The organism is Sorangium sp. So ce1335 (assembly GCF_051521615.1).
Taxonomy (GTDB): Bacteria; Myxococcota_A; Polyangia; order Polyangiales; family Polyangiaceae; genus Sorangium.
This window is the reverse complement of sequence record NZ_CP150363.1, coordinates 2,821,615-2,877,728: the sequence shown is the minus strand read 5'-3', so window position 1 is coordinate 2,877,728 and position 56,114 is coordinate 2,821,615. Positions and strand designations below refer to the sequence as shown.

Here is a 56,114-nt window from a genome sequence, read left to right as displayed (position 1 = left end):
CCTTCTCGTCGATGCGCTCGCCCGGGTGGATGAGCTCCGCGGCCCCCTGCGTCCTCCGCGCGAGATCGTTCACGAGCAGATCGCTCACGTTCGTCCCGATGCCGAACGTGTAGACCCGCACCCCCTTGCCCGCCTCGACGACACGGTCGACGATCTCGGCCTCGTTCCCCACCTGGCCGTCCGTCAGCAGGACGATCACGCGGTCGCGCTCCGCGTCGCCGAGCATGCCCGCGGCCGCGAGCAGCGGCTTCAGCATCTCCGTGCCCCCGTGCGCCGCGAGGCCCGCAACGAACGCGTCCGCGCGCTCCAGGGTCCGCTGCGTGAACGGCGTGAGCGCCGGATCCATCGCGCGGAAGTCGCTCGAGAAGGCGATCACCCCGAACCTGTCGCCCTCGGCGAGGTGCCGCAGGCACAGGCGCAGCGCGCGCCTCGCCTGGTCGATCGACTCGCCCTGCATCGACCCCGACACGTCGACGACGAACACGACGTCGCGCCGGGCGGCCGCCCGCTTCGCGTCGAACAGGTCCGGCACCACCGTGAGCGCGAACGTCCCCTCCTGGCCGGCGCGCCTGTCGCAGACGAGCCCCGCCTGCACCCCCGGCGCGCCCGCGGCGAGCAGCACGATGTCCCGGTCCAGCGCCGCCCGGCCGTCCCGCAGCGAGACGCGCTGGCGATGGCCCTCCTCGCGGCGCACCTCGACCGCGTGCGACGGGCTCTCGATCGCGACGTCGCGCCCGAGATCGAAGACGATGTCCACCGTGATGCCGTAGTCCACCCGCGCGATCTCCGGCGAGATGCGATCCGCGTCGGGCACCGCGTCCGTCGGCTCCTTCGCGCCGTGCCCCGTCCTGTCCCCCTGCGGCGCGCCCGGGATGTACCGGGGCGCGACGAGGGTCGGGATCATGAGCCGCAGCGCCCCCTCGTCGGCCTTCAGCGCCTGCACGAACGCGACCTCCACGACCGTCTCCTCCCCGGGCAGGAGGTTGCCGACGCTCGCCGTGAACACGTTGCGCCGCTCCTCGTCGAGGAGCGCCGCGCCGTGCCCCGTGGCGATCGCCTCGTCGTAGGCCCGGAACGCCTCTTCGCGCTCCTTGACCTCCCCCTCCAGCCGGCGGCCGGCGCACTCCATGGCGAAGCCGGCGATGCTCGCCTCGCCGGGCAGCGGGAAGGTGTATATCGCCTCGATCGGCCGGCGCTCCTCGTTCCGGTAGCGCTGCCGCACGACGAGCCGCGCCGCGCCGCCGACGACCTCTCCCGACAGCGAGACGCCGAGCAGCGGGACCGGGTGGCCCTCGGAGGAGCGGAGACACGACATCGGCGCCGGTTGCGACACATCGGTGGACGGGTTCATCGCGAGCCTTTCGGGGCAAGGGTTGCGTAACGAGACTCGATATCGAGGGCGATGCGCCGCGAGCGCTCCGGCGCGTCGCTCCGCACGTGGAGCTCCACGCCGTCGGCGATCTCGACCCGCTCCCAGCGCTCGCCGCGCGGCGCTCCGGCGGCCGGCGTCGCGGCCGCGTCGCCCGGGCCGGGGCAGAGCGCCGCCGCCGCGCCGTCGGCGCCGGCCGCCGGAGCGCCGCGCGCGATGCGCTCGATCTCGTCAACGCCCGCGCCCGCGAGGCGCGCCTGGATCTCCTCGAGCGGCAGGTGCGCCTGCTGGAGGACCTTGATGGCGCGGAGCCTGGCGAGGTGCTCGCGCCCGTAGGAGGTGTCCTTCCCGCGGAACTCCGGGGCCGGCAAGAGGCCGCGCTGCACGTAGTACCGCACCGTGCGCGGCGCCACGCCCGCCTCGCCCGCGAGCTCGTCGAGCTTGTACGTCGTCACGGGGAGCATCCTTCATCATGACACAACAACTGTCAAGTAGACAGTGTCGACAGTCAACGGCAGCACGATCTCGTCTCTCAATCGCGGCGTCCGCGGTGTGAAGATCGAGCGATCTGGTGCGTAGATAGATCGCGTGCCCGCGGAACGTCGATCGAGCGCCTGCGGCATGTCGCGAAGCGCCTGCGGCATGTCGTGAAGCGCCTGCGGCATGTCGTGAAGCGCCTGCGGCATGTCGTGAAGCGCCTGCGGCATGTCGTGAAGCGCCTGCGGCATGTCGTGACCGATGGACAGTTCCGGGGTCGCGTGATGTCCTGAGAAGTTCGCGCGTGCCGGGATCTTTCAGCGAAGGAGCCGGTGCGTGGCGGCATCAAGTGTTTCGAGGCGGAGAGGCGAGGAGGACGGCGGGTCGCATGAAGCTTACATATGCTGCGCTCTTTGGGATGATCGCTCTCGTGGGATGTACGGGGGAGGAGGCGAAGGACGAGGAGACCGGGCAGGTCGAGATGAGCCTGGTCGGCCAGGCGGCTTCCGGCACCATGTACCGGCTGCGCGACGGCATCGTGACGGTCCAGGGCCCCCAGAGCACGCTCTTCTTCAACACCGAGGATGACCCGAACCGGATCCGCCTGAGCGCGGACGTGCCGACCGGCAGCTATTACACCTGGCTCCAGGAGGGCTGGCGTCTCGAGCGCCTGAACCTGGACGGCACGGCGGAGACGGTGGGCGCGCAGCTCATCTCGCCGAACCCCCAGTGGTTCGACGTGTACCCGGATCAGCGCACGACGGTCGCGCTGCGCTTCCGCGCCGGGGCGGACGACGTGAGCCTCGATCAGGGCTCGTTCGACGTCGTGATCGAGGTCGAGGAGCAGCCCGCCGCGTCGGCGCTGTGCGCGTCCGACAGCGACTGCGCGGAGGGCGAGACCTGCTGCCTCGGGGGCTTCATGGGCACCTGCGCGCGGCTCGAGCCGGGCGCGACGTGCCCGCTGCCCGATCTGACGGTCTCCGCGGACGCGGCGCAGATGAGCCTGAGCATCGGGCACGAGGTCTTCCCGGTGGACAGCTGCGCGATCGTGGAGGGCTGCGTCGGCTCGGCGGGCGATCGCCGCCTGATGCGCTTCTCCACGGAGACGCCCAACATCGGCGAGGCGGACATGATCCTCGGCGACCCGACCCTCGTCTCCGGCTTCGAGTTCTCCGCCTGCCACGCGCACTACCACTTCAACGGCTACGCCCGGTACGAGCTCCTCGACACGAGCGGCACCGTCGTCGCGACCGGCCACAAGCAGGCGTTCTGCCTGCTCGACAGCTGGCCCGTCGGCGTCCCGGGCGCGCCGACGTCGCCGCGCTACCACTGCGGCTTCCAGGGCATCCAGCGCGGCTGGAGCGACGTGTACGGCGCCGGCCTCGACTGCCAGTGGGTCGACATCACCGGCGTGGCGGCGGGCGATTACCTGCTCCGCATCTCGATCAACCACGATCGCACGCTGCCGGAGAGCAACTACGACAACAACACGGTCGAGGTCCCGGTGACGATCCCGGAGGACGTCCCGACGACCCCCGGCGACCCGCTCGCGGCGTGCCCCGGCTTCCGGGGGGGCGAGAACCGCGACTGCGGCTGGTCGATCGCGCCCGGGTTCGAGGGCGTGCCCTGCACCCCCGGCGCGCCGATCACGGTGGGCTGCGGCTGCTCGGGCGGCACCTGTGCGGACGATCCGATGATCCGGGTGTGCGACGGCGTCTCGGGCTGCACCTGGGCCGAGGCGCTCGCCTCGGTCGACGACGCGTGCGGCTACTGCCCCCAGGCGCCGTTCGTGTGCCCGGACAGCGGCGTCTACACGGTGCTCGTCGGGTCGTACGACGCGCTGTCGCCGTTCACGTGCGACGTGGCCGCGACCGCGGCCGTTCCGTAGTCCCCTGCCGCGCTCCCCTCCTCACGGCCCGCCCGCGCGCGTGCTACGAGAGCCGCGCGCGGGCGGCGGCGCGCTCGCGGGGTGACACGGCGTCACGCCGTCGAGCGCGTCCCCCGCCCGGCCGGAGGAGACGCCATGCGCCCCATTCGAGAGAGCGACCTGCCGCCCGTCAAGCAGCTCACGCGGGCGTTCTTCCGGGCGGTGAACCCGCACGTCGAGCCGACCGAGTTCGAGGCGAAGTGGAGGTCCGCGTCGCGCTCGCCGGTGCGGTTCATGCGGAGCTTCCCGCAGGCGTGGCACGTGGATCTGCTCGACGTCCCGCGGAGCAAGGTGCCTGGCGGCCGCTGCCTGTGCTTCGGCGACGCGCACCCGGACAACTTCGGGCTCATCACGTTCACGGCGGGTCCGCGCTACGTGTTCAACGATCTCGACGACGCGGGCCCCGGGCTCGCCGCGCTGGACGCGCTCCGGTATTTCACCGTGCTCCGGCTCCTGCTCGACGATGGGGAGGCGCTCGGCGAGCTCTTGGAGCTGTACGAGGACATGCTCCAGGGCAAGGAGCCCCTGCGCGAGCTCCCCGAGGCGCTGTACCCCGACGTCGCGGCCCGGGACGCGCGGCAGCTCGCGAAGTGGCTCGAGGGCGAGGCGTTCCGGCTCGACGATCCGGCGCTGAAGCTGTCGCGCGCCGAGGCGGGCCTGGGGGAGAGGCTCGTCGAGGCGCTCGGGCGGGTCGGCGGGCTGGCGGGCGTCGAGGTGATCGAGCTCGCCCACCGGGACCGCGATGAGGGGGGCTCCGGGGGTCTCGAGCGGTACCTGATCCTCGCGCGCGAGCGGGGCGAGGGCGGGCGGCTGCGCCTCCTGGAGCTCAAGGAGACGACGCACGCGGCGACGAGCTGGAACAACTTCTTGCACGAGGACGAGGACAGGCTCGAGCGGGCGAAGGCGTCGATATGGCGCGGCCTCGAGGTGCCGTTCTATGGGGAGGTCCAGGTGGGCCGGAGCGTCTACCTGCTCCGGGATCGCCTGGGGCGGGCGTCGCTGGATCTCGGCAAGCTCAAGAAGGGCGATCTCCGCGCGGCGCTCGAGGCGCAGGTGAGCATCCTCGCGCGCCAGCACGCGGAGGCGTTCGCCGGGCTCGACCTCCGCGCGCTCGACGACTGGTTGAGAGAGAGCCTGCAGGTGATGGCGAAGCGGTGGCTCAAGGCGTACGAGCGGGCGAGGCGGGGATGATCCTCCGCCGGCGCAGATCCTCGAAGATCCCCCCGAACATCGCCTCTGTCTCGACGTGCTCGTGCAAGCCGAGGCGGCGCGCCTTCGAGCCGTCGGCGATCACGTCGTAGTCCCACGAGAACACCGCGTCGCCGAAGCGCCACGACGACACGTCCCTGTAGGGGTGCCGCGCCAGATTGTATTTCTCGATCATGGCGTTCCAGAGCGGCTCCTTGTCGGCCATGACGTCCGCGAGCGGCATCGGCAGCGGGGGCGCGACCTCCAGGTCGAACATGCGGGCGATCTTCGGCCACATCTCGCTCCAGCGGAACGTGTCGCCGTTGTTGATGTTGAACGCCTGGTTCCGGCACGCCTCGCTGGTCGCCGCCCAGACCGTGGCCCTCGCCAGGAGGCGCGCGTCGGTCATCTCGATCAGCCTGTCGTACGCGGCCGGCTTGCCCGGAAAGCGCAACGGCAACCCGAGCTCCTTCGACATCGCCGCATAGACCGCGATCACCATGGCCAGGTTCATCGGGATGCCGAGCGCGAACCCGCACACGACCGATGGCCGGATGGCCGACCAGGACCAGGCCTTGCCCTTCTGCCGCTCCTCGAGGAACGCCTGCTGGTCCACGTTGAACTCGGGCGGCATGTGGGGCGGGTCGGTCTCGCGGGCCGGCGTCTTGAACGGGCCGAGGTGCGCGCCGTAGACCTTGTAGCCCTGCATCAAGCTGACGTGCTGCAGGCCGGGGGCGACCGGCTCGACCGCATCGACCACGTTGACGAGCATGGCGAGGTTGGGCGGCACGAGCTCGGCCCAGGTCGGTCGATCCTGGTACGCGGCGTAGAAGACGTGCGTTATCCCGGTCAGGCTGCCGAGCTTCTTCCGGCAGTCCTCCCGATCGAGCAGGTCGACGACGACGTGCCGGACGCGGCCGGCGGACGCCCCGCCGCGCCGCGACAGGCCGATCACGTCCCAGTCGCCGAGCGCCTCGAGGTGCTCGATCAGGTGACGTCCGATGATCCCTTGCGCTCCGACGACCAGGGCGACCTTGTTCCGAGTGCTCATGGTTTCCTCCTGCCTCGATTTCCGGGCGCGCTCTCGCTCCGTGCGTGCTCCGAGCGCAGGGGGATGGTGCGGCGCGGGCGCCGGGTCGGGTACGGGCTCGAGCCGCGAAGCACCTTTCGATAGAATCGAAAGGTGAGCGCGCTCCTCGAGATGCAGACGTTCCTGGAGATCGTCGACCGCGGCAGCCTCAGCGCGGCCGCGCGCTCCCTCGCGACGGTGCCGTCGACCATCAGCGCGCGGCTCTCGTCGCTCGAGGAGCGGCTCGGGGTCCAGCTCGCGATCCGCAGCACGCGGCGGCTCCGGCTCACCGAGGAGGGCGAGCGCTACCTCGTCGACTGCCGCCGGATCCTCGAGGAGATCGAGCGCAGCGAGGCGTGCATCCGCCGCGGGCAAGCGGCGCTGCGCGGCAGCCTGCGCATCACGGCGCCGTCCGATCTCGGGCGCGGCCGCCTGCGCCCCGTCCTCGACGCCTTCACGGAGGCGCACCCGCGCATCCGTGTGTACGTCCACCTCTCGGACGAGGTCGTCGACCTCGTGCGCGGCGGCTTCGACGTGGCCCTGCGGGTGGGAGAGCTCCAGGGGAGCAGCTTGACGGCGCGCAGGCTCGCCACCGGGCACCGGGTCGTCTGCGCGGCGCCCGGCTACTGGGCCCGGCACCCGCGACCGAGCACGCCGGCGGATCTCGCGGACCACGACTGCCTGCTCTGGACCCCGGAGGGCCGCAACGAGGCGGTATGGACCTTCGCGGCGGACGGCGACGGCCCCCAGGCGATCCGCGTCAGCGGCAGGCGCAGCTCGAACGACGGCGAGCTGGTGCGCGCGTGGGCGCTCGCAGGCCTCGGCGTCGCGCAGAAGTCGTTCTGGGATGTCGATCGCGACCTCGAGGCCGGACGGCTCGAGTCCGTCCTGAACCGGTTCGTCCGCGCGGCGGATCTCTCGGTCGTTTACCCGAGCGGCCGCCATCTCCCGCGCCGGGTCCGCGCCCTCGTGGACCACCTCGTCGAGAGCTTTCGCGGGCGGTGAGACGCGCCGTCACCCGGAGGGTCGCGAGCGCGCGAGATCGGCTGCCTGCGCGAGCCAGAGCGCGGGATCCCTCGCGTGGTAGGGGTGCTCCGAAGGCTCGATGCTGTCGAGGAACTTGCGGTAGATGATCGCCTGGCGGGCCGCGGCGACGGGCGCGAGCAGCTCGGCGGCGCGCTCGGGGTCGCAGCCCGGGATCGCGGCGTGCCACGCGCGGCTCCAGGCGCGCCGGACAGGGCCGGCGGCGCCGGGTGGGATGGCGGCGAGGAACGCCGGTTGATCGAGCAGCGGGTGCCCGACGCCGCTGTCGCCCCAGTCCAGCAGCACGGCCGTCGCCGCGTCGCCGCGGGCGTTGCCAGGGTGGAAGTCGCCGTGAACGAGCGTGTCGGGCAACCCGGCGTCGGCGATGCGACGGAAGCGCTCGGGCAGGCGATCGACGAATCCGGCGAGCGTCGCCCGATCCACGTCGGAAAGCCCGGGCGTCCGATCCAGCACGTCCGCGATGAGGGCGCTCAGGACCGGCGCGCGCCAGTCCGGCAGCCCCAGCGCCACGAGGTCGTCGACGCGCCGGCTCATGTCGTGCTGCAGCCCGACGAGCAGCGACACCAGCCGTTCCAGGATCGGCACCCCGGCTTCATAGAGGTCTTCGCCCGGGATCTCCGGCATGAGGATCCGCCGGCCGTCGTGGCCGACGAGCGCCGGAACGGGCCCGCCCGCGAGCCGCGCGATCAAGGCCCCCTCGTGCCCGAAGAACGGCGGGACGTGCTTCAGCCAGAGCGTCTGACCGCGCGCCGGGATCCGCCACAGGCTCGACAGGTTCCACGACCGGATCTGCTCCGCGGGCGCGGTCCGCTCCTGGCCGCGATCGCGCAGGACCGAGTCGACCCAGGCGAGGTCGTCGCCCGGCCCGCCAGGCCGAGCCCACGGCTGCCGGAGCGGGTGCTCGTCGAGCGCCCCGGGCCAGGGCACGACGCCGGGCGGCGGCGCGTCGGCCTCGGCGAGGTAGGTGACGGTCCCGCCGTGCGGGTGCGGGCGCTCGGCGGCGAGCATCCGGAGGATGGTCACGTGGACGCCGTGGAGCTCACGCGCGGCCTGGACGATCGGCCCGACGTCCTGCCACCACGGGGTCGCGACGGGACAGGGCGGTAGCGCGCCGAGGACCTCGCCCGCCGAGGTGACGAGGACGAGCCGAGCGAGCCGCGGCGGCGCCGTCACGGCGACGTCCCGCGCCGGACCGCGTCGGCGATGAAGTCCACGAGGGCGCGCACGGCCGGTCGAGGGCGATCCACCGGCGGCCAGAGCATCCAGAGCGCGCCGCGCTCCACCATGAACTCGCCGAGCACGTGCCGGAGCGCGCCCGCGGCGAGCGCCGGCTCCGCCACGAACGACGGGAGCTGCGCCACGCCGAGCCCGGCGCACGCGGCGGCGAGCACCGCCTCGGTGTTGTTGAAGCTCCACGTCTCGGGCACGCGCGCGCGCTCCGCCGCGCCCGCCGCGCGGAGCGCCCACGGCTCGATCCGGCCCGTGCTCGGGAAGCGGAACCGGATGCACTCGTGCGCGGCGAGGTCCTCCGGCGCGCGGGGCGCCCCGCGGCGGCGGAGGTACTCGGGCGCCGCGCAGAGCACGAAGCGGTTCGGCCCGAGCCTGCGCGCGCGGAGCCGCGAGTCGCGCAGCCGCCCCATCCGCACGGCCGCGTCGTACCCGTCGACGAGGAGATCCACGAGCCGATCGTCGAGGTCCATCCGCAGGCGCACCTCGGGGTAGCGGCGCCGGAACTCCGGCAGCGCCGGCAAGAGCAGCCGCAGCGCCACGACCTGCGGCACCGACACGCGCACCTCCCCGTGCACCGCGCGCGCGGACTCGGCCAGCTCCCGCTCGGCCTCGGACAGCTCGCCCAGCGCGCGCACGCAGCGCTCGTGGAACCTCGCGCCGGCCGCGGTGAGCGCCACCCGGCGCGTCGTGCGCTGCAGGAGCTGCGCGCCGAGCGCGGCCTCCAGGCGGGCGACGCTCTTGCTCACCGCCGAGGGCGACACGCCGAGCTGCCGGCTCGCCGCCGTGAAGCCCCCCGCCTCGACGGTCCGCACGAACGCCGCCACGGCGCCCATGTTCTCCACCAGCACAGGTTCATTCATGACGCCCACGTCACGAATGAGTTGCCACGAGCGCGGGTTGTTGGGCAACAGGCGCGTTCACACGATCGGGCGCGGGCGGCGAGCGAGCCGCCGGAAGGAGCGATTGCACCCATGATCACGACGCGCCCCACGACCTCCCCGTCCCGCCGCCGCGCGCTTCTGCAAATGGCCTCCATCGCCGCCGGCGCGGCGGCCGCGTGCGCCTCGACGGCGCCTGCGGATCCTCGACCCGACGGCGACTGGACGACGATCCACGGGCGCGACGGCACCCCGCTCGCCGTCCGGCGCGTGGGCGACGGCCCGCCGCTCGTGATCGCGCACGGCGCGCTCACCCTCGCCGACGACTGGCTCGCCGCGCAGGACGCGCTCGGGGCCCACTTCACGTGCATCCTCTACGAGCGGCGCGGCCGCGGGCGGAGCGGCGATGGCCCGGTCCACACGCTCGATCACGAGATCGACGACCTGCTCGTGGTGCGCGAGCACGCGGGCCCGGACGCCGCGGTGCTCGGGCACTCGTACGGCGGGATCCTCGCGCTGGAGGCCGCGCTCAGGGCGCCGCTCCGCGCCATGGCGCTCTACGAGCCGCCCCTCGACGCCGTCGACGGGCCCCGGCTCGCCGCGTACGAGGCGATCCTGCGGGAGCAGGGGCCGGACGCGGCGCTCGCCTACAGCGTGGTCGAGATCGTGGGCACCCCGCCGGAGCTGCTGCCCGCGCTGCGCGCCGACCCGCGCTGGGCGGAGCAGGTCGCGATGACGCCGACCTGGCACCGCGAGCTGCGCTCGCTCGCGGCGCTGCCGCCCGGCGCCGCGCGCTACAGCGACGTGGCGGCGCGCGCCGCGCTCCTCCTGGGCGGCGAGACGCCGGAGCGCCCGCTCGGCCGCGCGACGCGCGCGCTCCTCGGGGCGCTCCCCGACGCCCGCCTGCACCTGCTGCCCGGCCAGGGCCACGTCGCGCACCTGACGGCGCCGCGCCAGCTCGCTGACGCGGTCCGCCGTGCGCTGCTCGGCTGATCCGCGACGAGTCGGGGCCGCCCGGGGTCGGTTCCGCCGCGGCGTACAACCGCCCGGTGCGGCTCATTCATGGGGGCACGCCAGCATCTCCGGCGCGCTCGTGCCGCGCACGCCCGCGCCCCAGATGACGTTGTTCTCCGGGCGGAAGAGGACCTGTCCGCCTGTCGGGCCCGACAACCAGCATTGCTGCTGGATCGCGCTCGACTGCCTCCCGCGCGAGGCGTCGCAGCGCGCCACCTCGCCGCCATAGATCGTGACGTTGCTGGCGTCGATCTTGATGCCAGGATGGGAGCCCGACGTGGCGCGCAGGCTGTTGTTGAAGACGAGCGGCCTCTCCAGGATCACGCTGCCCACCCGGATCGAGCTCGCGGGCAGGGACGTCCCGGAGCTGATGTAGATGCCGTAGAATCCGTTGCCCCAGGACCATAGGTCCCTCAGCTGCACGCCGGCGCCCGCCTGGACGTTCACGCCGTAGCTCCCGTTGTAGGCAGTCCTGACCCGCTCGATCCGGATCCCGGTCGGTCGCTCGTTCTCGACGACGCTCGCCACGGCGACGCCGGTGCCGGCGTTGTGGTGAAAGTAGCTGTCCTGGACCAGCACGTTCGCGGGCACGGCGCTCGGCATGCCGGGGGCGACGCGGGCCTGGGTGGCGACCCGCAGGCCGTGCCCGCCCTGCGTCGCCGTGGAGCCATCCCCCGGGTGGATGATGCTATGGTGGACCTCGCAGTTCCGCACGGTCACGTTGGCGGTGATGATCTTGATCGCGATGGCCCCGACCGGCCCGTCGATGTTCTTGATCTCGCAGTTCTCCACGAGGATCGGGGGCGTGTCGTGGTATCCGGGCACCGATGCCAGGTAAATGCCGCCCTTCGGTGTGCCGTCCACGATCACGTTCCGGATCACGCCCCCGGAGCCGACAGCGAAGCCGATCCCATCCAGGTTGGCCGGCTTGCAGGAGGGCAGTTGAGGCGAGAGCGGCGCGTACCGCATGATGACGTTCTCCACCTCGCAATCCGCGCAGTTGTTGAGCTGGATGCCGCTGTTGGCCTTCTTTCGTGGCCCCTCCGTGAGCTGGATCTGCAGATTGCGGATCCAGAGCCCCCAGACCTGGTCGGGCTGCTGCCCGCCCCATGCGGCCTTGTGGACCTGGATCGCCCCGGGGAGCTGCTCCGGGTTGCAGGGGATCGCCACCAGCGTCGCTGTCTCGGGATCGCCCGGTCGGGTGTCCGGAGATAGCTCCGGCCCCTCCAGGGTCAGCGCGTCGTGCTCGGGTCTCAGCGGGGTGCGCAGCACGTATCGCCCGGCGGGGAAGGCCACGGTGCGCCTGTAGTACGACAGCGACGCAGCGCACTCGATCGCCCTCGCGATGCCCGGGCTGTCGTCGACGTTGGTGCTGTGGTCGACGGCCGGGTCGGCGGAGAACGGCCATTCCGCCGGCCGTTCCAGGTAGGGCACGACGTTGACCACGCTGCCCATGCTGACGGACCCTGGCACGCAGCAGTCCCCGCCCTGGCAGGCGTTGAGGTCCTCGTGCAGCGCGACGGTCCCCTCGCACACGCCGTTGGCAGGACAGAAGGGGCCCGTGCACCGCGGCGACTCTGTCGCAGGGTCGGGACAGCTCATGCCGGTGTTCGCATCCGCGATGAACGGCGGCTCGTCGTAAGGCGCGTCCAGGCTGCAGACATCCGGATAGCGGGCGCTCTCCCCTGCGGGCGGGTGATAGCCCCACGCAGAGCGGGAACCGGCGCCCCCGACAAACGGCAAGGCCGCCCAGGCCGGGGTGGCGGCGAGCGCGAGCAAGGCTCCGATCCAGGCTATTCCAAGCCGCTGTGTCGACAGCATACTTTGCTCCTTCTTTGCGAGGGCCGTGTGTTTCACTGACCAACGGAGTGAGCGCGTGGCGAAGTCGAGCGAAGCATGGCTGGATCAACGGGAGAGGATCTCGCCGGCGGTCCCCGCGAGCCGCGGCGAGATCGCCACGGCGCGCGTCCGGCGTGAGGGATGTTCGGGGGGTGGGCGCGACGCATCGCTCGGCGCACGGCGCGGCAGGGCGTCGCCGGAGACGGCGTGGAGATGTCGGCGATCACCCCCGGGCGGCCGTGGCCGGGACGGCACCTTGTTCAAGCGGCCGACGTGCAGGACGGCGGACGAGTGGGTCTCCCGCACGCGGGCAGCGGCGTTGGCCATGCGCATCGGGCGCCTCGGCGACAGCGGAAATGTGACAGCGCCAACAATATCACGCCGGAGAGCCTGGTCGAGTGGGCCGCTGCTGTCGGTCCTGTCGGTTCACCGGACCGGCGCGTGTACGCGGCGGAACCGTCGTGGCATCGCCGTGGGCGTGGCGGTGCGCGGTGGTCGAACCGTCGCCGGTCCACATCGAACGGCGGAGGATCTCCGTGCAAGCCGTTCCACGGCCTGCGCTCGCAGCCTGTCAAATCCCGGAGCGACCACAACCAAGGTGGCGCGCCCGAGAGGCTCGAACGCCCGCCGACGGTTGAGGAGGGGGCGGTGCCCAGGCGCTCTCCGAGAACGCGCTCCGTTGGCGCGCAGCCGATCCGCGTTCTTCAGGCGATCCCATCTCAGGCTCTTTCACGTGTACTCGTGGTCGAGGAGATAGGTCAAGCGGTCCGGCCGCTGCGGCGCAGACGTCGAGTAAAGGCTCTGGACCGGCGTCGAGAAGTACGCGTCGACGCTCGCGCAGAGGCGTTCGACCGCGCCGCGGCGGAGCGGCGCGGGTCTCATCGCTGCCCCGCCGTAGAGGAGATGGTAGGTGAGGGTGATCCGGTACCCGGCCTCGACGGGCTTCACCTCGTGGTGACAGTCCGCGGAGAACGCGAGGAGCGACAGATCCTTCGGCCCTCGCGGGGCACCGCCAAAGGCCCTCTTCTCGCCGTGGTTCTGGGAGGACCTTGGGAGGAGTTGCTGGGAGGGAGCTACGTCACGGCGGCTGCGACGCCGGGCTGCTGACCTGAACGGCCGGGGGGCCTTGCGGTGGCCCCCCTACGGGGTGGACAATCGGGTGCCATGGTGCCCTCCTCCTCGGCGATGCAGGTCGAGCTGCTGGAGCGGACGGACGCGTACGTGGTGGCCACCTGGCGGCGGATCATGCTTCTCGTCTGGAGCGGGCAGGCCACCGTCGCCGGCGTCGAGCGTTCCCGGGCGCTCTTCCGGCAGTGGGCGGAGCGCCAGCCGGGAGGGGCAGCGTTCCTTGTCGTGGTCCCCCGCCAGAGCACCGGGCCGCCCGACGAGGCGACCCGGGCGGCGATGCAGCGGGCGGCGAGCGCTCCCGGGGGGTACTTGAAGGGCATCGCCACGCTCATCGAGGCCGAGGGGTTCATCGCCGCCTCGGTCCGCGCCCTCATGATGCGGCTCCAGGCCCGCGGGACGCAGGGGCCCCCGCCGAACATCTTCCGGACGCCGGCCGAGGTCGCGGCCTGGGCGGCGGCGCTGCTGCAAGACCGGGAGGTCACGCCAGAGCAGCTGGCGGAGGCGATCCACGTGGCGCGCGAGGGCTGAGCACGGAGACCGCCGCCCCATCGCCATCGGGGCGGCCCGGTGTGCCGCGCACCGACGGGAACATCATGCCGTTCAACTGCCCCGAATGCGGGAAGCAGTTCCCCGGTCAGGTGTCCAGCGGCAACAACCCGCAGATAGAGACCACCTGCTCGCGGTGCAAGACCGAGATCAAGGGCACTCCCGTCAGAAATCTGCGGCTCGGCGTGGCTGCCAACACGTAGAGTCCAGTTTGCGACGAGCGGCTCACGCTAACATCTGGTGAACCGCGCAGCTTGCCCGGGTGCATGGGCGCCTACAATGTGTCGCAAGCGGGCGGGACGTTGCCCCTGATGACAAGCAACAGGTGCGAAACCTAGCTCGGAGCCTGGAGGGTACGCGCCCGATGGGGGCGATGGGAAGCGCGACGCTGGCGTGGGCAGGCCGAGTGTTGCGCGCGCCCGCTACGGGCAGGAGACCTCCGTCGGCAGCGGCTCACAGCCAGCAACACCGCGGTGGTGGGAGCAGCATCCGCGGTGCGGCCCGTGGCAGCGGCAGGTGGGGCTCATTGTGCCGTCCCGGCACATCAGCCCGCGCGTCTTCTCGAAGGCGGCGCGCTCGGCCTGCAGCACGAGAGCCTCCTTCGACTTCATGAGCAACAGCGCCTTGCCGACGCCCGCTGCTCCTCTGTCCTTGGGCTCGATCGGGTCAAGCAACTCCCGGGCGCGGCAGTAGGACTTCTTCCCGTCACCGCCGTCGCTCGTGAGGGCCTCTGTCGCGAGGGCGGCGCGCTCCGTCGGTGGCCTGGCCGCTTCGATAGCCGCGAGGCGCGCCTTCTCCTGCTTCCGCTCGCGCTCCTGCTGCTCTCGTTCCTGCCGTTCGCGGAGCTCCTGGTTCGCGCGCACGGTCCTGACGAATACGTCGGCGTCCGGGTTCGGAGGCGAGCTACTGCGCGACGGCGTGTCGTCGAACCCCCTCGAGACGAGAAACGCGAACAGCGCGGACAGCAGGAGTATGACGCCAGTCTTCTGGATGAACGTGAGGCCGCCCCAGCCCGAGTCGTCGGCGGTCGCTTGGGCGCGCCGCACCCGCTGGCACGCGTCGCAGTAGGTCTGCCCCTCCGGCGCCCGCATGTCGCAGCGCTTGCAACGCGTCGTATTGTCGTCCCCCATGCAACCAGGCTATCAGCGCCGAGAGGCGACCGACTGCCGTTTCGGCGCTCGCGCCGTCACGCCGGCGCACGGAGGCTACACCCGGTACACCCACCAGATTCTCAGCACGCGCTCCCGGACGTCACGCGTCAGCCGCACGCGATAAGATTCGACGCGCAGACGCAGCGTCACGGCGTCATCCTCCGGCAGCCGGTAGAAGTCGCCTTCGCCCGTCGCCGCGAAGCGCTGGACCGCCTCGGAGATCCTGGAGGCGTCAGGCCAGTGAAGACGATTCAGCGCGACGCGTCCGGGCGGGGTCCAGTCGACGGTCCACGTCATCGAGGACGGGAGGGCGTGCGCCCGCGGGCCCGCATGATCTCCGCGTACTCCGCCAAGGCGCCCTCGGCTTCCGCCCGACGCCGGATCTCGGCCATCACCTCCTCGTGCGGGGTGAAGGGCCCCGCCGCTCCGGCCGCGACCGCCTCGCGCTCCTCGTCCGAGATCTGCTCGTTGTAGACCACGGGCGCCAGCCGGAACGCGCGGAGGACCGGATCCTCCTCGTCGCCGAGGTCGGGGGCCATGGCGGGGGCGGCGCTGTCTCGTCGGGGGCTCATGCCGGAAGGCTACTACGGGCCCCGCGCAGGATCGACGGCGCGGGGCATGGAAAATGCGCACGGCGAGCCGCAATGCTCGTCCTCAGCCGAGCCGCTCCAGCTCCCAGCGCGCCCGCTCGGCGATCGCCTCGTCGGCGGTGCGGACGCCCTCGGCGAAGAGCTCCGCGGCCTCGGGATCGCCCAGGTCCAGACGGAGCCGGAGCATCACGGCGCGGTCGCGCGGCAGGACCGAACGGAGGATCTCGGCGGCAGAGCGGCCGCGGCACGGGTGCGTGTGCCTACCATGCCGAGCGGGATCGGCTCACGTCCACGGGTCCCTCTTGCCCGCGACGTCGCCGTCCAGCGCGTCCAGGGCCACCAAGATCCCGCCATGAACAAGATGCCTCCCTGGCCGACGTGCGACGTCTGCAAGCTCCCGACCGGCATGCCGACCCGCGGCGGTGGCGGCGACGAGCTGGAGTGCTCCGTGTGCCATCTTCGCTGGCAGGGAGAGCGCGCGGAGCTCGACCCAGCGAGGGAGGTCCAGCTCTGGCTGATGGCCGAGCGGGAGCGGCAGGCGAAACGTCGCTGACGCGGCGGCCGGGTCGGTCCCGCTATGGGACGTCGACGACCTCCCACACCGGCCAGGTGGTTCCGTCCATGTCCTTCCCTACGTCCATCGGCGCGAACACGAGATCGCCGATGCGGCAGCGCGAGAGCTGCGTGACCGCGGTCTTCCACGGATCACGGGGCGGATCGACCGACAGCGTGACGGTGTTGCCTCCGTCGCGGAGCACGTAGGCCTGCCCGATCTGGGGATCGAACCCCTGCGGCACCTTCGCGCAACGCACGTCGGGTACGGTGATCGCGACGTGGCCGGACGGCATCAGCGCGGCCACTATCTCAGGCTTCCCGAGGAAGTCCCGTGCCTGTTCCGCCACGCCGGGCGCAACGACGGGCAACGAGGCCCTCAGTCGCCGCGCGATGAGGGCTGCGGCCTTCCGGCTTCCCCGCTGCAGCTCGAGTTCGAACGCGGCACGCGCGCCCTCCTTGGGGTGCTCGTCCAGCGGCTTCTCGCCGGGAATGTCGGCCGCGAGCCCGATCTCCGTCTGCAGCCGCATGAGCGCTGCGTGTGTCGGGTCGTCGATCGGACGGCACCCGAGGCGCTGCCGGTTCCAGTAGTCCTCCCGCCAATCGCCAACGCGAGCCATCGCCTCGACGGCCGCCCTCTGCACCTCTCGGACCGCCTCTTCGTGGCCGTCGGCGAGCCGCATGAGCTCGCGGAGCAGGGTCACCGCATCGTCAACGCCCATCTTGCTCACCTCCCTGTCCGCGCTCGGCGTGCCGGATGGGGACTTCGCCATGACGCCCCCTCCACGCCTCGTGGATGGCCGTCGCGTCCAGCGGATGCATGGGGATCTCTGGCCCGATGTCCGGGTAGTCGACTTCGGCCGGACCGCCTTTGAGCAGGAACGCGTCGACGGCGCTCATCTCGACGCCGTCGGAGGCTCGAACGATGCGCAGGTGGGTCCTGTCGCTGTGTTTCTCCGCTTCGACGCGAAACTTCACGCCGCGTAGCTCGTAGGTGTCGCCTTCGCTGTTGTAGGTGACGCTCACGTGCCTCCATTCCCGGGCGCAACCTGGCCCCAGCTCTCGCTAGCATGAGCTCGGCGGCAGTGGGAGCGCCCGCCGGCGTCGGGCGCTCGCTCACGACCTACACCCGGTACACCCACCCGATCCGCATCGTGCCCTCCCACGGGTCGAACGAGGCGCGGACGCGGTAGGAGCCGACGGCGAGCCGCACGGTCGTGGTGTCGTCTCCGGGAAGCCGGTAGGCGTCTCCTTCTGCGGTCGCTGCGAAGCGCTGGACGGCTGCGTCGATGCGCTCACCGTCCTGCCATGGGATGCGCTGAAGCGAGACGATGCCCTGCGGCATCCACTCGATCTGCCAGCTCATCGACGATGGCGCGCCCGCATCAGCTCATCGAACTCGGCGCCGGCGCCTTCGGCCTCTGCCCTCTTCCGGAGCTCCGCGATGACCTCTTCGTGCGGGATCCCCGGAGCATTCGCGTCGGCCGCCATCGCGGCACGCTCCTCGTCGCTGATCTCCTCGTCGTAGCGCGTCGGCGCGCGCAGCACGGCCTGCCAGACCGGATCGTTCTCGGGGATCCTGGGCTGCCGGGCAGGGGCTGCGCTGTCTCGTCGAGGGCTCATGCCGGGAGGCTACTACGGGCCCCGCGCAGGATCGACGGCGCCGGGCATGAAAAATGCGCGCAGCGAGCCGGAATGCTCGGCCTCAGCCGAGCCGCTCCCTCTTCCAGCGTGCCTGCCCGGTGATCGACCAGCGTGCCTGCTCGGTGATCGACGCGTCGGCGGCGCGGACACCCTCGACGAAGAGCTCCGCGGCCTCGGGTCATCCAGGTCCGAGCCGAGCCGCAGCATCACGGCGCGGTCGCGCGGCGGGACCGAGCGGAGGATCTCAGCCCTCCACGGGCTCTGCGCCTTGGCCCTGGAGACGCAGCGTCCAGCACGGCGTACGTCGCCCGCTCGCCTGCGCCCCGGGGACGCGGTAGGTTTGACCGGTGGCTGCCGCAGACACGACGCGATTGGCGGAGAACCTACGCTTGGCCTGCGAGCTGCACGACGCAGGTGTGGCACTGGTGCGGCAGAATCTCCGGCGCCGGCTGCCCGAGGCGAGCGAGGAGGACATCGACATGCGTCTTGCCGACTGGCTGCGGGAGCGCCCCGGTGCCGAGTTTGTCGATGCAGAGGGGCGGCCTGTCCCCTGGCCGCGACGCGCCCCGTGAGCGAGCTTCAGAACGCCCTCGGCCGCGTGATCGCTGACCTGGAGGCGCTCGACAGGCGACTCGTGCTCGTGGGGAGACTTGCGGTGTCGGTGCGGGCGGAACCACGGTTCACAAGGGATGTTGACCTCGCCCTGGTGGTCACCGACGACGACGCGCGGAGGCGCTCTCGCGCGAGTTGCAAGCGCGCGGCTATCAGGTGCTCGCCGTGGTCGAGCAGACGGCGCAGGTGCTGGAGGAAGAGCTGGTCGCCTGATGGGTAGCGCGCTGGATCGGAGGAGGAGGTCGCGCGCTGCCCGCTTGAATTGAAATTCAACCTGGAGCCTCCCGAGAGCCTCCGGTCTGAATTGAAATTCAACCTGGAGCCTCCCGAGAGCCTCCGGTCTGAATTGAAATTCAACCTGGAGCCTCCCGAGAGCCTCCGGTCTGAATTGAAATTCAACCTGGAGCCTCTCGAGACCCGCCGGCTGAATTGAAATTCAACCTGGAGCCTCTCGAGACCCGCCGGCTGAATTGAAATTCAACCTGGAGCCTTCCAAGAACCGCCAAATCAAATTATTCCAGCATCACAACAGCACCCACCCTGGCGCGTCCAGTCTCCTCCCCGAGCCGCGCCACCGGTTCCGCCAGGTGTGCACGCACGGCGCTCCAGCCCTCGCGCGCATCATCGCTCGCGGCCGGCCGGCGCACCGGTTCGCGGTCCTTCCGGCGGTCACGCACCCCCGCAGCCGCCGCTGACCGCCGCCTCGTCACGTCGGCGCCGCACGCTGCGGTCCGCGACCCGCCCCCGGCGATCGAGGCCGCGGCGCCATCCGCCTGCGGCTGCCCCCCATCTGGTGCGTAGCCAAAATCCCTCAGGATTTCGAGCACCCCCGGCAAGAATTGAACTTGCGACCTTCGGTTTAGGAAACCGCTGCTCTATCCACTGAGCTACGGGGGCAGGGGCGTTCAGCCGCTACGGGCGCCGGACCCTGGCACACCTCGCTCCACGCATCAAGCCAGATCCCGCGGCCATCTCTCGTCGAGGCCGCTCCTCCGCCGGTCCGCCCTCCCCGGCCGGCCTCCGGCAGCCTCCGCGCGCCCCGCTCACGCCCACGGCGCCCCCCAGAGCGCCGCCCCGATCGCCAGCGCGATCCCGCCCCGCGCCAGCCCTGCCCGCAGCGCGACCACGGCGCGCTCGCGGTTGCCCCGCACGATCCGGGCGATCTGCCGCGTCCCCCGGTAGGCGTGGGTCGGCCGCACGACCTCGACCTGCACCTCGTCCCCCAGGCCGAGGTCGATCCTCTCCCCCATCCCCGTGCCCGGGCCGCTCCGCTTTGCGCCCGGCTCCCCCACTCCTTCCACCTCGACCTCGATCTCGACCTCGCCCCCGTCCCCCCGCTCGTCCCGCTCTCCCCCCGCACCCGTCGCCCTCGGCCCCCGCGGCAGCGCCAGCACCCGTGCCATCGCCACCGCGTCGGCCACGAACAGCACCCCCACCGTCGCGAGCCCCATCGCTGCCACGGCGCGCCCGAGCTCGGGCGCCACGGGCGTCCCGTAGCGCGCCCGCGCGACGAGCGTGGCCACCGCGATCACCGCCGCCGTCGCGGTCCACACGGCGCGCCGGTCGGCCCGCGCCACGATCGAGCCTGCGCGTGCCCTCCCGACGCGGTTCGCGGCGAGCAGCACGACCGCGAGCGCCGGGATGAACGGCAGCGAGCACAGGGCGCCGAACGCCGCGCCGATGATCATCCCGGCCGGCCCCAGCATGAGCCCGATGGTCATGCCGTTCACGACGCCGGCCACGCCGATGGCCCACACGGCGAGCAGGCTCGCTGCGAGCGGCCCCCGTCGGGTCCACCGCCCCGGCCCCTCCACCCACCCCGCGCCGAGCAGCGGCCCGGCGCCGCTTGCCGGCCACCCCGCGCCGAGCGCCGGCACGGCGCTGCCGGCCGGGCCGGCGCTCGACGTCGACGCTCCCCCGCTCCCGACGCCTCCGAACCGCTTCGTCAGGTAGCCGCCCAGCAGCGCCGCAATGACGGGCGTCACGCCCGCGAGCAGGAAGCGGGGCGTGTGGTACGGCGGCCCGAGGTCGAGGCTGTCCGCCGTGAGCCAGCCGCCCACGAGCCCGATGGCCCCGAACGGGAGCACGAGCGACACAGGAGCATCAGGCGACATGGAATCGGACGCTGAACGCGGCATCATGAAACCTCCGGCTCGATCGTTCCCCTTCGACGCGCTTGCCCTCGGGCAGCTTCCAGCGCGCTGGCTCGCCGTCCGATCCTCCATCTTCTCACCGCGGCGCTGCACGCGCACTGCACACGGAGGCCACGCCGCCCGCTTTGCGCGCGCCCACGCCGGCCCCCTGCCCGCGCCCAGCCTCCTGCCCGCGCCCAGCCCCCTGCCCGCGCCCAGCCTCCTGCCCGCGCCCAGCCCCCGCGCCCAGCCCCCTGCCCGCGCCCAGCCCCCTGCCCGCGCCACCTTCTCCCTGCGGCCCGGCCCCATCGGCACGCGGGCTCCCCCACCTCAGCCCGCCTCCGCCTGCGGGTGCGGGTAGTGGCTCAGCGCCACCAGGTTGCCCTCGGGATCGCGCGCGTACATCGAGTAGGCGCTCTCCCGCTCGATGGCCACGCCCGACGCGGCCAGCCGGCGGCGCCACGCGTCCCGCTCGGACGGCGCGATCCCGAGCGCCACGCAGTGCCAGCCTGGCGCCCCGTCCGCGCGCGTCGGCCCGTCGGCGCCTGCTCGTTCCACGGCCAGAAACGCGCCGCCCCCGAGCTCGAGCCACACCGACCGAGGCGCTCCGGTCTCATCCGTCCAGCGCCGCATCACGGGCAGCCCGAGGACGCCCGCATAGAAGGCCTCGGCCAGGTCCAGATCGCGCACGACAACGGCCAGGTGATGGACCGACAGCGACGGCGGCGTCTCGCGCATACAGCGCGCTCATCTCAGCGCCTTTCTCGCGGGGACGCACCTGAAAAGCCGCTCGCCTGCGCCTCGCCGGGCTCGGGGGTCCCGGCTGCCGCCGCGACCTGTCTTGCCCCGGCAGGGTACCTCGTCTATGGTCCCGCTCGCGGACGTCACACTCCGGGGAGTCGCACAGTCCGGTAGTGCACGAGCTTTGGGTGCTCGTTGTCGCGGGTTCAAATCCCGCCTCCCCGACCCTTTCCGGCGAAGCCCGTCACCCCTCGAGCCTGACGGGCCTACCGGCCCGCCGCTGACCGGCCCTGGCCGCTCCGCTGACCGGCCCTGGCCGCTCCGCTGACCGGCCCTGCCGCGCGCGCCGCATCGCGGCCCCCGCGCATCGCGCGCAGCTTACTTGGCCCCCTCGGGTCGGCCGCGCATAGTCCTGCCGATGTCGATGCACGGAAAGCTCATGCTCGGCGCGAGTCTCTCGCTGGCCCTCCTCGCGGGGTGCGGCGGGCAGCAGGCGGCCAGCCCGGCGCCGGCACCTGCGCCGCCCGCGGCGAGCGCGGCCCCGGCCAGGCCGGCGGCGCCCGCTGGGCAGCTCGCGCGCGCCGACGTGGACCGGGTGCTGCTCCAGGGCCCGCCGTGGATCCTCCGGCGCGTGCCGGTCGAGGAGGTCATCCGGGCCGGCGCCTTCATCGGCTGGAAGATCCTCGCGCTGCCCGCGGACTGGAGCGACATCGAGCTCAAGCCCGGCGACGTCGTCACCCGCGTGAACGACACGCCGCTCGAGCGCCCCGACGAGCTGTTCGCCGCCTACCGCGCCGTGGCCAGCGCGAACGAGCTCAAGATCGCCTACGAGCGCGAGGGCACCGCGCGCGAGCTCGTCGTGCCCATCTTCGGGCCGCCCTCCCAGGAGACCGTCAAGGCCTTCGACAGCGACGGCCCTCCGCGCCGCCCGGCCACGGCCAGGCCGCGGGGCACCACCGTGATCGAAGAGGACGACGGCCGCTCGCCGCTCGAGAGCGACGCGATGTGAAGCGAAGCCGGCCGGGCGCGCCGCGTCCAGCGCGCACCGCCCGGCCTTCCCCGCATCGCCGCCCCCCCCAACCACGCCGGCGCCGCCCCCCAACCACGCCGGCGCCGCCCCCCAACCACGCCGGCGCCGCCCCCCAACCACGCCGGCGCCGCCCCCCACCGCGCCGGCGCCGCGCGCCGCCTCACATGTCGAGCGCCAGCCCCACGACCCACGTCGACGTCCCGACGTGCATCTGCGGGCGCGAGCCGAACCCGTCCAGGTTCGCGTACATCCACTCGCCGAACAGGTACGTGTGGTTGATGCCGACAGAGTTGTCGAGCTGCGACGACGCGCGCCGATCCAGCCAGTTCAGCGCCAGCATCCCGCCGAGCGCGAGGTGCGTGCCCCAGGTGACGCCCTCCGCGCGAACGCCATCGGGCTTCGCCAGCCGGGGGCCCGACACGGAGTACCATAGCCCCATGCCGAGACCGATCTTCCCGTAGGGAACGATCGGAATGCCCGTCCTCCGCATCAGCTCATCGGCACGGACGACGGCCGACAGGTGCATCGGCATGATGGTGAGCGACGTCTCCTCCGCCGCCGCCCTCTCGTCGCCGCCCACCTCGAACGCCGACGCCGACGCCGACGTATATCCCACGCCGATCCCGGGACCGACGACGCCGACGTACGGAATCCGGAGCGGCAGCCAGTCGAACCCCAACCCGAAATAGAACCGCTGGTCGTCCCCGAACGTGCTCTCGTAAGCACCCGCGCCCGAGAGCTCCTCGTCGACCTCCGGAGAGTACGGGCCGAAGCGCAGCTCGAACGCGAAGCTCTGCGGCGACGCATAACGCTCTTCCCGCTGGATCCGCGAGCGATCGGACTGCCGCCAGTCGCTCGTCGAGCGGCTCGACTGCGCGCCGGCCACGGAGGCGACGAGGAACACCGCGCCGCCGGCGAGGCACGCCGCGGCCGGATGACGAAGATGACCGTTCATTCGCTCTCCTGCGTGACGGAACGCGCGCCGCGCCTGCGGCTCCTTCGCAACAACCCGAGCGCCGCGCCGGCCGCCAGGGCGCCGAGCGGCCAGGAGACCCACCGGCCCGCCCCGACCGGCCCCTCGATGCTGCAAAATCCCCCTCCGGCCTTCCCGCCGGCCTCCCGGTACTTCTCGAAGAACCCCTCGACCTCGGTCGGCGTCCCGCAGGCGAGCGCCGAGAGCGGCCCGGCGTTCCCGACGCCATCATAGGCCGCCACCCCGACCACATACGACCTGCCGTTCGTGAGGTCCTCGGCCGAGCCACTGCCGGCCCTTCCCACCTTGCCACACTGGTCATCGAGGTTCGGGATCTCCCCCGGAACCAGGCGCGACGCTTGACACCCCGAGTCGCCTGCTCCCCCCGCCGTGCCCTCGCCGCCCGCGCCAGCAGAGGACTGCCCGCCCTCCTCACAGAAGAAGTAATAGCCTTGCACGTCCTCGTCGTCGTTCGGCGTGAAGTCGACGAGGAGCCGCCCATCCCCGGAGCGCGCCTCGATGTCGCCCGGAGGGAGCGGGCCCTGGAGATCCATCCTCGTCTGGTCCCACTTCGCGACGTCCGTCGCGTCCGCGTCCAGCGACTGGAGCCGCATGAAGTAGATGGTCACCGGGACGGCGCCCGTGCTGGTCCTCGTGCTGTTGCACTCCTCGGCGCCGAGCGCAGCCGCGATCTCCTTCACGGACAGCGTGATGGGCATCGTCTCATCCAGGTTCGACACGCTGAGCACCTGCCGGCACCGCGTGCCGGTGTCGCGGTTCGAGTACAGGGTGCAGTCCAGCGACTCGCTCACCCACACGGCGAGCGTGTCGTTCGTCGAGAAGTCCTGCAGCGTCAGCGTGAACGCCAGATCGTTGTCGTCGAGGCAGTCCTGACGGCTGATCCACAGCGGGAACTCCGCGTCCTGGCGCTGGAGCTTCGTGCGCTCCACGTCCCTGCTGATCGTCACCGTCGCCCAGGCCTCGTCGGCGCCCCCAGCGAGCGCCGCCGCCGCGAGGGCCGCCGCGCACAGCCGCGGGAGGAGCCGCCGCCCTCGCGGCCGGAGCCGCACGAGAAACCTTGTCCTGTCCATGCGCGCGTTCATTCCGCGTCCTTTCAGCACAGCTCGTACCACGCCGCAAATGGCTCGCACAGCCCTTCAAACAGCACGGAAAACGGCGCGATGTCCGCGTCGGAGGCCGCGCCGGAGGTCCGTGGTGGCCACCTCGAAGCGACGCGCCATGACGAGCTGGCCATCGTCGGTCTCCGTTCCTGACAAGTTGTCACCGGCGCCGCGGAGCGCTAGGGGCGAGCGGACCGACGCACGGAGCGGCGGCGCCACGCCCGCCAGACGCGCCGCGTGGCCTTCATCACGCGCCAGGAGAGAGGGCTCGGCTAGCTTGAGGCAGGTGGATCCAACCGACGCCGCTCCCGTGGGGCCGAGCGCGAAGGAGCGCCCCTCCGCCGTTGAGGCGGGGCGCCCCGGACAGCTCGACGCCCGCAAGGACAGCGCGCCCGCGCCCGGGCCGGCGCCCTCGGTGCGCCCGCCCTCGAGCCGGCCCAGCCGCGTCCAGCCGAGCGTCGCGCCCCCCGGCGACGACACCGCCGTCCTCGGCGTCCCCCTCACCCGCGTCGAGCTGCACCGGACGGCGCTGCTCTTCTGCCTCCTCTTCCTCGCCGCCCTCATCCTCGTCGTCGGCCGCTCGGCGCGCGACGCGCTCTTCCTGACCAGGTTCCCCGTCACCTGGATCGCGCCGATGTGGATCGTGTACGGCGTCGCCTCCGCGCTCGCCGCGCTCGCCTACGACCGCATCGCGCGCCGCCTGCCGCGCGCCCGCCTGTGCGTCGCCTTCGCCCTCTTCGGCGCGATCACCTTCGCGCTGCTGCGCGTCCTCATCGGCCAGGAGGTGCGCGCCGCCTACCTCGTCTTCTACATCTGGTCCGAGATCATCGCGAACTTCACCGCCGTCCTCGTCTGGGCCGTCGCCCAGGACCTGCACGACCCGCGCAGCGCCAAGCGCCTCTTCGGCCTGATCGGCAGCGGGCGCGTCGTCGGCACCGTCGCCTGTGGCTTCGCGACCGGCGGCATCGTCACGTGGATCGGCACCGAGAACCTGCTCTTCGTGCTGATCGCCGCGCTCCTCGCCATGGCGTCGCTCACGACGGCGCTCGCGCGCCGGCACCCCCTGGAGCGACCGACGTCCGGCGCCGAGCAGATCATCGAGGCCCGCCTCCCGCGCATGGAAGTGTGGCGCTCGCGCTACGCCCTCACGGTCGCGCTCCTGACCTTCCTCCTCTTCGGCGTCCTCACGGTCGGCGACTACCAGTTCAAGGCGCTCGCCCTCACCGCCTACCCCGACCGCGACGATCTCGCCCGCTTCATGGGGTTCCTCTACGGCGCCGTCGGCGTGATCGGCCTCGTCGTGCAGCTCGGCGTCACGCCCTTCGTCCTGCGGCGCCACGGCGTGCTCGGCGGGCTGCTCGCCATGCCGGCCGCGTTCACCGCGAGCACCGCCGCGCTGCTCGCGAGCCCGACCCTCGCCTTCGCCACCATCCTCAAGCTGAGCGACAACGCGCTCCAGTTCACGATCTACGACGCGACGATGCAGCTCCTCTTCTACCCGTTCCCGCCGGCGCTCCGGGAGCGGGTGAGGACGCTCGTCTCCGCGATCGCCAAGCCGCTCGGCTACGGCCTCGGCGCGCTGATCCTGCTCGCCCTCGCGCCCGCCGCGGCGGCGGGCCCGGCGCTCGTCGACGAGGCCGCGCGGCTCGGGCTCTACTCCCTCCCGCTCTGCGCGGCGACGATCGCCCTCATCCCGCTCGTGCGGCGCGGCTACTTCGACGCCATGCGCCGGACGTTGATGCGCCGGCAGATCGACACGGACAGCGTCGTCTACGGCCCGCAGACGCGCGCGATCCTCCAGGAGGCGCTCTACAGCCGCGCCATGACGCAGGTGCTCTTCGCGGTCGACCAGCTCCGGCAGCTCGACCCCGCGCTCGTGCGCGAGGCCGTCCCCGCGCTCGCGCGCCACGGCTCGGCCAGGGTGCGCGCGCTCGCGGTGCGCCTCGCGGCGGAGCTCGTGCACGACGACGGCCCCGAGATCGCGCGCGCCGCGATCCACGACCGCAACGCCAACGTCCGCGTCGCCGCCGTCGACACGCTCGCCGCGCTCCTGCGGGAGGACGCCCACGACGAGCTCGTCGCGCTCGCGCGGGACAGCGGCGCGCCCCGGGCCGCCGCCGAGCTGCCCCCCGGCGGCAAGGACGCCCCCGACGGGGACGGCCGCGACGACGGCGCGCCGGCCCCCGGCGGCGAGGACGCCCGCGACAGGGGCCGCGACGACGACGCGCCGGCTTCCGGCGGCAAGGACGCCCGCGACAGGGGCCGCGACGACGGCGCGCTGGCCCCCGGCGGCAAGGACGCCCGCGACAGGGGCGGCCGCGACGACGACGAGCTCCGCCTCGCCGCGATCGCCGCGCTCCTGCGCTACTGCGGCCTCGACGGCATGCTCGAGGGCGCCCCGCGGCTGCGCGCGCTCCTCGAGAGCCCGTCCCCGCGCGATCGCGCCGCCGCCGCCCGCGTCCTCGGCCTCGCCGGCCGCGCGTCGCTCCAGCGCGCGCTCGCGCGCCTGCTCGGCGACCCCGACCCCGCGGTGCGCCGCGCGGCCGTGCGCGCCGCGTCGAGCGTCGCCGATCCGCGCCTCGTCCCGCAGCTCGCGGACGCGCTCGCCGAGCGCGCCCTCGCGTCGGCCGCGGCGCGGGCCATCGAGGCGCTCGGCGACGCGGCCATCCCCGAGCTCGCGGCGCGCCTCGACGACGACGGCACGCCGCGCGCCGCGCGCCTCGCGATCCCGCGGGTGCTCGCGCGGCTCTCCACCCAGGGCGCGCTCGACGCGCTGCTCGCCCACATCGCCCACCCGGACGAGGCCCTCCGCCAGAAGGTGCTCGCGTCCGCCTCGCGCCTGCGCCTCGCCCTGCGCGCGCCGCCGGCCCCCCTCCGGGTCATCCGCGCCTGCATCGACGACGAGACGCTCGAGCACGTCCGCATGCGCGAGGCCTACATCGCCGTGCGCCCCCGCGTCGCCAGCCCGCTGCTCGACCAGCACGTGCTCCGCCGGCTGCGGAAGGGGCTCATCCGGGTGCTCCGGCTGTGCGAGCTCGCCTACCCGCGCGAGGTCGTCGCGCTCGTGCGCACGCACGTCTTCGGCCCCGACCCCGCGCTGCGGGCCAACGCGTTCGAGGTGCTGGAGTCGCTCCTCGACCGCCCCCTTCGCGAGCGCCTCGTCGCCCTCGTCGACCGCCTTCTCGAGCTCTCCGTCGCCTTCCCGGCGAGGCCCATGCCGCCGGAGTCCGGCGCCGTGGCCTGGATCCGCCGCGAGATCGCCCGCGGCGAGCCGTACAGCGCCGCGCTCGCGCTCTACGCCGTCGCGCAGCACGCGATCCTCGGCGCCGCCGAGGACGCGCTCGCCGCGACCCGCGCTCCCGACCCGCTCGTCCGCGAGGCGGCCGCGATCGCGATCGCCGTGACGCGCCCGCCGGGCGCTCGCGAGCGCCTGACCGAGCTGCGGGCGGACGCCGATCCCGCGGTCGCCCGTTACGCGCGATACTGGGCGGTCACCGGCGGCACCGGCATCGACCCCGAGGACGAGATGTACACGACGATCGAGAAGGTCCTGTTCCTGCAGCGAGTCCCGCTCTTCTCGCGCGTCGCCGGCGACGATCTCGTGGCGCTGGCGCGCGGCTCGCTTGTCGTCTCGCTGCTCCGGGGCGACGTCATCTTCCGCCAGGGGGAGCCCGGCGGCGCGCTCTACTCGATCATCTCGGGCGAGGTGCGCCTGACCCTCGACGGCCGCGAGATCGCGCGCCTCGGCCCGCACGACGTCTTCGGCGAGATGTCGCTGTTCGACAGCGAGCCGCGGGCCTCGACCGCGGTGGTCACCGAGGACGCGGAGCTGCTCCGGGTCTCGGCCGAGGACTTCCACGAGGCGGTGCGGGAGACGGCCGAGATCGCCGACGCGGTGATCCGGGTGTTGAACCGCCGCCTGCGCGAGGCCGATCGCAAGCTGGCCGACGCGCACGCGCGGCTGTCGCTCCTGCCGAAGCCGCCTGCGCCGCTTCTCTCGCGGGAGCCGCCCGCGGGGGACGACGCGGCGCCCAGGTCGGCGCTCGACGACAGCGACCTCGACTGACGGCGCGCAGCGGGTGGATCTCCGAGAGCGGGTGCCCAGACGCCAAAGCACCGTCTTCTTCTTGGCGTCCTTGGCGCCTTGGCGGTTGATTCTCGCTCGATCAACGTGATCGTTGTTCTAGCCTCGTCGAGGTCCTTCACCTTGCCTGGGGCCAGCTTGTTTCCCCTGGTCACGGTGCGGCTCGACGCCCTCGAGAATGGCACCGATCCGGATCGCGCCGCGACGAAGCAGGCTGTCGCATTCCTCGCGACTCGCAGTTTCGACAGGTCAGGGCGCGAGCGCCTCAAGGGCCTTGTCGACGTGACGGTCGGCCCGACATCGCCTCTTCCCGAGACAACCGCTCTCCCGCAAGCCCGCGATCGCGCCGGCCACACCAGCCACGCCGGCCAGGCCGACGGCCCCGCCGCCCAGGCCGGCAACGCTGGTCGCAGAGGCCGCCGGCGCCCATTCGGGTAATCACGGCTACAAAATCAGGCTCCCCGGGCGCTCCAGAAGCTTCCCGCGCGCGCCCGAGACCTTCGCGCGCTGTCCGGAAGCTTCGCGCGCGCTCCGGAAGCTTCCCGCGCGCTCCGGAGCACGAGGTTTCGCGTACTTGGCGGCGTCCGGCGCGCCCCTGGCGCAGTCCGGCGCGCGCCGGGGGCGAATTTCCGGGGAAAGCTGACCTTCCGACCCGCGCACGAAGCTTCAGGACCGCGGGGGAAGCGTTCGGGCCGGCGCCGCCAACCGCCCCCCTCGAGCTCGCCCGCCGCGCGCCGTGTCGAGCCATCTCGATCGGAGCACGCCGCGCATCGCGTGGAAGGACCCCACGCGCCGTCCGTCAAAATGTCACGCGCGCCGCGCCGCGCCGCGCCTCGATCCGAGCACCGGAACGTTGATTGCAATGCTGCCCGGGGCCGGCCCGACCTCTGCCTGGCATCCACATCGAGAAGGACCCATCATGCTCCCGATGCCTCTTCCGCTGTCCCCTTCCCCGCTGCCCGCAGCGCCCGCCGCGGCGCCGGGCCCGTTCAGGGCGCGGCTTCGCCGGCTCGGGGGCGCGCTGCCGCTGCTCGCCGCGCTGCTCGCGGCGCCGTCGAGCGCCGCGGCCCAGGGCCTGCCGCAGGGCTACACGACCGACGCCGCACGCAGCGCCGGTGAGACCGCGCCTTCACAGTCCGCCGAGACCCAGCCGGTCCAGGTGGACGTCGGCGTGAGCGCCGAGATCGAGGTGGACGCGTACGAGGACACCGACCCGAGCGCCCTCGTCGAGTTCCACGAGCCGCTCGCCCCGTACGGCGCCTGGCTCGACGACCCGACCTACGGCCGGGTCTGGGTGCCTTCCGCCGTCGTCGTCGGCCCCGATTTCGCGCCGTACCAGACAGCGGGCCACTGGGCGCTGACCGACGACGGCGAGTGGATGTGGGTCAGCGACTACGCGTGGGGCCACATCCCGTTCCACTACGGCCGCTGGGTCTGGATCTCCGCCCACGGCTGGGCGTGGATCCCCGGGCGCGTGTACGCGCCCGCGTGGGTCGTCTGGCGCGTCAGCGACCACGGCTACATCGGCTGGGCCCCGATGCCGCCCACCTACTATTGGAGCAGCGGCGTCGCCGTCTCGCTCTGGACCGTCCCCCCCGCGGCGTACGTCTTCTGCCCGACGACGCACGTGTTCCACCGCCACGTCCACACGCACGTCGTCCGCGATCGCGGCGTCGTCCGGCGCATCGCCGCGCACTCGCACACGTACCGGCCGGCGCGGCCGACCGTGAGCAGGCCGGGGCACGGCGAGGCGCGCCCCGGCGGCGCCGGCCGCTCGGGCTCGGCCCACGGCATCCGCCCCGGCAGCTACCGCCCGGCGTCGCCCTCGCTCGCCGAGGCCGGCGTCCCCTCCTCGGCCGCGCCGAGGCACCGCCTGAGGCCGGACCCGCGCGCGCTCGCCTACGCGCACAAGAGCACGGGATCCGCCGCGCGCCCGGCGCCCCCGTCCGCGCGCCGCCTGACGGCGCCCCCCGCGATCGGCGACCGGCGCGCGACGCCCTCGCTGCGCACCCCGAGGTCGCCCGGCGGCGAGGCCCCGGTCGCAAGGCCCGCCCTTCCGGAGCGAGGCCTGTCCGGCGCGGGCGCCCTGCCCCGCGGCGACGCGCGCGCGCCGCACCGCGCCTCGCCGGCGATCGCCGCGCCGCCCGCGCCTCCCCCGGCGCCGCGGATGTCCCCGGCGCCGCGCGTCGGCACCACGCCGCACGCCGCGCCCACGCCGCGCGTCGTCGCTGCGCCGCCCGCCCCGCGCTCGGTGACCGCGCCGCCCGCGCCGCGCGCCGCCCCGGAGCGGTCGCCGTCGACCTCGCCGCCGGAGCCCCGGCCGCTTCCGCGGGCCACGCCGGCGCCGCGGCTCGACGCGCCGCTCTCGAGGCCGCGCATGGCCCCGAGCGCGCCGTCGGTCCCGTCCCGTCCCCGGATCCACATCCCGTCCGGTCCGGGCAGGGCGGCGCCCGCCGGCCGGCCGCGATCGCGCTAGCGCTTGGCCCACGTCTTGCGACGCCCACGAGCAGGAGCAGATCCGATGACTATCTCTGCTGACTTTGTGAAGCTTCGTTCACGGGGACCGTGGTCGTCCCTCCTCGTCGCCGCGCCCCTCGCGCTCGCGCCCCTGGCGCTGGGCGGCTGCATCGTCGTCGACGACGACGGCCGCGACCACCACCATCACCACGACGACTGGGACGACGGAGACGACGGGGACAGCACCCCGCCGCCGCCTCCCACGGACGACCCGATGCGGGTCTCGATCGACACGGACGCGCTCCTGAGCAGCGAGCCGGGCGAAGGGGTCGGCGTCTTCGTCGAGTACGCGGCCGGCGGGACGTGGACGCTCTGGACGACCTGCGACACGAACCAGTCGAGGGTCCCCTGCACCTTCGATCTCTACGCCTCGGTGGACACGTCGTCCGAGCTCTTCGACATCGTGGGGAGCGATCTCGAGAAGAACGACGCGACGCGCCTCGTGGACGCGGGCATCGCGTACTTCCACGCCGAGACCGGCGCGGACTTCGACGCGATGACGTTCACGACGACCGAGGGCGCCGTCGTCCGGCTGGAGGCCTACCTCGACGGGGCCCTGGAGCCCCGGTACGTCTACTGGTTCGGCGACGGCGTCCTGCACGAGGGCGCGCCCACCAACCCGCTCGATTTCAAGCCGACCATCCCCTGAGGGCGCGGCGGCGCCGGCCGCTCCTCCCGCTGCCCGCGCGGCGGGAGGAGCGCGCGGCGCGGGCGCGCGCCGCTCAGGGCGCCTTCTTCGGCTGGATCGGCTGCCCCTCGACGTCCCACACCTCCGGCTCGCCGAGGCCGATCGCCTTGAGCTGCGGCAGGATCTCCTGCTGCGGCCCCACGACGACGACCGTCGCGCCCTTCGGGTCCACCGCCCGCGCGAGCTCCGCGAGCCCCGGGAGCGTCGCCTGCTGGCGCGCCTGGCTGGCCGTGGCGTCGAACGTCTCGGGCAGCCCGAGCCGCGCGAGCGTCGCGAAGCGGAGGGCGGTGCGGTTCGCGGTCTCGTAGGCCGACACGAGGTCGGCCCGGTCCTGCGCCTGCACCTTCGCCAGTTCGTCCGGGGTCAGCCCCGCGTCTGCCATTCTGGCGAGCTCGCCGAGCATCTCCTTCAGCGCGGGGCCCGTCGCCTCGGCGATCACGGAGGCGCGCGCCACGAAGGCGCCCTGCCGCCGCGTGTCGGTGAACGCGGAGGCCGCGCCGTACGACCAGCCGTGGTCCTCGCGAAGGTTCTGGTTCAGGCGCGACGTGAACGAGCCGCCGAGCGCGGTGTTGACGAGCTGGAGCAACGGCCGCCGCGGATCGTCCGCGGCGACCCCCTCCCGCACGACGGAGATCACCGACTGCGGCGCGCCCGGGCGGTCGACGAGCACGAGCCGCGGCGGCTTCCAGGACGGCGCCGCCGCGGCGGTCGCGCCGTTGGTCCCGCCCTTCCCCGGCTGCGCCCCGGGCGCGGCGCCTGCCGCGGCGCCCTTTGTCGGCAGCGCGGCGCTGGCCGGCGCGCCCTTCGCGGCGGGCGCGGCGCTGGCCGGCGCGCCCTTGGCGGACCACGTGCCGAGGTCGCGCGAGATCGCCTGCATCACCTCGTCCCGCGTGATGTCGCCGACGACGGCGATCACCGCGCGGTCGGGGCGCCACGCCGCCTTGTAGAACGCCTTCACGGCCGGCAGCCCGATCGTCTTCGCGTCCGCGAGCAGGCCCTCGACGGGGTGGCCGTACGGTGTCCCCGGCCCGAAGAGCGCCGCCGTCGAGACGAGCGAGGAGACGCGCGTCGGGTCGTCGCCGCGCTTCCGGAGGTCGTTCTGCCAGAGCGCGCTGACGCGCTGCCACTCCTTCGGCTCGAACCGCGGGCGCGCGACGACGTCGGCCAGGATCGAGAACGCGCTGGCGAAGTTCTTCTTCAGCACGGAGAGCGACGCGACGCTCCCGTCGGCGCGCGCCCCGACCGACAGCGTCGCGCCGAGGTCGTTGATCGCGCTCGACAGCTCGAGCGCGCTCCGCCGCCCGGCGCCCTCGTCGAGCATGCTCGCCGTGATGTGGGCGAGCCCCGCCTGGCCCCTCGGATCGTCCGCCGAGCCCGACGCGACGGTGACGGACACGGACACGATCGGGAGCGCGTGGCGCTCGAGCAGCCACACCTTCACGCCGTTCGGCCCGTCGAGCACGACCGGCGCCGGCGGCGTGAACGGCTTCGGCTCCGGCAGCTCCGGCCTGGGCCCGAGCGGGTCCGGCTGCGGGGTGGCCGCCGCCGCGCCCGCGGGGCGCGGCGCCTCGGCGCGGGCCGCGGGCTGCGCCGGCGCCTTCGGCCCGCAGCCGGCGGCCGCGGCGAGCAGCGCGATGATCGCGCCTGCGTGCTTCGCTCTCATTTCGTCACCGCCTTCTTCGCCTCGTCGCTTCCCTTCGGCACGACCCGGATGATCACCCGCGCGTCCGGGTCGAGCGTGCTCTTCGCCTGGGCCTGGATCGACTCCGCCGTCGCGTCGCGGTAGCGCTTCAGATCCTGGTCCACGAACCCGGGCTGGCCCGTCCACGTCTCGTACCGGTTGAGCATCGAGGCGCGCCCGGCGACCGACTCCAGCGCCGTCACGAAGGCGGTCTCGTACTGGTTCTTGGCCCTGTCGAGCTCCTCGCGGCTCACCTTGGCGTCGCGCACCCTGGCGAGCTCGGCGTCGATGGCGGCCTCGAGCTTCTCGAGCGGCACGCCCGGCCGCGCGATCGCCTCGATCGTGAACGTCGAGCCGAGGTCGCTGGAGCTCTGGACCGCGCTCACCTCCTGGGCGAGCTCCTTGTCGTAGACGAGCGCCTTGTACAGGCGGCTCGCCTTGCCCTGCTCGAGCGTCGTGGCGAGCAGGTCGAGCTCGGCGTCGCCGGGCGCGAAGCGCGCCGGGCTGTGCCAGGCCATCACCACCTTGGGGAGGTTCACGTTGTCCTCGATCGTCTGGCGCACGACGCCGTTCAGCTTCACCGGCGCGGGCGCCGCGGGCGCGGGCACCGGCTGCCCCGGGATGCCGCCGAAGTACCGCTCGATGAGGTCGCGCGCCTCCTGCGGGTCGAAGTCGCCGGCGACGACGAGGGAGACGTTGTTCGGCACGTACCACCGCCGGAAGAACGCCTTCACGTCGTCGACGGTCGCGGCCTGGAGGTCCTCGTGCGAGCCGATCACCGGGTGGTGGTAGGGGTGTCCTTTCGGGTACATCAGCGAGGGCAGGACGAGCTCGACCTTGCCGTAGGGCTCGTTCTCGCTCGTCTGGCGGCGCTCGTTCCGCACGACGTCGCGCTGCGTGTTGAGCTTCGCGAGGTCCATGCTGTCCGCGAGCGACGAGAACCTGTCGGCCTCGAGCCAGAGCAGGAGCCGGAGCGCGTGGGCCGGCGCCGACTCGTGGTACGCCGTCCGGTCCGCGCTCGTCCACGCGTTGTTCGAGCCGCCTTCGGCCTCCATCCACCCGTCGAACTGCTTCGTGGGGACGCGGCGCGTGCCCATGAACATGAGGTGCTCGAACAGGTGCGCGAACCCGGTGCGCCCCGGCTCCTCGAAGCGAGAGCCGACCTTGACCATGAGGTTCAGGGCGACGATCGGGAGAGAGCGGTCCTCGTGGAGGATGACGGTGAGGCCGTTCTTGAGGGCGTACTTGGTGAAGGGGACGTCGAGCTTCGGCGGCGGGGCGGCGGTGGAGGGCTGGGCGGCAGCGGGGGCGGCCGCCGGCGCAGCGGCGGCCGGCGAGGCGGGCGCGGCCTGCGGAGCCGCGGCGGGCGCGGTCTTCGGTGGAGCGGCGGGCGGCTGGGCGGCTGCCGGCGTGGCAGTCGGCCCGGAGAGAGAGAGCGCCGCCGCCACGGCCGCCACGATCGGCCGGGCGGCGCGCGGGAGCGGCGCATGTCGCGCGTGAGTTTGCATGGAGGCGAGGGTTGCGCCGGCAGCCTACAGGACGCAAGCGGGCTCTACCGAGCAGGCGACGCCGTGAAGCTCCGCTTCGGACGTCGTCAGCCGCCGCCGAGCCTTCGTCGCGAGGCGATCCCTCGCGACCGGGACAGGTCCCTTCAGGCGTAGCTCAACAGCAACTGCTGTATCGCGGAGCAGAACGGTACCAGGCGGCCATCGGCTCCCGGTTGGTCGTAGCGGGCGGCCTCGGCACGCCAATCGTCCGAGGACAGGCCCTCGAGCCCCTCGAGCGCCCCCTCGATCGCCGCACGGCGGGCCGCCTTCAAGCGACCGATGTCGAGGCGCAGGACACCGATCGCCTGCTCCGCAGCCTCGCGCTTCATCGGTTCGCCCACGGCCTCGATGCGGCCGTCGGACCCGTAGAGGAAGTAGGTGCCACAGTCCTCCATGAACGGGGTCACGGCGAGGTGCTCATTTCCACGCGCGCCGCCGCAGTGCGCAGGCACCGGGGGCTGAGCGCCACTCCCCTGGCACGAGGCCAGCATGTTCGTGTAGTCAAGCGCGCGGGCTGGGTTGACGCTCTGAGCCTCGACGTGCTCGATGTCGACAGTCGCCGTCGCGCTCACCGATGCGGCTCTCGCAGTAGCCGCACAGGTACCCCGGCTCCCGAGCCAGCGCGGCGCGAACGGGCTTCTTGTCGAGATCGCGGTACCGGGGCGTCCAGTCAGCGTTCTCAGCCGCCTTGAATTCCCGGAGCTCGGAGGGCTCGGGGCCTCTGCGCACATGCCTCATCGACGAGCAGCCTCGCGCCGGCGCAGGAGCACCTCGGCCTTCACCAAGGCCGGATCGGTGCGGCTGAGTGTTGCCGAGAGCTCCGTGTGGAGCGCGCGCGCCGCGACGGTGTCGCCTTCATCGAGCCGCCTGTGCAGTTCGTCGAGCTTGACCTGGAACTCCTCCGGCCGCGCGGGAACGTCGAGCAGGTCCTCGAGGATGCGGTTCACATCCATCCCCTTCGACGTGTCCGGCCGCGCGACGCGGACGCCGGTCCCCTCGGGCTTCAGGATGATGACCGCCTCGTGCTCCACGTGGCCGAGGACCGCGGGCGAGTGGGTGGTCACGAGAAACTGGCAGTTCGGAAACGTTCTCTCGAGCGCGGGGACGATGCGACGTTGCCAGCCAGGATGCAGGTGCAGCTCGAGCTCATCGATGAGCACCACGCCGCCTCCCTGGAGCGGATCGTCGGCGAACGGGTTGGCCATGGCGAGCCGACGTGCGAGATCGCCGACCGTGGCGAGGAGGCACTTCTCGCCCTGGGAGAGCTGGTCGACATAGAGCGTCCACTCGCCCTTCGTGACAACCATGCCGACCGGCGAACGCTGAACGCGCAGTCCGGAGAACTCCGGCACGATCGACTCGATCGCCCGCCGCACGGCTTCAAGCTGATGATCCCGGTGCCGCGAGTACTCGACGCGGCGCTCGTTCTCGAGATCCTCTCGGTTCCGGAACCACTCGAAGAACCGTCGGAAATTGCTCCGTCCACCGGCGAGCGCCCCGTCGTACGCCTCGAGCGGATCGAACGGATGCCGTGTCCGGATGCGAAGCGGGATGTCGAGCACCGCCCGGTTGACGGGGTAGTAAACTGCCACGGGTAGACAGACGTCGCCGCGCGCGATCTCGGCTCGGATCCGGGTGACCCGCTCATCTAGCTCGCGGAGCCGCGCCTCCTCCCCTTCGGGCGCCGCTCCTCCGCGCTCGTGCGCGAGGGCCCACGTCACCGGGCAGCCGCCGACATCTGCGGTGATCTCGATCGAGAAAGAGAGGCGGCCGTTCATGATGTCCTCGTCCGTGTACTTGCGAGGCGGCCCTTTCTCGTCGAGGATCCCTGACTGGAGCTGGGACAGAAGGAGCACCGCAGCATCGAGCAGGGTCGTCTTGCCCGAGCCATTCGTGCCGACGAGCACCGTAGTTTGCCGCGACGAGAGCGCGAGCGTGAGCTGATCGATACCGCGGAAATCGGTGAGCACGAGGCGCGTGACGCGCAGCGACGTGCGCAATCTCCGACGTCGAACCCTGACGTTGGCTGCTTCGAGCAGGGCGTCGAGGATGCTTTCCTGCTGTGGCGCAACCCGAGACGCTCGCCAGAAATGCGCCGCGACGCCACCGCGGCGTACCCATGCCTCGGGCGATCTGGCGAGCTCCTTCCCCAGCTCCTGAAGCGCCGCCGCGAAGCCCGCTTCGTCCAACTCGTCTGGAGCCAGCACGTCGAGGTAGGCGGGCACCCGGCCTTCCACCGCGGGCGATCGGACGTCGTGCTCGACCAGCTTGCCCGGGTTGTCCTCTTCCCACCAGGATGCCGGATCCTCGGGCCACGCGATCGGTCCGTGGAGCGAGAGCTTCGCGCGAGTCCGCTGATTTCCGCGGGGATCTTCGACCAACTGGGCGTTCAGGTGCATGGCCCCGCGACCCTACCATGTGGCACCACTGTCCTCGCGGCCCCGGTGGACGGTCTCCACGGAGCAGCTCAGCTATGCCCGGCGACCGGAAACGGTCTCCACCGAGCTGCCCGGCTGCCTTCCGGCGACCGGAAACGGTCCCCACCGAGCTGCCCGGCTGCCTTCCGGCGACCGGAAACGGTCCCCACCGAGCTGCCCGGCTGCCTTCCGACGACCGGAAACGGTCCCCACCGAGCTGCCCGGCTGCCTTCCGACGACCGGAAACGGTCCCCACCGAGCTGCCCGGCTGCCTTCCGACGACCGGAAACGGTCCCCACCGAGCTGCCCGGCTGCCTTCCGGCGACCGGAAACGGTCCCCACCGAGCTGCCCGGCTGCCTTCCGGCGACCGGAAACGGTCCCCACCGGGCATCCGGTGGCGCCTCTCAGCGTTCCGGTCTAATCCCGCGGCACCCAGCGCGACAGGAGGACGCCGGGGATCGACGCCGCGAAGGCGATCGCGAAGAACGCGGTGAACCCGACGCTGGCGGCCAGGTACCCGCTGACGCTGCCGGCGAACGTCGCGGACACCGACATGAGCGCCGAGCCGATCGCGAAATGCGACGACTTGTACCCGTCCACGCAGCGCCGCATCAGGAACACGACGAGCACCGCCGTGCCGATCCCGGCGACGAGCTGCTCGAGCGTGACGAGCGCGACGATCCACGGGAGCGTCGGCCGCGACCAGGCCAGCGCCACGTAGAGCAGGATCGCCAGGCTCTGCACGAGCGCGATGGGGAAGATGGTCCGCGCCAGCCCCCACCGCTTGATGATCACCCCGCCGAGCGTCGAGCCGGCGATCGAGGCGACAGTCCCGATCCCGGCCACGTTGCCCCGCGCCGCCGTGTCGAGGCCGAGGCTCTTGAGCAGCGGCGACGACATCGCGAACATGAGCGCGTCGCCGGCCCGGTAGCAGAGGATGAACGCCAGGCTCGACGCGATCCGCGGCTGCCGCAGGAACGCCCGGAACGGCTCGACGTAGCGCAGCAGCCCGGACGCGCCGCGCGCGGCGGCGCCCGACGCAACGACGGCGCCCGGCGCAGCGGAGGCACCCGGCGCAGCGGAGGCCCCCGGCGGCGCGGCGGCCGCGCCGGTCCGGGCCGGCGTCGCCTCCGGCCGCGGCAACCCCACGGCGTGCGCGCCCGCCAGCAGCGCGAGCCCGAGCGCCGCCACCGCGAACGACGCGCCGAAGCTCGCCCAGCCCGCGAACGCGACGAGCAGCGCGCCCGCGAGCAGCGCGAGCCGGTAGGCCCCGACCCGCAGCCCGGAGAACGCGGCCTGCGCGTCCTTGTCGAGCGCCTGCAGGTAAAAGCCGTCGACCGCGATGTCGTGCGTCGCCGCCGCGACGGCGACCAGCCCGAACAGCGCCGCGACAAGCCCGAGCGCGCCGCTGTCCGCCGCCGCGGCGAGCCCGAGGAGGATCACCGCCAGCGCGATCTCGGCGCCGACGAGCCAGCGCCGCGAGCTGCCGTGGAGGTCCACGAGCGGGCTCCAGAGGAACTTGAGGTTCCACGGGAGCCCGTACAGCGACACGAGGCCGATGATCTCCAGGCTCGCCCCCGCCGCCGTGAAGAACTCCCCCGCCACCTTGTGCGCGATCGCGTAAGGGAGCCCCTCGGCGAAGTAGGTCGACGAGATCCACAGGCCCCGGCGCGCCCCGCTCGCCGCCGCGCCGGGCGTCGCCTTCGCGCCGCGGCTCCCCTCCACGCCGCGCGCCGCCTCCGCGCCGTGGCCCGCGGCCTCCGCCCGCTGCTCGGGCAGCGCGGCGCGCGCCGGGACAGCGGGTTCGACGGGCTTGTGGGATGTGACGGCAGCCTCCACGCCTTCTCCGCGCCTTGGCGCGTCTCCACGCACACTTACACGATGCGCCCCGGGGCGGAGCAAGTTCCAGGGCGCGCGCCGGAGACGGGGCGCCCCGGGGCGGAGCAAGTTCCAGGGCGCGCGCCGGAGACGGGGCGCCGAGCGCTGCGCCGGACGGCGTGGACATCGGCGCGAGGACGCTGCGGACTCCATCGCGGGCGACGCTGTGGACTCCATCGCGAGCGACGCTGTGGTATCGGTCCGGCATCTGGTTTAACGGTGGACTGCATGCGACGGGCTCGCGCTCCTTCGGTGTACCCCTGCCGTGACGGCCGCGACGTCCATCGCGGCGCCCCGCGGCGGCCCGGCCGTGCGGCCGCGATCGCGCGCGCCGGCCTCGCGCCGACCTGGCAGCCGGCCTGCCCATCTCCGGTCTTTCCGAGGGAACGAGCGTGAACGAGTACACCCGGCGCGAGGAGGTCCGCGCCACCTTCATCGCGTCGGCCATCCTCGTCCTGTGCATCGCCGCGGCGGTCCTCCGGCTCGTGACCGTGGAGGGCAGGCTCGTCCCCGACCCGAGCGCGCGGCGCCAGGCGGAGGAGTCCGAGGCCCGCATCGCCCCCGCGCGCGCGTGCGCCCTCGCGGGCGAGAAGCTCATCGCCGAGATCGAGGTGTTCAAGAAGCTCGCGGACGCGGCGCGCATGTCCGACCCCGACAAGCCCGGCGCCGGCAGCGGGGCGCCCGGGAACGCCGATCCGCGCGGGCGCGGCGCCGCGCCGCCGACGACGAGGACGCGCACGCTGCGCAACCCGCTGCCGCCGCCGAAGCCCAAGGAGCCCGACAAGCAGCTCGCGTGGGCCTCCGCCCAGCCGCTCTACAAGCAGGCCAAGATCCTGGCCGGCTGCCGCGAGGCGACCGACGCGATCCTGGGGGCGCGGGTGAGCGCGATCCCCGCGTGGGATGCCATCGGCAGGGCGGCCGCGATCACGCCGCCCGGCGCCGGCGAGGCCGAGCAGTTCGAGGCGGCGAAGCAGCTCCTGTCGCTGCTCGGCGACATCCCCGCCGACAAGGTCGCGCAGGCGACGAAGGACGCGGAGGCCGCGTACAAGGCGACCGCCGAGCACGACCGCGCGCGCGCGAACACCGCGATGGTCCGCGAGCCGCTGCCGCAAGGGGTCTTCTCGCGGCGCGTCGCCGTGAGCGTCGGCGTCGGGCTGACCGTCTGCGCCCTGCTCATCAGCTACCTGGGCGTGCGCGCCGCCTCGATGCGCCGCCTCGCCACCCTGCTGCCGCTGCGCGACGCGGTGCGCAGCGGTCGCCCGGGCATGCAGGCCGCGGAGATCTTGAAGACCGCGGCCGCGCACAACAGCGGCGAGCCCGGCATCGTCATCGGCGCGGCCATCGGCGGGCTCTCCGCCGCGCTCCTCGCCCCCAAGGACGCCGATCTCTTCGTCGCCGGCGTCATGGCCGGCCTCCTCATCGGCCTCGGCGCGCAGTGGGCCTTCCGCCTCGCCCTCGGCGCGGGCCGCTGGCGCGCCCGCGCCACCGAGCTCGCCGACGTCGAGAAGCCCGCCATCCCGATCGTGCTCGTCCTGAGCGGGGTCAAGCCCGGCCTCGAGCCGGAGTTCATCCAGTTCCTTCGCTCGCTGCCCCCCGCCGACGCCGCCGCCGCGGTCGAGAAGCTCGCCTCCCAGGCCGAGGAGCGCATCCTCGCGGCCGCCGACGCGGGCGCCGCGCTCCACCAGGGCAAGCCGCCGCCGCGCTGACGCCGGCCGGCGCGGGGCGCCGACCCCCGCGCCGCCGCCCGGCCCGCGCGGGGCGCGCCGCCGACCCCCGCGCCGCCGCCCGGCCCGCGCGGGGCGCGCCGCCGACCCCTGCGCCGCCGCCCGCCCGCGCGGGGCGCGCCGCCGACCCCTGCGCCGCCGCCCGGGCCCGCGCGCGGCGCCGCGGCAGACAGCGCGGAGGCGCCCCCCTGCACCGAGCTCTCGATCCACACGCCGTTCCATGGAATGGAGGCCAACCCGACATGAAACATCCTCTGCAGGCCCGCCGGCCCCCCGGGCGCTGGGCGCTCCTCTCGCTGCTCGCCGCCACCTGGTGGCTCGCCGCGCCCCCTGCAGCGGCGCAGGAAACCTCCGCCCCGCAGGCCAGCGCGCCGCCGGAGCCTCCGCCCGCGGCGCAGGCCAGCCCTCCGCAGGCCGACAGCGCCCCGCAGGCCAGCGCCCCGCAGGCAGACAGCCCCCCGCAGGCCGACGGCCCTCAGCATGTGGAGGACAGCGCGCCGGCCACGGACGGCGCGCCGCAGGCCGCCGGTGCGGCCGCGTCGCCCTCGACCGCGGTGGCCGCGACCGGGGGCCACCGCGCCGAGCGCGGCCCGGCGCGGCGCGACAGGCCCGGGGCGACGAGCAGCCGCGCCACGCCCTCGAAGAAGCGCCGCGGCGACATCAACCCGTGCATGACGCCCGACCCGGGCTGGGGCGTCTACGACCGGTGGTCCCGCGCGCCGTCGATCGGCCAGATGATCATGCCCCACAAGGGCGGGGTCACGAAGCGCGGCGGCTTCGACGTCATCATCCACTTCCACGGCCACGAGGCGCTCCGGAAGGAGTTCGTCAAGACGGCCGAGGGGGCCGTCCTCGTCGGCATCGACCTCGGGATCGGCTCGGGCGCCTACTCGAGCGCGTTCTCGGCGCCGTACGTCTTCGAGAACCTGCTCGACAGCATCGAGCGCGCCGTCGCGAAGAAGACCGGCAAGAAGAAGGCGTACGTCCGGAAGCTCGGCCTCTCGGCGTGGAGCGCGGGCTACGGCGCCATCGAGCAGATCCTGCGGCAGCCGGCCGGCAAGCGCGTCGACGCGCTGGTGCTGCTCGACTCGCTCCACGCGGGGTACGCCGACGAGCAGCAGCGCAAGCTCAAGGTCGCGCAGCTCGAGCCGTTCATCGCGTTCGCGCGGCGCGCCGCGGCGGGCGAGGCGTTCATGTTCATGAGCCACTCCTCCATCCTCCCGCCCGGCTACGCGTCCACCGCGGAGACGGCGACCTTCATCGTCCAGCAGCTCCGGGGCAAGCCGCGGGGGGCCTCCCGGCGCGACGTGCTCGGCCTCGACATGATCCAGCGCTTCGACCGCCGCGACTTCCACCTCCGCGGGTACACCGGCGACGACAAGCCCGACCACTGCGCCCACCTCGGCCTCATGGCCGACATCATGCGCGTCCACATCAACCCGCGGTGGAAGACGCCGAAAGGACGGCGCTAGATGGGCGGCATCGGCGTCATCATCAACCCCCGCTCGCGCCAGAACCTGAGCGATCCCCGCGCCGCGGTCCGGCTCGCGCGCACCCTCGGCGACCACGGCGTCGTCCGCACCGCGCGCACCCGGGAGGACCTCGCCCGCATCGCCGAGGACTTCCGGAAGCTCGACATCGACGTGCTCGGCATCTCGGGGGGCGACGGCACGAACCACGTCACCATCACCGGCTTCCTCGACGTCTACGAGGACGAGCCGCTGCCGCCCATCGCCTTCCTGCGCGGCGGCACGATGAACACCGTGGCCAACGCCGTCGGCGTCCCGCGCGGGCGCCCCGACGGCCTGCTCGCCGGGCTCATCGCCCGCTATACCGACCGCGGCCGGCACCCGCTGCGCTGGGTCGAGCGCCACGTGATGCAGATCGGCGCCCACTACGGCTTCATCTTCGGCACCGGCTGCGTCCACGGCTTCATCGCCGAGTACAACCGCAGCGAGGAGCGAAGCGCGATCTGGGCCGCGAAGGTCCTCGCGCGCGCGAGCGCCGCCGTGCTCCTCAGCACCGAGACGCAGGTCGCCGCGCGCTGGCAGGGCCGCGTGCACTTCGACGACGGCTCGGCGTTCCCGGACCGCGACTACCTCTCCGTCGCCGCCGGCACCGTGGACCAGATCGGCCTCGGGTTCCGCCCCTTCCACCGCTACGACGAGCAGCCGGAGAGCTTCCACATGCTGGGCATCCACACGTCGGCGCTCGGCTTCGTGCGGAAGCTGCGCGACATCTGGCGCGCGCGGCCGATGGGCGAGGGGCACACCTTCGAGAAGATCGCGCAGCGCGCGGTGCTCGAGGCCCGATCGGGCGTGGTCCAGTACGTGTGCGACGGCGACGTCCATGAGCACAGAGGCCCCCTCACGGTGCGCATCGGCCCGCGCGTGAAGATCCTCGTGGAGCACAAGGCCGGCCATCGACCTGTCCGCGGTCGTCGCACGTTGCGCGACGTGTGTGTCCCGGGCGACGGCGCGCGCGGTCAGCGCGACAGCGCGTGACCATGCGTCACCGCGCGAACGGCGCGGAACGGCGCGAACCAGCGCGTTACGCGGCGTAACGGCGCGTTACGCGGCGTAACGGCGCGTTACGCCGCGCAGGTGAGCGCTGACCGCGGCCCCCCGCGGCGCGGAGCGTGCCGCGACCGCGCGCTGGACCTCCCGGCGGCCGCGCGCCGATCGGCCGCGCGAGACCATGGCTGTGGGAAGCGCGCAAAGTTAGAATACGCTCGCTCCATGTCGCCGCGCTCGACCTCCGCGCCCGCCTCCTCGACGGGCTCGCCCCTGCGGGCTGAGGGCGGGAGCCGCTCGTCCCCTTCTTCTGCGGCCTTCCCGCGCGGGAGCGCCCCCGACTCGGGCGACCCGGAGTCGCTCGGTATGTCCCTCCTGTCGCCGCCGCTCCCGTCGTTCGCGCCGCCTCCCGGCGCGGGGCGGTCGACGCGGCGCATCTACCGCGAGGGCGACGTGATCGGCGGCAAGTACCGGCTGCGCTACGTCCTCGGCGAAGGCGGCATGGGGATGGTGTGGCTCGCCCACAACGACCTCCTGAACATCGACGTGGCGATCAAGTTCATCCGCCGCGAGGTCAACTCGACAGAGGCGACGGTGCGCCTCCAGCAGGAGGCGCGCGCCGCCGCGCGGATCGACCACCCCTCGATCGTCCGGGTGCTCGACTTCGGGGAGTCCGATCACCTCGATCCGTACATCGTGATGGAGGTCCTCCGGGGAGAGCAGCTCGTCGAGGCGATCGAGCGCCGGAAGCGCTTCTCGCCCGAGGCCGCGCTCCGCATCCTCTTGCCCATCGCGAGCGCCCTCGCCGCGGCGCACGACCGCAAGATCGTCCACCGCGACGTGAAGCCCGAGAACATCTTCCTCGTGAAGAACGACCGCGGCGACATCACCCCCAAGATCGTCGACTTCGGCATCGCGAAGGTGTGGAGCGAGACCTCCTCGGGCAGCGACGTGACGAAGGCGGGCACGGTGCTCGGCAGCCCCGACTACATGTCGCCCGAGCAGGCGCGCGGCATCACCGACGTCGACGGGCAGACCGACGTCTGGGCCTTCTCCGTGGTGCTCTACGAGACGATCACGGGCCAGCGGCCGTTCCAGGGCGGCAACTACCACGACCTCGTGGCGGCGATCCTCGTCAAGGGCGCGGTGCCGATCACGCAGCTCGGCGTCGGCGACGCGGCGCTGTGGAGCATCATCGAGCGCGGGCTCGCGAAGGAGCGCTCCGGTCGCTGGCGGACCATGCGCGACATGGGCGTGGCGCTCGCGCGGTGGGCGACCGAGCACGGGGTCGAGGAGGACGTGACCGGCACGTCGATCGCCGTGCACTGGCTGAGCGACGGCGGACAGCGGCCGCTCTCCGAGAAGCCGGGCGCGCGGGCGCCGAGGGCCAGCGCGGCCCAGGAGACGCTCGCGAGCGAGGACGCCGCCCACAAGGACGCCGCGCACAAGGACGCCGCGCACAAGGGCGGCAGGCGGCGCGCCGCGGTGCTCGCGCTGACGGCGATCGCGGTGCTCGGCGCGATCGGCGGCGCGCTCTTCGCGCTGCGCGCGGCGCCCCCGCGCGACGGCGGCGCGGAGGCCCAGCCGGCGCCGCGCCCCGCCGCGCCGCAGGACGAGCCTGCCCCCGCCGCGACCGCGCCGTCGCCGCCCGCCGTCACCCCTCAGGGCGCCGCGGCGGATCGCGCGGCCGCGCGGCAGCCCGGCGGCCCGCGGCCCGCCGCTGGCCAGCCGCGGCGCGAGCCGGCCGCTCGCGCCGCCGCGAGCACCGCCGCGAGCGCCGGCGCGAGCACCGCCGCGAGCGCCGGCGACGGGGAGGCCGCGGCCTCGCGGCCCACCGGCGCACGGCGCGCCGCAACCCCGCGGACGAGCACGAAGACGCCGGGCGCCGCCCTGCCGGTCCCGGCCCGACCGAATTTCTGAAGACGATGCCCGCCCAGGACAGCTCCGCGCCGGGGAAGCACCATCGGGAGGCCACGCTCGCCGCGCGCTGGCCGCTGCTGCTCGCGCTCGCCGTGCTCACCGGCGCCTGCTCGCTGCTCGCGGACAGCGCCCTCTCCGACAAGCCGTCCGAGGCCGGCGGCCCCGGCGGCGCGACGATGGGCGGCGGCTGCGCGCCGGACTGCCCGGCGGGCGCCTGCTGCGGCGACACCTGCGTCGATCTGAGCCAGGACGAGGCGCACTGCGGCGCCTGCGGCGTCGCCTGCGGCGCCGACGAGTCGTGCTGCGGCGGGTCGTGCATCGACGTGCTCAACGACCCGTCGCACTGCGGCGCCTGCGGCGCGGCGTGCCTGAACACCCTCTGCGTCGGCGGCCACTGCTCGTCCGAGTGCGTCTTCGGCTTCGACAACTGCGACGGGAACATCGTCACGAACGGCTGCGAGATCGACCTCACCAGCGACCCCGAGCGCTGCGGCGGCTGCTCCCTCCGGTGCCCCTCGGGCGCCCTCTGCGACGAGGGGCGGTGCGCCTGCGAGCCGCCGCTGCTCGACTGCGACGCCCGCGACGACACGGGGTGCGAGATCGACGGCTCGTCGAACGCGGCGCACTGCGGCGCCTGCGGCGTCACCTGCGGGTCGAACATGGAGTGCCAGGCCGGCGCGTGCGCGTGCAAGCCGGGGTACGCCGACTGCAACGGCTCGCCCGACGACGGCTGCGAGGCCGCGCTCGGCACGGACGCGAGCTGCACGGGCTGCGACGACGCCTGCGCGCCCGGCATGACGTGCGCGCTGCCCGGCGGCTGCGTCTGCATGGAGGGGCTCCTCGACTGCGACGGCGCGCCCGGGTGCGAGTCCAGCGTCACCGACCCGGCGAGCTGCGGCGCCTGCGGCGCGCCGTGCGACCCGGCGACGCCTTACTGCGACGGGACGACGTGCGCCGCCGTGTGCCCCCCGGGCCTCTCCGTGTGCGGCTTCTCGTGCGTCGACACGCAGCGCAGCGCGCGCCACTGCGGCGCGTGCAACGTCGCCGCGGGGCCGCGCCAGCACTGCGACGGCGGCGCGCTGGCCTGCGACGCGGGCCATGACGACTGCGACCCGGCCGCCCCGGGCTGCGAGTCCGAGCTCGCCCGGGATCCGCGGCACTGCGGGGCCTGCGGCGTCGCCTGCAAGCCGGGCGCGGCGTGCGTCGACGGCGTGTGCGCGTGCGAGGGGTTCACGCCGCACGACTGCGGCGACGCCTGCCGCGTCTGCTGCTCGGACGCGGACTGCTCGGACGGCGACGGCTGCACGAAGGACGTGTGCGCCGAGGGCGGCACCGCGTGCCGGAGCACCGGCTGCGCGGCCGGAGAGCAGTGCTGCAGCCTCGTGGCGTGCCTCCAGTGCTGCACGAGCGCCGACTGCAGCGACGGCCAGATCTGCTCCGGCGGCACGTGCATCCAGCCCTGCGCCCCGGGCCTCGTGGCCTGCGACGGCGCGTGCGTCAGCCTGAGCTCGACGGAGCACTGCGGCGCGTGCGGGAACGCGTGCCTGAGCGGGCGCACGTGCAAGAGCGGCGCGTGCGAGCCCCCGTGGGTGGTCATGACGAAGGCCGGCGCGCCCGCGCCGCGGCAGCTGGCCGCGGCGACATGGACCGGGCGCGCGCTCTTCGTGTGGGGCGGCCGCACGGCGAGCGGCGACGTGGACGACGGGGCGCTCTACGATCCGGCGCGCGACGCGTGGGAGCCGCTGGGCCGCGCGGGCGCCCCCTCGCGGCGCGTGCTCGCCTCCGCCGCGTGGACCGGCTCCCACGTGCTCGTGTGGGGCGGCGGCGCCTTCGAGAGCCCCTCGGGCCTGTCCACCGGCGGCGCCTACGACCCGGCGGCGCGCACCTGGCGCGCGATGAGCACCGCGAGCGCCCCCGCCCCGCGGCGGGCGCCGATCGCCGTGTGGACCGGGACGCGCCTGCTGATCTGGGGCGGGCACGCGGACGGCGGCCCCGTGGCGGGCGGCGCGCTCTACAACCCGGTCGCCGACGCGTGGACGCCGGTCGCGAGCGCCGGCGCGGCCCCTGCCCGCGACGGCGTCGCGTGGGCCTGGTCGGGCACGGAGCTCTACCTGTTCGGCGGGGAGGCCGGCGGCGCGCCGACGAGCGAGGGGTACGCCTACAACCCCACGACCGACGCGTGGCGGGCGCTGCCCGGCGCGGGCGCGCCGAGCGCGCGGCGCGACGCGTTCGCGGTGTGGATGGGCCACCAGCTCCTCGTCTGGGGCGGCGAGGCCCGGGGCGGCAACCTCCTCAAGGACGGCGCGAGCTACGACCCGGCGACCGGCATGTGGAGCCCGATCGACAACGCAGATGCCCCCGCGCAGCGCAGCCGCACGGAGCGGCGCACCGGCTGGACCGGCTGGACCGGGACGCGGGCGCTCATCGCGGGCGGGTGGAGCGGCGTGATGACGAGGAAAGACGGGAAGCTGTACGATCCGCTGAGCGGGTGGACCGCGAGCATGCCGCCCGCCGAGCGGACGCACAGCTACGGCGTCGGGGTCTGGACGGGGACGGAGCTCATCCTCTGGTCCGGGCTGAACGGGCCCGCGCTCACGGACGACGGGGAGCGGTTCAGGCCGTGACGCCGCGTCGACATCGCGGCGCGCGCGCTTTCGCCCTCGCGCTCCTCGTCGCTGTGGGGGTCCTCTCCGCGCCGGCGCCGGCCGCCGCGCAGAGCGCCGCCGACGTCGCGGTGGCACGCGAGATCTTCATCGAGGGCTCCGAGCTCGCCAGGCAAGGCCGCTGGGAGCAGGCGCGGGAGCGGTACGAGCGCTCCCTCGCGATCAAGCGCGCGCCGATCACGCTCTACAGCCTCGGGGTGGCGCAGCAGCAGACCGGGCAGCTCGTCGAGGCGCTGGAGAGCTTCCGCGCCTTCCTGCTCGAGCCGTCCGCGCCGGCGACGAAGGAGTACGAGCCGCTCGCGCAGCAGGCGGTGCAGGAGCTGGAGCGCCAGGTCGCTGCGCTCGAGCTCAGGGTGTCCCCGGGCGACGTCGCCGGTCTCGAGGTGAAGGTCGACGGCAGCGTCGTGCCCACCGCGGCGCTCGATCGACCGCGGCCGCTCAACCCGGGGCCCCACACGGTGACCGCGAGCGCGCCGGGCCACCGCGAGGTGCGGCGGAGCGTCGTCGCGGCGCCGGGGAGCCGCGTCGTCGTCGTGCTGGGCCTCGAGCGCGAGGCCGCCGCGCCCGCCGGGCCGCGGGTGGCGCTCGCCCCGCGGGGCGGCGCGGCCGCGAGCCCTGCGCCCGACGCCGCGACGGTCCGCGTCGCGCCGATCGTGCTGATCGCCGGCGGGCTGACGACCGCGGCCGCCGGCGTGGCGATCGGGCTGCTCGGGGTCGCGAGCGCGTCGGACGCGCCGACGCGGGACGGGGACGCGGCCGACGCCGCGCGCGCCCAGGCGCTCGCGGGCGACCTCGTCGCCGGCGCCGGCCTCGTCGCGGCCGGCGCCGGCGTGCTCGTGCTGCTCCTCGATCGCGATCGCGACGGCGCGCCGGGCAAGGACGCCCCGCCGCGCGCCGCGCTCGGCCCGCGCGGCCTCACCGTGCGCTTCTGACCTCGGGCGCGGCGCGAGCGCGTGCGTGTCGAAGCCGAAGGCGCGCTACGCCTTCGGCATCTCGCTGCGGTCGAGGCTCACCACGACGAACGCGCCGTAGTTGAGGACCGTGAGCGAGTCCTCGTCGACGATGAGCACGCGCACGCACTGGGGCGGCGACGGGGCGAGAAGGTCGGCGTAGGGATCGCACGGCGCCTCGTCCGCGGGCGGCAGCACGGCGTGGAGGAACGCGTACAGCCGCGCCCGATGGCCGAGGACGATGCTCGCGCCCGGCGGATCCGCGCGGCTCGACGCGGCGCTGCGGAAGAACAGCCGGCGCGCCGCCGGGGACACGACGAGGATCGCCGCGTCCGTCACGTCGACCGCGCTGCATGTGCACAGCTCCTCGACGCGATCGCTCACGGCCGTCTCCACCGTCTGGAACAGCCGGAGCCGCCGCCGCTGCCCCTCCGTGAGGCCCGGCTCCTTCAGGTAAGCCTCGAGGTTGCACCCGTGCATGTTCCGCGCGCCCCCATGGATCATTCCGCCTGCACCGTGGCCCGCCTGCTCGCCCGCAACGGTCAGCCGGGTCGGACAGCCATCACGCCTCCCCGCACGGGCGCTCATGCACGGGATTAGCCAACGCCCGCTGCGCGGCCGCGCCGCTCCAGGGCGCGCCGCGATCGCCAGGCTCTCCCGCCTCGACGACCAGCGACCAGGACGCACACCCTCGTCGCGGGCGGCGATCCAGGCGAGGTGGAGGATCGGGCGCCAGCGCCGGGTGCACAGCGGCGAGCGCGGCGCGCTCACACCGCCGGCGCGCCGGGCCGCCTGCCTGAACGGGGCGCGCTACTCCGCCGCCGCCGCCGGCGCGCCGGGCCGCCTGCCTGAACGGGGCGCGCTACTCCGCCGCCGCCGCCGGCGCGGCGAACCTCGCCGTGAGCTCCACCTGCGCCACGCTGCGCTGGGTGGCCTGCTGGCCGCTGGCGCCGGGCGGCACGAGCAGCGCCTGGAGCCGCTGCGAGGCGTCGGCGGTGGCCGGCGCGAGGGCCGACGGCGACCAGGTGAGCGAGCCCTTGCCCGACGACTCGAGCCGGTCGACGGTCATCGTGACCTCGCCGCTCGGCCCGGGCAGCTTGAGGTCGGCCCCTTCGGCGTACTGGCGCGTGTCCACGCTGAACGAGACGACGTCGCCCTCGATCTTCTCGATCTTGAACACCCGGTACCGCAGCACCGGAAGCTGCGCGCCCGACACCACCGCGCGGTCGGTGACCATCCAGTAGGCCCCCGCGCCGACCGGCTTGTCCGGCAGCGGTGGCGTGACGAGCGCGATCGCCTCCCCGAGCGCGGCGAGGATCGGCTGGAGCCCGGGATCGGCGTCCTTGGCCAGCTCGGGCTTGTGATCGATGGCCACGTTCGCCGGCGAGAGGTCGTAGCGCAGCGCGCTCCCCTTCAGCTTCGCGAGCGCGTCCGCGAGCTCCTTCGGGGGGCCGCCGATCGACATCGACGCGAGCGTCGCCGACGTGACCTTCGCGATGACCTTCGTCGGCGCGGCTGCCCCCGCCCCGGCCGCGCCCTCCTTGGGCTTGTCGGCCGGCTTCTCGGCCTTGAGGCTCACGCCGAGATCGAGGTTCGGCAGCCCCTGCGGCCCGCCCATGCGCAGCCCGAGCGTGATGGTGAGCTTCTGCTCGGATTTCGGGTCGATCTTCGCGGCGAGCCTCGTCTTCGGCTCGCTGCCCTCGTCGATGACCTCGATCTTGTAGGGCACGTCCTTCGGCAGCGCGACGAGCGCGGCCTGCTGCGAGAACACGCCGTTCTCCGGCGGGCCGTCCGTCGCGCCGCCGCCCGGCGCGGGCCGCTCCGGAGGGGCGCCCGACGCCGCCGCGGCGAGCTCGGCGCCGAGCTTGCCGCCGAGCACCGGCTGCGGCGGGCCGGCGTCGAGCGCGTCCGCGTCGGCCTTCGCCTTGCCCTTGTCCCCGTCGCAGCCCGCGACGGACCCCGCCAGGGCGACCGCCGCGAGCGTCGAAGCCATGATCCCGCGCCACCGAGTGTGCATGACGGCCGGGTGTAGCCAAAACCGGCGCCGCGTTCCAGCGCGCTCTTGCGCCGGCCGGCCGGTGCCGGCCGCGCGCGCCTGCGTCAGGCCCGCCGCGCGGCCTTGAGCCCGCCGATGTGCTCCAGGAGCTCGAGGGGCCGGAACGGCTTCGCGTAGTAGGCCGTCGCGCCGAGCTTCTCGGCGCGGGCGCGCGCCTCGGTGTCGTCGAGGGCGCTGATGACGACGATCGGCAAGCTGGAGGTGGCGGGGTCCGCGCGCAGGCGCGCGCACACCTCGAAGCCGTCCATGCTCCCGGGGAGCATCAGGTCGAGAAGCAGCACGTCGAACGGCTCGGTCAAGGCGCGCTCCACCGCCTCGGGGCCGGTGCCGACGCCGATGACCTCATGGCCGCTCGCGCTGACCAGAGTCTCGATCATGCGCCGGATCGCGTCCTGATCTTCGCAAAGGAGGATTCGCATGGTCGCGAGCCCAGGGAGGGTCGCACCCGCGCCGCCGCGCGGTCAAGCGGGAACGCCCCGCCGCAGGTCAGGCGCGGCGAGGGGCGCGCCCGTTCGACCGCGCGTCGGCGGCGGGCGGCCGCAGCGCGAGCTCGATGCCCACGCGCGCCCCGCCGCCCTCGCGGCGCTCGGCGAACGCGCGGCCCCCGTGCGCCTCGGCGATGCGCTTGCAGAGCGTCAGGCCGAGGCCGAGCGAGCCGCGCTCGGCGCCGTCGCCGCAGCCCTGCGCCCGCTCGCGCCGGAAGAACGGCTCGAAGATGCGCGTCTCCTCGCCGTCCGCGAACCCGGGGCCGCGATCCTCGACCTCGAAGACGACGCTGCGCGGACCACCGGGACGGACGCGCATCCGATCGGCCCCGCCCCCGTGCGCGCGCGCGTTCTCGAGCAGGTTGGCGAGGGCGCGCGCGAGCAGCGTGGCGTCCGCCTCGAACGCCGGCGTCCCCTCGACGACCTCGAGCAGCGACGGATCCAGCCCGGCGCGCTCGAGCGCGCGGATCGCTGTCTCGGCCGGATCGAGGCGGGCCACGGTGAGCGCCGCGAAGTCGAGGCGCGAGCTGGCCAGGAGATCGCCGACGAGGGCGTCGATCTCCATGACCTCGCGGTCGAGATCGTCGAGCACGGACGCGCCCGGCCCGCCGCCCCCGCGGGCCATCTCGGTGAGCAGGCGGATGCGGGCGAGCGGCGTGCGGAGCTCGTGCGACACGGCGGCGAGCAGCTCGCGCTGGTCGGCGAGCTGGCGCTCGATGCGCGCGGCCATGTCGTTGACCGCCTCGGCGACGACGCTGACCTCGCCCTGCCCGTGGCAGTCGAGCCGGACGCGGCTCGACAGCTTGCCCGCGCCGATCTCGTGGGCGACGTGGGCCAGATCGACGAGGGGGCGGGCGAGGCGGCGCGAGATGAGGCCGGAGGCCGCCCACAGGACAACGGCCACCGCGAGGAGCGGCAGGGCGAAGCGGAGCGACGTGCCGGAGCGGCCGCGCCCCGGGCAGAGCAACACCGTGCCGAGCGGGCCCTCGTCGCCGCGGACCTGCGCGACGAGCACCTGCGCCCGGCACGGCTGGCCGTACCTCGCGAGCCTCCGCCCGCTGGCGTCGAGCAGCTCCAGGTCGGTGTCGAAATCCTCGGCGATGACGCGGGCGAGGGCGTCGCGGGCCACGGGATCGCCCCAGACGCGGTGGAACTGGTGCCCCACGAAGGACTGGGCGCGGGCGTGCTCGTGCCGCCAGCCGGAGTTGCCGACGCGGTTGATGGCCGCGGTCGTCGCGATCGCGGCGACCGCGGTGATCAGGATGGTCGCGCCGAACCACATGAAGATCCGCCGGTGCAGCCGCGCGTTGACGAAGCGGCCGATCGAGACCTTCCGCCCGTTCTCGTACAGCCAGGACCGGTACCCCCTCACGCGCGATCCTTGGCGAGGACGTAGCCGACCCCGCGCACCGTCTTGATGAGCTTCGGCGACCTGGGGTCGTCGGCGAGCTTCTGCCGCAGGTGCGAGATGTGCACGTCGACCGTCCGCCCGCCGACGTTGACGTCGCCGCGGCCGGCCTCCTCGAGGAGCGCCTCGCGGGCGACGACGCGGCCGGCGCGCCGCGCGAGCGCGACGAGGATGTCGAACTCGATGCCGGTGAGATCCGCGGGCTTGCCCGCGACGGTGACGACGCGGCCGGGCACGTCGATCGCGATGTCGCCGGCCACGATCCGCTCGCCGGCGGCGTCGGGCGTGGCGCGCCGGAGCACGGCCCGGAGGCGCGCGAGCAGCTCGCGCGGGCTGAACGGCTTCGCGATGTAGTCGTCGGCGCCGATCTCGAGGCCGACGACGCGATCGGCCTCGTCGCCGCGGGCGGTGAGCATGAGGATCGGCATCGAGCTCTTCTGCCGGATGCGGCGCACGACCTCGATGCCGTCCATGCCGGGCATCATCACGTCGAGGAGGACGGCGTCGAACGTGCCCGCGGCGAGGGCCGCGAGGCCGCGCGCGCCGTCGCTCGCCACCGTCACCGTGAAGCCGTTCTGCTCGAGGTAGCTCGCGAGCAAGCCGTGGAGCCTGGTGTCGTCGTCGATGAGCAGGAGCCGCAGCGCCATGGAAGGAACCCGGGTGCAGGGGCGGCAGCGCGCGGCCGCCGCTCCCCTGATGTATAGCTCAGCGCGGCGCGCCGGTGTCGGCCTCCGGTGACCCGGATCGCGCGGCCGCGGCGCTCCGCGTTGGGGGTCGATCGGCGCGCTCGGAGCGCTCGGCCTCGCGCGCGGCGTCCACGCAGAGGGACGCGACGTGTCGCTGGAAGGCGTCGCGGCGGGCCTCGGCGCGGCAGCGCAGCGACGAGAAGCCGGAGGCGTAGCCGAAGACGGTGCCGAGCACGAGCAGCGTGATGGTGATCTGGCGTCGCATGGGTCTCGCTGCCTCCTTCACGCCCACTCGCCGTGGGTCCTGTAGGGATCGACGCGGCGGCCGCGCCACCCGCCCCTGCCCGACCAGAGATCGCGGAACGCGGGCGGCCCGATCTCGATGAGATCGGCGAGCTGCTCGCGCTGCCGGTCGTCGAGCACGGCGTGGATCTTCCCGAGCGCGCCGACCGAGGCCCTGCGCAGCGACTCGATCGCGGTGTCGTGCCGCGCGAACAGCTCGCCGAGGCGGGTCTCGTCGAAGCTCGGGCTCCGCACCGAGGCCGCGACGTCGGCGCGCGTGCTGCGGATCTCGCTGCGCTGCGCGTCGGCGGCGGCGCGGAGCTCGTCGATGGCCGCGACGATCACCTTCTCCTGCGACGGCGTCGTCCCGAGCCGGTCGAAGAGGAACGACAGGAACAGGCGCCGGCGGAACCCGAAGCCGCCGAAGCCGCGGCGGCGGTGGCCGTGGGGACCGGCGTCCCAGGGGCCGGCGCCCCAGGGAGCGCCGCCGCAATCATACCGGCCGCCTCGGCGCAGCACCGCGATCAGGCCGATCAGGCAGGCCGTTCCGACAAAGAATCCGAACATGATGAGTACCCTCCGTGAGCGTCTCCGCTGTCGATCCGTGCACGGGGCATGTGCGCGCGGCCTCGGTTCCTCCGAACGCGAGCGCGACCCCGGCCGCAGCGCCGGAGCCGCAGACGCGCGGCCCCAGGCTGCCAGGGCTGGAGCCGCAGACGCGCGGCCCCGAGCCACATCGAAGCTGCGCAGGGGTTGTGAAGGCTGTGCGGGAGCGCGCGTGAAGAAGTGTGAACAGGCCGCGAGCGAGGGGCGCGCGATGAGGCGGCGAGCGGCGCGCTAGCTCTTGCCGGACGGCCTTCCGTCCTCGGGCAGCTCCAGCGCGTCGAGGCCGTCCAGGTCGGCGTCGGCCTTCTTGTCGGCGGCCGAGACGGCCAACGGGTTCGTGCGCTCGCTCTCCGCGCCGGTGTCGTCGTCTCCCTCGCCGTCCTCCTCTTCGAGGTCGTCGAGCGACTCGACCCCGGCCGCGGCCGGCGCGGGCGGCGTCGACGCGCGCGGCGCAGGCAGCACAGGCGGCGCGGGCGGCGTCGACGCGCGGGGCGCGGGCGGCGTCGACGCGCGGGGCGCGGGGGGCGGAGGGGGCGCCGACGCGCGCGAGGTTGACAACGCGCCGGGGTCGCTCGGGAGCCTGCCGCGCGCCGGCTCGCCCCCCGGCGAGGCGCCCGGCGCGGGCGACGGCCTCGCGACGATCGCGCTCGGCGGCGTGATGCTCCCCGAGGCCCTCGGCGCCGAGGCCGAGCTGCTCGGCGGGCTGCTCACCGACGCAGGGAGCCCCCCGGAAGGCGAGCCCGCCGCGCCGGAGGGAGCCCCGGCCGGACCGGCGCCGGCCTTGCCGGCGTCGGTCGAGATCGAGATCGGGGACGACGCGGGCCCACCGCCGGAGGACGCGGGCGCCGACACCGCCGGCGCCGAGACGGGTACTCCGGTCGCCGACGCGGTCGCGCCGCCGGGCGACGAGGTCGGCGGCTTCGCCGCCGTCGCGCCGCCGGACGAGGCGGGCGCCGACGCCGGCGACGCCGGCGCGCCGGCCGCCGCCGATGTGGGTGCGCTGCCCGCCGTCGCCGCCGGCGCGGCCGCGCCGCCCTGCGGGGCGGCGGCCGCGCCGTTGCGGCCCGACGACAGCTCGGCGGGCGCCGCCCTGGAAGCGTCCGCCTTCGGCGCGGCGCGCGACGCGTCGAAGCGCATCGCCTTCTGCGCGAGCTGCACCACGGGGAGGATCTCGCGCGGCGGGATGTTCGCGGCGATGACGTCCGGCCCGGCGATCGCGAGCTCGCCGTCGGCGTGGAACGGCACGCCCGGGCGCTCGCGCTCCTGCTTGAGCCGCGCGTTGTCGATCGCGACGCGGACCTCGATCGGGATCCGCGTCTGCCAGAGCCGGCCGTCGATCGCCGTGCGCACGTCCCACGGCGTCAGGATCGGCGTCCTCCCGATGCCCTCGAACGGGCTCCGGTCCGCGAGCAGCGCCTTGAGCAGCCACGCGACGATCTCCTGGTGCTGCGGCGTGTCCTCGTCCCACGGCATCGACTCGCGGAAGAACTGCCAGTACGCGGCGGCCGGGCCGTAGACGGCGAGATCGCGGGGGTCGAACGCGGCCTCGAACGCGCGCGGGGTGATGTCGCCCTCGTCGATGACGGAGTCGATGAGCGCGCCCTGGAAGTCCGGCGTCTTGCGGCGCGCGGCCCGCGGCGCGAGGCCGGTGAGCGACGTCGTGATCTGCTGGCGAACGTCGCTGCGCTCGCGGAACCAGCCCATCCGCTCGATCGCGCCGAAGCGCTCGCGCAGCTTGACCGGCGTCCACCAG

The 56,114-nt window shown here is 73.8% G+C and carries 51 protein-coding genes and 2 tRNA genes (2 of these 53 only partly in view); 19 read left to right on the top strand and 34 right to left on the bottom strand.

The window, feature by feature from the left end:
* The 3 genes in view from WMF24_RS10765 to WMF24_RS10755 are tightly spaced (at most 6 nt apart) and all read right to left on the bottom strand, a layout consistent with a single transcriptional unit that may run on beyond the window.
* Nucleotides 1–1,351: the 5' portion of a VIT domain-containing protein gene (locus tag WMF24_RS10765; RefSeq protein ID WP_437736295.1), read on the bottom strand. The gene continues 1,280 nt to the left of window position 1, outside the view; 1,351 of the gene's 2,631 nt are visible here — the first part of the coding sequence; the start codon lies at nt 1,349–1,351; its stop codon lies beyond the left edge, outside the window.
* Entirely contained in the window at nt 1,348–1,833 is a 486-nt protein-coding gene (locus tag WMF24_RS10760; protein ID WP_437736294.1) for a helix-turn-helix domain-containing protein, read from the bottom strand. Before WMF24_RS10760 ends, WMF24_RS10765 begins: the two co-directional genes overlap by 4 nt.
* A 6-nt stretch (nt 1,834–1,839) precedes the next feature.
* Entirely contained in the window at nt 1,840–2,097 is a 258-nt protein-coding gene (locus tag WMF24_RS10755; protein WP_437736293.1) for a hypothetical protein, read from the bottom strand.
* 167 nt (nt 2,098–2,264) lie between these two features.
* On the opposite strand from WMF24_RS10755, the gene WMF24_RS10750 reads away from it, so the two are divergent.
* On the top strand, nt 2,265–3,734 hold the full coding sequence (locus tag WMF24_RS10750) for a lysyl oxidase family protein (protein WP_437736292.1): 1,470 nt from the start codon (nt 2,265–2,267) through the stop codon (nt 3,732–3,734).
* Between the two features lie 135 nt (nt 3,735–3,869).
* Nucleotides 3,870–4,964: a DUF2252 family protein gene (locus tag WMF24_RS10745; protein ID WP_437736291.1), complete on the top strand. Its 1,095-nt coding sequence runs from the start codon at nt 3,870–3,872 to the stop codon at nt 4,962–4,964.
* Here WMF24_RS10745 and WMF24_RS10740 read toward each other — a convergent pair.
* Complete coding sequence (locus tag WMF24_RS10740; protein ID WP_437736290.1) at nt 4,933–6,012, bottom strand: SDR family oxidoreductase; 1,080 nt, start codon at nt 6,010–6,012, stop codon at nt 4,933–4,935. The two genes, WMF24_RS10745 and WMF24_RS10740, sit on opposite strands and share 32 nt — an antisense overlap.
* Before the next feature lie 132 nt (nt 6,013–6,144).
* Here WMF24_RS10740 and WMF24_RS10735 point away from each other — a divergent pair, with 132 nt between their 5' ends.
* A complete protein-coding gene (locus tag WMF24_RS10735; protein WP_437736289.1) occupies nt 6,145–7,035 on the top strand; it encodes a LysR family transcriptional regulator in 891 nt (296 codons plus the stop codon).
* A 9-nt stretch (nt 7,036–7,044) separates the two neighbouring features.
* Here the strand turns inward: WMF24_RS10735 and WMF24_RS10730 are convergent, their stop codons facing one another.
* Nucleotides 7,045–8,247 (bottom strand): aminoglycoside phosphotransferase family protein, encoded by a 1,203-nt coding sequence (locus WMF24_RS10730; RefSeq protein ID WP_437736288.1) that lies wholly within the window; start codon nt 8,245–8,247, stop codon nt 7,045–7,047.
* Nucleotides 8,244–9,164 (bottom strand): LysR family transcriptional regulator, encoded by a 921-nt coding sequence (locus WMF24_RS10725; protein WP_437736287.1) that lies wholly within the window; start codon nt 9,162–9,164, stop codon nt 8,244–8,246. Before WMF24_RS10725 ends, WMF24_RS10730 begins: the two co-directional genes overlap by 4 nt.
* Nucleotides 9,165–9,275: 111 nt before the next feature.
* Between WMF24_RS10725 and WMF24_RS10720 the strand changes: the two genes are divergently transcribed.
* Nucleotides 9,276–10,175, top strand: a complete 900-nt coding sequence (locus tag WMF24_RS10720) for an alpha/beta fold hydrolase (protein WP_437736286.1) — start codon at nt 9,276–9,278, stop codon at nt 10,173–10,175.
* Nucleotides 10,176–10,238: 63 nt separating this feature from the next.
* Here the strand turns inward: WMF24_RS10720 and WMF24_RS10715 are convergent, their stop codons facing one another.
* Nucleotides 10,239–12,017, bottom strand: a complete 1,779-nt coding sequence (locus tag WMF24_RS10715; protein WP_437736285.1) for a right-handed parallel beta-helix repeat-containing protein — start codon at nt 12,015–12,017, stop codon at nt 10,239–10,241.
* Between the two features lie 747 nt (nt 12,018–12,764).
* Nucleotides 12,765–12,983, bottom strand: a complete 219-nt coding sequence (locus WMF24_RS10710; RefSeq protein ID WP_437736284.1) for a hypothetical protein — start codon at nt 12,981–12,983, stop codon at nt 12,765–12,767.
* Nucleotides 12,984–13,199: 216 nt separating this feature from the next.
* Here WMF24_RS10710 and WMF24_RS10705 point away from each other — a divergent pair, with 216 nt between their 5' ends.
* Nucleotides 13,200–13,691: a hypothetical protein gene (locus tag WMF24_RS10705; RefSeq protein ID WP_437736283.1), complete on the top strand. Its 492-nt coding sequence runs from the start codon at nt 13,200–13,202 to the stop codon at nt 13,689–13,691.
* Nucleotides 13,692–14,131: 440 nt separating this feature from the next.
* Here WMF24_RS10705 and WMF24_RS10700 read toward each other — a convergent pair whose 3' ends face one another.
* From WMF24_RS10700 to WMF24_RS10685, 4 genes are all read right to left on the bottom strand, one after another.
* Complete coding sequence (locus WMF24_RS10700) at nt 14,132–14,800, bottom strand: hypothetical protein (RefSeq protein ID WP_437736282.1); 669 nt, start codon at nt 14,798–14,800, stop codon at nt 14,132–14,134.
* A gap of 114 nt (nt 14,801–14,914) precedes the next feature.
* Complete coding sequence (locus tag WMF24_RS10695; protein WP_437736281.1) at nt 14,915–15,157, bottom strand: hypothetical protein; 243 nt, start codon at nt 15,155–15,157, stop codon at nt 14,915–14,917.
* Nucleotides 15,154–15,432: a hypothetical protein gene (locus tag WMF24_RS10690; RefSeq protein ID WP_437736280.1), complete on the bottom strand. Its 279-nt coding sequence runs from the start codon at nt 15,430–15,432 to the stop codon at nt 15,154–15,156. The genes WMF24_RS10695 and WMF24_RS10690 overlap by 4 nt, the downstream gene beginning before the upstream one ends.
* Nucleotides 15,433–15,514: 82 nt before the next feature.
* On the bottom strand, nt 15,515–15,637 hold the full coding sequence (locus WMF24_RS10685; RefSeq protein ID WP_437736279.1) for a hypothetical protein: 123 nt from the start codon (nt 15,635–15,637) through the stop codon (nt 15,515–15,517).
* A gap of 165 nt (nt 15,638–15,802) precedes the next feature.
* Here WMF24_RS10685 and WMF24_RS10680 point away from each other — a divergent pair, with 165 nt between their 5' ends.
* A complete protein-coding gene (locus WMF24_RS10680; protein WP_437736278.1) occupies nt 15,803–16,003 on the top strand; it encodes a hypothetical protein in 201 nt (66 codons plus the stop codon).
* Nucleotides 16,004–16,025: 22 nt separating this feature from the next.
* On the opposite strand, the gene WMF24_RS10675 is transcribed toward WMF24_RS10680, so the two are convergent.
* The 4 genes from WMF24_RS10675 to WMF24_RS10660 form a co-directional block, all read right to left on the bottom strand.
* Complete coding sequence (locus WMF24_RS10675; RefSeq protein ID WP_437736277.1) at nt 16,026–16,724, bottom strand: hypothetical protein; 699 nt, start codon at nt 16,722–16,724, stop codon at nt 16,026–16,028.
* A complete protein-coding gene (locus tag WMF24_RS10670) occupies nt 16,714–17,028 on the bottom strand; it encodes a hypothetical protein (RefSeq protein WP_437736276.1) in 315 nt (104 codons plus the stop codon). The genes WMF24_RS10675 and WMF24_RS10670 overlap by 11 nt, the downstream gene beginning before the upstream one ends.
* Nucleotides 17,029–17,125: 97 nt before the next feature.
* Complete coding sequence (locus WMF24_RS10665) at nt 17,126–17,368, bottom strand: hypothetical protein (protein ID WP_437736275.1); 243 nt, start codon at nt 17,366–17,368, stop codon at nt 17,126–17,128.
* Nucleotides 17,365–17,625, bottom strand: a complete 261-nt coding sequence (locus tag WMF24_RS10660; RefSeq protein ID WP_437736274.1) for a hypothetical protein — start codon at nt 17,623–17,625, stop codon at nt 17,365–17,367. The genes WMF24_RS10665 and WMF24_RS10660 overlap by 4 nt, the downstream gene beginning before the upstream one ends.
* A gap of 368 nt (nt 17,626–17,993) precedes the next feature.
* On the opposite strand from WMF24_RS10660, the gene WMF24_RS10655 reads away from it, so the two are divergent.
* Complete coding sequence (locus WMF24_RS10655; RefSeq protein WP_437736273.1) at nt 17,994–18,218, top strand: hypothetical protein; 225 nt, start codon at nt 17,994–17,996, stop codon at nt 18,216–18,218.
* Between the two features lie 864 nt (nt 18,219–19,082).
* On the opposite strand, the gene WMF24_RS10650 is transcribed toward WMF24_RS10655, so the two are convergent.
* The 3 genes from WMF24_RS10650 to WMF24_RS10640 all read right to left on the bottom strand — a co-directional run bounded on the left by WMF24_RS10650 (nt 19,083) and on the right by WMF24_RS10640 (nt 21,128).
* A tRNA-Arg gene (locus tag WMF24_RS10650) sits at nt 19,083–19,155 on the bottom strand.
* 146 nt (nt 19,156–19,301) lie between these two features.
* Complete coding sequence (locus tag WMF24_RS10645) at nt 19,302–20,372, bottom strand: hypothetical protein (RefSeq protein ID WP_437736272.1); 1,071 nt, start codon at nt 20,370–20,372, stop codon at nt 19,302–19,304.
* Between the two features lie 348 nt (nt 20,373–20,720).
* Nucleotides 20,721–21,128, bottom strand: coding sequence for a VOC family protein (locus tag WMF24_RS10640; RefSeq protein WP_437736271.1), 408 nt, complete (start codon nt 21,126–21,128; stop codon nt 20,721–20,723).
* A 154-nt stretch (nt 21,129–21,282) separates the two neighbouring features.
* Between WMF24_RS10640 and WMF24_RS10635 the strand changes: the two genes are divergently transcribed.
* Both WMF24_RS10635 and WMF24_RS10630 read left to right on the top strand, forming a co-directional pair.
* A tRNA-Pro gene (locus WMF24_RS10635) sits at nt 21,283–21,356 on the top strand.
* A gap of 193 nt (nt 21,357–21,549) precedes the next feature.
* Nucleotides 21,550–22,140 (top strand): serine protease, encoded by a 591-nt coding sequence (locus tag WMF24_RS10630; RefSeq protein WP_437736270.1) that lies wholly within the window; start codon nt 21,550–21,552, stop codon nt 22,138–22,140.
* 181 nt (nt 22,141–22,321) lie between these two features.
* Here the strand turns inward: WMF24_RS10630 and WMF24_RS10625 are convergent, their stop codons facing one another.
* Entirely contained in the window at nt 22,322–23,116 is a 795-nt protein-coding gene (locus WMF24_RS10625) for an MXAN_2562 family outer membrane beta-barrel protein (protein WP_437736269.1), read from the bottom strand.
* Complete coding sequence (locus tag WMF24_RS10620; protein ID WP_437736268.1) at nt 23,113–24,225, bottom strand: hypothetical protein; 1,113 nt, start codon at nt 24,223–24,225, stop codon at nt 23,113–23,115. The genes WMF24_RS10625 and WMF24_RS10620 overlap by 4 nt, the downstream gene beginning before the upstream one ends.
* Before the next feature lie 316 nt (nt 24,226–24,541).
* Between WMF24_RS10620 and WMF24_RS10615 the strand changes: the two genes are divergently transcribed.
* The 4 genes from WMF24_RS10615 to WMF24_RS10600 all read left to right on the top strand — a co-directional run bounded on the left by WMF24_RS10615 (nt 24,542) and on the right by WMF24_RS10600 (nt 31,505).
* Nucleotides 24,542–28,321 (top strand): Npt1/Npt2 family nucleotide transporter, encoded by a 3,780-nt coding sequence (locus WMF24_RS10615; RefSeq protein ID WP_437736267.1) that lies wholly within the window; start codon nt 24,542–24,544, stop codon nt 28,319–28,321.
* 78 nt (nt 28,322–28,399) lie between these two features.
* A complete protein-coding gene (locus WMF24_RS10610) occupies nt 28,400–28,777 on the top strand; it encodes a hypothetical protein (RefSeq protein WP_437736266.1) in 378 nt (125 codons plus the stop codon).
* A 481-nt stretch (nt 28,778–29,258) separates the two neighbouring features.
* The gene (locus WMF24_RS10605; RefSeq protein ID WP_437736265.1) at nt 29,259–30,815 is read left to right on the top strand and encodes a DUF6600 domain-containing protein; all 1,557 of its coding nucleotides are present in this window, start codon (nt 29,259–29,261) and stop codon (nt 30,813–30,815) included.
* A 66-nt stretch (nt 30,816–30,881) separates the two neighbouring features.
* Complete coding sequence (locus tag WMF24_RS10600) at nt 30,882–31,505, top strand: hypothetical protein (protein ID WP_437736264.1); 624 nt, start codon at nt 30,882–30,884, stop codon at nt 31,503–31,505.
* A 73-nt stretch (nt 31,506–31,578) separates the two neighbouring features.
* On the opposite strand, the gene WMF24_RS10595 is transcribed toward WMF24_RS10600, so the two are convergent.
* The 5 genes from WMF24_RS10595 to WMF24_RS10575 all read right to left on the bottom strand — a co-directional run bounded on the left by WMF24_RS10595 (nt 31,579) and on the right by WMF24_RS10575 (nt 39,029).
* Entirely contained in the window at nt 31,579–33,207 is a 1,629-nt protein-coding gene (locus tag WMF24_RS10595; protein WP_437736263.1) for a M16 family metallopeptidase, read from the bottom strand.
* Nucleotides 33,204–34,733 carry a M16 family metallopeptidase gene (locus WMF24_RS10590; protein WP_437736262.1) on the bottom strand — a complete coding sequence of 510 codons (1,530 nt, stop codon included), beginning with the start codon at nt 34,731–34,733 and terminating at the stop codon, nt 33,204–33,206. Before WMF24_RS10590 ends, WMF24_RS10595 begins: the two co-directional genes overlap by 4 nt.
* Before the next feature lie 143 nt (nt 34,734–34,876).
* Nucleotides 34,877–35,344: a hypothetical protein gene (locus tag WMF24_RS10585; RefSeq protein WP_437736261.1), complete on the bottom strand. Its 468-nt coding sequence runs from the start codon at nt 35,342–35,344 to the stop codon at nt 34,877–34,879.
* Between the two features lie 162 nt (nt 35,345–35,506).
* Nucleotides 35,507–37,171 (bottom strand): AAA family ATPase, encoded by a 1,665-nt coding sequence (locus WMF24_RS10580; protein WP_437736260.1) that lies wholly within the window; start codon nt 37,169–37,171, stop codon nt 35,507–35,509.
* Nucleotides 37,172–37,607: 436 nt separating this feature from the next.
* Nucleotides 37,608–39,029 (bottom strand): MFS transporter, encoded by a 1,422-nt coding sequence (locus WMF24_RS10575; protein WP_437736259.1) that lies wholly within the window; start codon nt 39,027–39,029, stop codon nt 37,608–37,610.
* 431 nt (nt 39,030–39,460) lie between these two features.
* Between WMF24_RS10575 and WMF24_RS10570 the strand changes: the two genes are divergently transcribed.
* The 6 genes from WMF24_RS10570 (at nt 39,461) to WMF24_RS10545 (ending at nt 48,820) form a co-directional block, all read left to right on the top strand.
* On the top strand, nt 39,461–40,774 hold the full coding sequence (locus WMF24_RS10570; protein ID WP_437736258.1) for a hypothetical protein: 1,314 nt from the start codon (nt 39,461–39,463) through the stop codon (nt 40,772–40,774).
* Nucleotides 40,775–41,034: 260 nt separating this feature from the next.
* A complete protein-coding gene (locus tag WMF24_RS10565; protein WP_437736257.1) occupies nt 41,035–42,264 on the top strand; it encodes a hypothetical protein in 1,230 nt (409 codons plus the stop codon).
* Nucleotides 42,265–43,296, top strand: coding sequence for a diacylglycerol/lipid kinase family protein (locus tag WMF24_RS10560; protein WP_437736256.1), 1,032 nt, complete (start codon nt 42,265–42,267; stop codon nt 43,294–43,296).
* A 375-nt stretch (nt 43,297–43,671) separates the two neighbouring features.
* Entirely contained in the window at nt 43,672–45,225 is a 1,554-nt protein-coding gene (locus WMF24_RS10555) for a serine/threonine-protein kinase (RefSeq protein WP_437736255.1), read from the top strand.
* A 5-nt stretch (nt 45,226–45,230) separates the two neighbouring features.
* On the top strand, nt 45,231–47,849 hold the full coding sequence (locus WMF24_RS10550; protein ID WP_437736254.1) for a Kelch repeat-containing protein: 2,619 nt from the start codon (nt 45,231–45,233) through the stop codon (nt 47,847–47,849).
* Nucleotides 47,846–48,820: a hypothetical protein gene (locus WMF24_RS10545; protein WP_437736253.1), complete on the top strand. Its 975-nt coding sequence runs from the start codon at nt 47,846–47,848 to the stop codon at nt 48,818–48,820. Before WMF24_RS10550 ends, WMF24_RS10545 begins: the two co-directional genes overlap by 4 nt.
* Nucleotides 48,821–48,865: 45 nt before the next feature.
* Here WMF24_RS10545 and WMF24_RS10540 read toward each other — a convergent pair whose 3' ends face one another.
* The 8 genes from WMF24_RS10540 to WMF24_RS10505 form a co-directional block, all read right to left on the bottom strand.
* Nucleotides 48,866–49,342, bottom strand: coding sequence for a hypothetical protein (locus WMF24_RS10540; RefSeq protein ID WP_437736252.1), 477 nt, complete (start codon nt 49,340–49,342; stop codon nt 48,866–48,868).
* A gap of 358 nt (nt 49,343–49,700) precedes the next feature.
* Nucleotides 49,701–50,831, bottom strand: a complete 1,131-nt coding sequence (locus WMF24_RS10535; protein ID WP_437736251.1) for a hypothetical protein — start codon at nt 50,829–50,831, stop codon at nt 49,701–49,703.
* A gap of 107 nt (nt 50,832–50,938) precedes the next feature.
* The gene (locus tag WMF24_RS10530; RefSeq protein ID WP_437736250.1) at nt 50,939–51,313 is read right to left on the bottom strand and encodes a response regulator; all 375 of its coding nucleotides are present in this window, start codon (nt 51,311–51,313) and stop codon (nt 50,939–50,941) included.
* A gap of 67 nt (nt 51,314–51,380) precedes the next feature.
* Nucleotides 51,381–52,751 (bottom strand): ATP-binding protein, encoded by a 1,371-nt coding sequence (locus WMF24_RS10525; protein ID WP_437736249.1) that lies wholly within the window; start codon nt 52,749–52,751, stop codon nt 51,381–51,383.
* Nucleotides 52,748–53,434 (bottom strand): response regulator transcription factor, encoded by a 687-nt coding sequence (locus tag WMF24_RS10520; RefSeq protein WP_061619168.1) that lies wholly within the window; start codon nt 53,432–53,434, stop codon nt 52,748–52,750. The genes WMF24_RS10525 and WMF24_RS10520 overlap by 4 nt, the downstream gene beginning before the upstream one ends.
* A 58-nt stretch (nt 53,435–53,492) precedes the next feature.
* A complete protein-coding gene (locus tag WMF24_RS10515) occupies nt 53,493–53,738 on the bottom strand; it encodes a hypothetical protein (protein ID WP_437736248.1) in 246 nt (81 codons plus the stop codon).
* A gap of 17 nt (nt 53,739–53,755) precedes the next feature.
* Entirely contained in the window at nt 53,756–54,322 is a 567-nt protein-coding gene (locus WMF24_RS10510) for a Spy/CpxP family protein refolding chaperone (RefSeq protein WP_437736247.1), read from the bottom strand.
* A 270-nt stretch (nt 54,323–54,592) separates the two neighbouring features.
* Nucleotides 54,593–56,114, bottom strand: the 3' portion of a protein-coding gene (locus WMF24_RS10505) for a hypothetical protein (RefSeq protein WP_437736246.1). The gene runs 146 nt beyond the window's last position; only the last 1,522 of its 1,668 coding nucleotides appear in the window; its start codon lies beyond the right edge, outside the window — the gene reads right to left on this strand; it ends in the stop codon at nt 54,593–54,595.

What these genes read in the sequence shown, in the direction of transcription:
- WMF24_RS10725 (WP_437736287.1), bottom strand. Translation starts at nt 9,164, where the DNA reads ATGAATGAACCTGTGCTGGTGGAGAACATGGGCGCCGTGGCGGCGTTC.
- WMF24_RS10605 (WP_437736265.1), top strand. Translation starts at nt 29,259, where the DNA reads ATGCTCCCGATGCCTCTTCCGCTGTCCCCTTCCCCGCTGCCCGCAGCG.
- WMF24_RS10695 (WP_437736281.1), bottom strand. Translation starts at nt 15,157, where the DNA reads ATGACGTGGACCGTCGACTGGACCCCGCCCGGACGCGTCGCGCTGAAT.
- WMF24_RS10750 (WP_437736292.1), top strand. Translation starts at nt 2,265, where the DNA reads ATGATCGCTCTCGTGGGATGTACGGGGGAGGAGGCGAAGGACGAGGAG.
- WMF24_RS10535 (WP_437736251.1), bottom strand. Translation starts at nt 50,831, where the DNA reads ATGGCTTCGACGCTCGCGGCGGTCGCCCTGGCGGGGTCCGTCGCGGGC.
- WMF24_RS10620 (WP_437736268.1), bottom strand. Translation starts at nt 24,225, where the DNA reads ATGGACAGGACAAGGTTTCTCGTGCGGCTCCGGCCGCGAGGGCGGCGG.
- WMF24_RS10530 (WP_437736250.1), bottom strand. Translation starts at nt 51,313, where the DNA reads ATGCGAATCCTCCTTTGCGAAGATCAGGACGCGATCCGGCGCATGATC.
- WMF24_RS10560 (WP_437736256.1), top strand. Translation starts at nt 42,265, where the DNA reads ATGGGCGGCATCGGCGTCATCATCAACCCCCGCTCGCGCCAGAACCTG.
- WMF24_RS10665 (WP_437736275.1), bottom strand. Translation starts at nt 17,368, where the DNA reads ATGAGCTGGCAGATCGAGTGGATGCCGCAGGGCATCGTCTCGCTTCAG.
- WMF24_RS10510 (WP_437736247.1), bottom strand. Translation starts at nt 54,322, where the DNA reads ATGTTCGGATTCTTTGTCGGAACGGCCTGCCTGATCGGCCTGATCGCG.
- WMF24_RS10680 (WP_437736278.1), top strand. Translation starts at nt 15,803, where the DNA reads ATGAACAAGATGCCTCCCTGGCCGACGTGCGACGTCTGCAAGCTCCCG.
- WMF24_RS10690 (WP_437736280.1), bottom strand. Translation starts at nt 15,432, where the DNA reads ATGAGCCCCCGACGAGACAGCGCCGCCCCCGCCATGGCCCCCGACCTC.
- WMF24_RS10640 (WP_437736271.1), bottom strand. Translation starts at nt 21,128, where the DNA reads ATGCGCGAGACGCCGCCGTCGCTGTCGGTCCATCACCTGGCCGTTGTC.
- WMF24_RS10760 (WP_437736294.1), bottom strand. Translation starts at nt 1,833, where the DNA reads ATGCTCCCCGTGACGACGTACAAGCTCGACGAGCTCGCGGGCGAGGCG.
- WMF24_RS10515 (WP_437736248.1), bottom strand. Translation starts at nt 53,738, where the DNA reads ATGCGACGCCAGATCACCATCACGCTGCTCGTGCTCGGCACCGTCTTC.
- WMF24_RS10715 (WP_437736285.1), bottom strand. Translation starts at nt 12,017, where the DNA reads ATGCTGTCGACACAGCGGCTTGGAATAGCCTGGATCGGAGCCTTGCTC.
- WMF24_RS10625 (WP_437736269.1), bottom strand. Translation starts at nt 23,116, where the DNA reads ATGAACGGTCATCTTCGTCATCCGGCCGCGGCGTGCCTCGCCGGCGGC.
- WMF24_RS10660 (WP_437736274.1), bottom strand. Translation starts at nt 17,625, where the DNA reads ATGAGCCCTCGACGAGACAGCGCAGCCCCTGCCCGGCAGCCCAGGATC.
- WMF24_RS10745 (WP_437736291.1), top strand. Translation starts at nt 3,870, where the DNA reads ATGCGCCCCATTCGAGAGAGCGACCTGCCGCCCGTCAAGCAGCTCACG.
- WMF24_RS10580 (WP_437736260.1), bottom strand. Translation starts at nt 37,171, where the DNA reads ATGCACCTGAACGCCCAGTTGGTCGAAGATCCCCGCGGAAATCAGCGG.
- WMF24_RS10595 (WP_437736263.1), bottom strand. Translation starts at nt 33,207, where the DNA reads ATGAGAGCGAAGCACGCAGGCGCGATCATCGCGCTGCTCGCCGCGGCC.
- WMF24_RS10540 (WP_437736252.1), bottom strand. Translation starts at nt 49,342, where the DNA reads ATGATCCATGGGGGCGCGCGGAACATGCACGGGTGCAACCTCGAGGCT.
- WMF24_RS10755 (WP_437736293.1), bottom strand. Translation starts at nt 2,097, where the DNA reads ATGCCGCAGGCGCTTCACGACATGCCGCAGGCGCTTCACGACATGCCG.
- WMF24_RS10555 (WP_437736255.1), top strand. Translation starts at nt 43,672, where the DNA reads ATGTCCCTCCTGTCGCCGCCGCTCCCGTCGTTCGCGCCGCCTCCCGGC.
- WMF24_RS10645 (WP_437736272.1), bottom strand. Translation starts at nt 20,372, where the DNA reads ATGTCGCCTGATGCTCCTGTGTCGCTCGTGCTCCCGTTCGGGGCCATC.
- WMF24_RS10520 (WP_061619168.1), bottom strand. Translation starts at nt 53,434, where the DNA reads ATGGCGCTGCGGCTCCTGCTCATCGACGACGACACCAGGCTCCACGGC.
- WMF24_RS10740 (WP_437736290.1), bottom strand. Translation starts at nt 6,012, where the DNA reads ATGAGCACTCGGAACAAGGTCGCCCTGGTCGTCGGAGCGCAAGGGATC.
- WMF24_RS10630 (WP_437736270.1), top strand. Translation starts at nt 21,550, where the DNA reads ATGTCGATGCACGGAAAGCTCATGCTCGGCGCGAGTCTCTCGCTGGCC.
- WMF24_RS10675 (WP_437736277.1), bottom strand. Translation starts at nt 16,724, where the DNA reads ATGGGCGTTGACGATGCGGTGACCCTGCTCCGCGAGCTCATGCGGCTC.
- WMF24_RS10550 (WP_437736254.1), top strand. Translation starts at nt 45,231, where the DNA reads ATGCCCGCCCAGGACAGCTCCGCGCCGGGGAAGCACCATCGGGAGGCC.
- WMF24_RS10685 (WP_437736279.1), bottom strand. Translation starts at nt 15,637, where the DNA reads ATGCTCCGGCTCCGTCTGGACCTGGGCGATCCCGAGGCCGCGGAGCTC.
- WMF24_RS10565 (WP_437736257.1), top strand. Translation starts at nt 41,035, where the DNA reads ATGAAACATCCTCTGCAGGCCCGCCGGCCCCCCGGGCGCTGGGCGCTC.
- WMF24_RS10705 (WP_437736283.1), top strand. Translation starts at nt 13,200, where the DNA reads ATGGTGCCCTCCTCCTCGGCGATGCAGGTCGAGCTGCTGGAGCGGACG.
- WMF24_RS10590 (WP_437736262.1), bottom strand. Translation starts at nt 34,733, where the DNA reads ATGCAAACTCACGCGCGACATGCGCCGCTCCCGCGCGCCGCCCGGCCG.
- WMF24_RS10700 (WP_437736282.1), bottom strand. Translation starts at nt 14,800, where the DNA reads ATGCGGGCGCCGGAGGGGCAGACCTACTGCGACGCGTGCCAGCGGGTG.
- WMF24_RS10720 (WP_437736286.1), top strand. Translation starts at nt 9,276, where the DNA reads ATGATCACGACGCGCCCCACGACCTCCCCGTCCCGCCGCCGCGCGCTT.